Below are 57,671 nucleotides of genomic sequence, written 5' to 3'. Positions count from 1 at the left end.
GCGGCGCTGAAACCAGTTGCACGGATTTGCCGACGGGAGGCCTCGGGATGGGCGGCCGCGGCCGCCACGATGGCGCGGGCCACGGGGTGCTCGCTGTCGGCCTCCGCGGCGGCGGCCAGGGCCAGCAGCTCGCCCTCGGTGACGCCGACAGCTGCCGCGACACCGGTGACCGCGTGCGCACCCTCGGTCAGGGTGCCGGTTTTGTCGAAGAGCACCACGTCGATGGTGCGCATCCGCTCGAGCGCCATCCGGTCCTTGATGAGCACCCCGGATTTCGCGGCCCGCTCGCTGGAGATCGCAATGACCAGCGGAATCGCCAGGCCCAGGGCGTGCGGACAGGCGATGACCAGAACCGTGACCGTGCGCACCACGGCATCGTCCGGGCTGCCGATAATGGTCCACACCACCGCGGTGATCAGAGCGGAGATCAGCGCGAACCAGAACAACAACGCCGCCGCCCGATCCGCCAGGGCCTGGGCCCGGGAGGAGGACTCCTGGGCGTCGGCGACCATGCGTTGGATCCCGGCCAGGGCGGTGTCCCCGCCGGTAGCCTCCACCCGGATGCGGACGGTGTTGTCGGTGGCCACGGTACCGGCGACCACCTTGTCACCGGTGTCGCGGAAGACGGGACGGGATTCGCCGGTGATCATCGCCTCATCGAATTCGGCGGCTCCGTCGAGGATGGTTCCGTCGGCCGGCACCCGGGCACCGGCCCTCACCAGCACAACGTCGTCGACGACCAGCTCGGAGATGGCCACGGTGCGGGTGGTCCCGTCGATGACTTTCTCGGCCTCGTCCGGCAGCAGGGCAGCCAGCGCGTCAAGCGCGGAGGACGCGGCCCCGAGAGCACGCATCTCCAGCCAGTGGCCCAGCAGCATGATGGTCACCAGCAGGGACAGCTCCCACCAGAAGTCCAGGTCAAAACCGCCCAGCCCCAGAGTGGTGACCCAGGAGGCGACAAACGCCACGGTGATGGCCATGGCGATCAGGAGCATCATCCCGGGTTGGCGGGATTTCAGTTCGTTCCATCCGCCCTTGAGGAAAGGCGTTCCGCCGTAGACGAAGATGATCGTGCCCAGCACCGGGGGGATCCAGGTGGATCCGGGGAATGCCGGGAGGTGGTAGCCGAGCAGGTGGGCGACCATGGGGCTGAAAATAACGACGGGAATGGACAGAATCAGCGACCACCAGAAGCGGTCCCGAAACATTGCGGTGCTGTGTCCGGCGTGTTCGCCGTGACCATGAACGTGGTGGTCTTCGTCCAGGGCGGAGTGCGGGTGATCGTGGGGCATCGCCTGGCCGTGGGTGTCGGCATCTGCGTGGTGTTCGTGGCTAGCATGATCCGGGTGGTGGGTGTGGTCTGTTTCCGGAGCGGGGTGATCACCGGAATGGTGGGGAGTGCTCATGACGTTCCTTTCGCTCAACCCGGTCGGGGTCGAGATGATGGGTAAAACTGATCAGGATAAGACGGTGTAGCCGGCCTCTTCGATGGCCCGGCGAACCATCTCCGGAGGTACGACACCGGTGACCGTGACGGTGGAAACACCACCAGCAGCGAGATCAATCTGGACGTCGTCGACCTGGGGGAGGGCCTGAAGGGCCTGGGTCACGCTTTTCGCGCAGTGCCCGCAGGTCAGGCCGGTGACCTGGTAGCTAGGGGAGGACCCTCCTGCTGACGAGTCGCTGGCGGCAGGGGTGGAGGCGGTGTCGGCACGTGAGGCAGGTCCGCAACAGCTGCAGCCGTGGGAGGCCATCGGCAAGAGGCGGGGCGGGGAGGTGATCATGGGAAAGCTCCTATGGGTCGGTGGGATGCGGTAACGCTCGCTAGCATATACCCCCCCGGGGTACATTTTCAAGGGGTGGAGGGCACGGCCCTCACGCGGGGCAGGGTGTGGTTACCGAGCAGCCTCCTCACTGCCGGGAGGAGACAGCGGGAGGCGGAGGGCAAACACCGCTCCGCGACCGGGTCCGGGGGAGGTGGCGGTGAGAGTGCCGCCGTGGGCCTCGACCAATGCCTTGGAGATGGTCAGGCCGATACCGGCCCCGCCGTTGTCCCGGCTGCGGGCGGCATCCCCCCGGTAGAAGCGTTCGAAGATGTGTCCGAGCTGGCCAGGTGGGATGCCCTCGCCGTCATCGGCGACGTGGATGAGCGCGGTGGACGCCCCCTGTCGGTGGACGCTGATCCGGACCTGCCCGCCGGCCGGGGTGTGCCGTAGCGCGTTCGACAGGAGATTGCTCATCACCTGGCCGAAGCGTTGCCGGTCCACGAGCACCCGGGCGGTGTCCGTAATGGTCTCGACCTGTAAATCGACGCCTTTGTCAGCATAAGCTTCCCCCGCGGCAGCAGCGGCGGTATGGAGCAGATCTCCGAGCCCTTCCTCCGCCAGGTCCAACTCGATCCGGTGTTCCTGGGCCCGGGAGACATCGTCGATGTCTTCCATCAACCGGGTCAGGCGGGTGAGTTGGTCAGCCATGATCGTGTGGGTGGCATTATTCCAGTCCACGGCCCCGTCCTGGAGACCATCGAGGTAGACCGTGAGCACCGATAAGGGGGTGCCCATTTCGTGGGCCAGATCAGAGAGCATCTGGCGGCGGACCTGTTCGGTGTGTTCCAGCCGGTCGGCCATGGTGTTGAAGGCATGCGCCAGGGTGGTGACCTCGGGGCCTGCTTCTCCGGCGGGCACGCGGATACGATAGTTGCCGGCCGTCAGGCTGGTAGCGGCGCGGGTGAGATCCTGCAGGGGGGTGCGCAGGCGACGCGATAACCACAGGCTGGCCAGCAGGGCGCTGATCAAGGCGGTGGGCAGGGCGACGGCCAGGGTGATCAGGTTGGCGTCCCGGTAGGCCTGCTCGGCATGGAACAGCTCCAGCGAGGGGTCCTCCCGGCCGGCCATCAACATATGATCATGGAACAGGGTCGGGCCCACCATCGTGGCGACGGCCGCGGCCACCAGCAGGCTAATCACCACGACCAACACCTGGGCGGTCAGGAAGCGGAAGGTCAGGCCGGGTCCGTGATTCATGGCTGCCCCACCCGGTAGCCCACGCCACGCACGGTGTCGATAAACCCCCGGCCCCGGGTGTCGGTGCCGAGCTTGCGACGCAAGTTGCCGATGTGGACATCGACGATGCGTTCATCACCGACCCAGGTGGTGTCCCAGACCTCGGTGACCAGGTCGTGGCGGGTCAGCACCTGGCCGGGGCGCAGGGCCAGGGCAACCAGCAGCTCGAACTCCGTGCGGGTGAGCTCCACGGTCGTCTCCCTCACCCGCACCTGATGGGCGACGGGGTCAAGGATGAGGTCACCAACGATCAAAGGGGTGGTCACCTGCGGTGGGGTGGTGCTGGTGCGCGGGCGGCGCAGCACCGCATGCACCCGGGTCACCAGTTCCCGGATGCTAAAAGGTTTGGTGATGTAGTCATCCGCCCCCAGGGTCAAACCGCTGATCTTGTCGTCCTCGCTGCCACGCGCGGTGAGCATGAGGATGTAGCAGTCCGAGAAGGTGCGGATCCGTCGGCACACCTCCAGGCCGTCGAGTTCGGGAAGCCCCAGATCCAGCACCACAACATCGGGGGTAAAGTGACGGGCCTCGTCCACGGCCTGGGTGCCGGTGTGCGCCTGGCGGGTATCGAAGCCGGCCCGGATGAGGTAGGAGGCCACCATCTGAGCCAGGGGTTGTTCATCATCGACGACCAGCACCCGCTCCGGGGGCGTGGCGGTGGTCGGTGTGCGGTCAGCCATAGACCCCAGTATCGCTCCGGCCAGGGGAATACCACCCTCGCTCAGTGCCTGGCGGGGAAAACTTCATCAAATCTTCAAACATCACCCTTCGACCGCCGTCACCCCTGTGCCCCACCCCGGGCCGGCGACATCGCCTCCCCTGGTCGGTTCAGCAGGCGCCACCAGGGATTTCACTGCCTGCACCGCATACCCGGGGCGGGTGGAAGGACATCGCCCACGGCTGTGGCGTGGTGTCCCGGTGGTGACCCAGCCCACCGAATTCACCCCCTTTTCGCCCTGTTATAAGACTGTGAGCAGGGTTTTTGAATTCTAGCCCGTCAGGCACCCGTGCTAGATAAAGGTATGGCATCGACCTTGAGGCGGTGTCTTCTTATGGCCTTACCACGATCCAAGGAGAATGACGTGAAACGAGCAGCGATCGCAGCCGCCGCCCTCGCCCTCGCCCTCACGGGGTGTTCAGCCGCCGACCCGGAACCCACCGCCGATGGGACGGTGTCCCAGGACACATTCCTGACTGCCCATGGCCTGGCCGCCATGGACGCGGTGGAGATCATTGATCACCTCGACCGGCAGAAGGTCACTGAGCGTCCTACGGATCTGATCGCCTCAGTACGTGCCGATGAACTGCTGCTCTCGAGCGATGACCAGGAAGTCGTGGTCGATCTTCCCGACAATCAGACGTATGTCTCGATCGCACCCTATCTCACCTCCACCCACGACTGCTTCTACCACAGCCTCACGACCTGCCTGGGGGAACTCGACAATGAGGATATCCAGGTCACGATCACCGATGAGGCGACCGGTGAGGTACTGGTGGACGAGGCAACAACCACCTTCGACAACGGGTTTATTGGCTTCTGGCTTCCCGATGATGCCACCGGCCTGATTGAGGTCAGCTACCAGGGGCGTACCGGCACCGCGGAGTTTTCCACCGCCGACGACGGTGCCACCTGTGTCACAAACCTGCACCTGACGTGATGGCTCAGCAGGGTCCTCACCTGCGCCTGCCTCCCGTGTCACTGAAATCTTGCACCAAGAAAGGTTAAATCATGATGAACGCGTTTTCCCGACGACAGATTCTGCTCGGCGGGCTCGTCCTCGCCGGCACCGGGGCCGTGGCCGCCTGCACCAGCGACCCTGGACCCGCTGCCTCGGCACCAGGTTCCTCTCTTCGCCCCACTCCCACCCCCACTGCGCTCGGTGAGCCGACGGTGCGCCGGACACTGACCGCCCGGCCCCTGTCTCTGGATATCGGCGGCATCGAAGCCAAGACGTGGGGATACGTCTCTGACACCGGGGATACGGCCATTGAGGCCACCGCCGGCGACGTCATCCAGGTCGATATCACCAATGAACTGCCTGAGAGCACCTCCATCCACTGGCATGGCATCGCACTCCACAACGCAGCCGACGGTGTGCCCGGCATGACCCAGGACCCCATTGAACCTGGCGAGTCGTTCTCCTATGTTTTTGAAGTCCCCCACGGTGGCACCTACTTCTACCATTCCCACTCCGGCCTGCAGCTTGATCGCGGCCTCCACGCCCCACTGATCATCCGTGACCCGCAAGACGCTGAGGACCAGGACGTCGAGTGGACCATCGTGCTCGACGACTGGCTGGACGGCATCGACGGCAGCAGTCCCGAAGATCAGCTGACCATGTTGACGGGGATGGACATGGGCGGACACGGAAACATGGACATGGGAGGTCACGGCCAGATGACGCACGGCACCCCGGACCGGGTACTGGGCGGGGATGCCGGCGATGTGATGTATCCGCACTACCTCATCAACGGGCGTATCCCCCGTGCTCACCGGACCTTCGAGGCTCGCCCGGGCGACAAGGCCCGCCTGCGGTTTATCAACTCCGGCGGTGACACCATCTTCAAGGTGGCCCTCGGTGGTCACCGCATGACCGTCACCCACACCGACGGCTTCCCTGTCCAGCCCTGGGAGACCGAATCGATCTACCTGTCGATGGGCGAGCGTGTCGACGTCGAGGTCATCCTCGGCGACGGCATCTTCCCGCTCACGGCTTTGGCGGTGGGTAAGGACGACCGCGCCTTCGCCGTCATCCGCACCGCCGGCGGCCAGGCCCCCCGCCCCGATGTCGACTTCCCCGAGTTGTCGTCCACCGGACTGCTTCTGTCCTCCCTGAAGCCAGCAGACCATGCACTCCTGCCCGAGGGCACACCAGACCGAGAAGTCAGCATCGACCTGGGCGGGCAGATGATGCCGTATGAATGGAGCATTCTCACCGACGGCCAATCCTCCTCCGCGACCGTGCAGGAGGGCCAGCGCCTGCGGATGGTCATGCGCAACAGGACCATGATGCCCCATCCCATGCACATCCACGGCCACACGTGGGCGCTGCCCGGCAGCGGCGGGCTACGCAAGGACACCGTCCTTCTCCGCCACGGTGAAACCATGATCGCCGACCTGATCGCTGACAACCCCGGTGAGTGGGCGTTTCACTGCCATAACGCCTATCACCAGGAAACCGGGATGATGAGTTCCCTGCGGTACGCCTAACCCCACAGCATGGTCGGTCGCTGGGGTGAGCTGGGTCGCTGCAGACTTTCCACCGGGCAGCACGATGACCTTCCTCGGTGTTGTGGTCTTCCGGGACAACCAGAACACCGTCTTCTTCCCCACCGCCCCGGAATAAGGAGATCTAATCCATGCCGAGCACACCCCGCAGGGCCGCCATCGCGGTTGCCGCGGTGCTCACCGCCGTGGGTGCTGTTGCAAAGTTGGGGCAGTAGGAAGAGCGACGTGAAATAATCACAGCCATGGGTATCTTCTCCGGTCGTCATTTCCCCCGTGACATCATTCTGTGGGCAGTGCGGTGGTACTGCCGCTACGGGGTGAGCTACCGCGATCTGGAGGAAATGATGACCGAGCGGGTCGTGCCGGTCGATCACACCACGATCTACCGCTGGGTCCAGAAATACGCCCCTGAGCTGGACAAGCAAACACGGTGGTACCGGCAGGTACCTGACTGGCAGGCCAGTTCCTGGCGGGTGGATGAGACCTATATCCGGGTCGGCGGCAGGTGGTGCTACCTCTATCGGGCAATCACCGCCGGTGGCCAGACCCTGGACTTTTACCTCTCTCCGAAGCGGAACGTGGCCGCAGCGAAGCGTTTCCTGGCCAAGACGCTGCGATCGAATACGACAGCCGGATCCCCGCGGGTCATCAACACCGACAAGGCACCAGCTCTGGCCAAGGCAATATCCGAGTTGAAGGCGGAGGGAATCTGCCCGCCAACAGTGGAACACCGGCAGGTGAAATACCTCAACAACATCCTGGAAGGCGACCATGGTCGGCTGAAGCGGATCCTCGGGCCGAAAGGCGCGTTTAAGAACCGGACATCTGCATATCGGACGTTGAAAGGGATGGAGGCGATGCACTCATTGCGGAAAGAGCAAGGCACGGTGTTTGCCTACGGGCAACCGAACCCAGACGCGGTGATCGTCAACCGGGTCTTCGAGACGGCTTAAGCACCCCGGAGCAAGGACAACTAATGTCTTGAGGTTGGGCTTTTCGACCCTGGCCCAACTTTGCAACAGCACCCTTGGCGGCAATGTAGGGGGAGAGGTTCTTCGTGGCCTGCAGACCACCGATCGAGATGATGTTGACGATGTCGCCCTTGCCCACTTCCGCGAAGTGATCGAGCTGAGCGTGCATGCCGAAGAAGGTGCCGCGAAGTGTCACGCTCATCGCGCGATCGAATGCTGCGGTATCAATCTTGGCCAGCGGAGCGGGCGGGGCACCGAGGCCGGCATTGTTTACGGCAGCGTCGAGGCGACCGTACTTGTCGAGTGCGAACTTCACGAGGTTTTCGTTGTCTTCAAGCTTGCCCGCGTCGACGAATACGAAATCGGCGGTGCCACCAGCGTCCTTGATGATCTGGACGGTTTCGTTGCCCTTTTCTTCGCTAATGTCTGAGACGATGACCGTGTAACCATCCTTGCCGAGACGTTCGGCGATGGCGCGTCCGATGCCGTCGCCCGCACCGGTGACGGCGACAACCTTAGTGTCATTACTCATAGTGTTTCTTCCCTTCGTTGTGATCTTTTGTCGGGGATTTCTTCCCAGTTGGGGGGAACAAATCCCTTTCACTATCGAGGGTAGGCGCACTTTGCGCGCTCTGCAGGAGGCAGAGACTTGGGCGGATGACAGGGAGGACGAAGTGGAGAATTTCTCACACAAAAACGAGGCACCCGACTCACCCCACATAATGCGGGGAAATCGGGTGCCTCGAGGAACGGAGAGCTACAGAAAGCTACCGAAAGTTACAGAGGGCTTCGGAAGCTTAGGCGCGGCCCACTGCGGCACCGACGGCGTCCAGACCAGCGTCCGTCATGTGCAGGATGAGGTTGTGGGGGCCAGCGGTGGTGTCGATGATGCCAGCGATCCAGCGATCGTTGGAGCACATACCGTGGGCGGCGCTCATCGGCTTCAGATCGACGAACTGCGTGCCGGTTTCCTTAGCGGCGTCGACAGCAGCCCACTGGGCAGCATCCTCGATCTCGCGGATGTTGGTGAAAGCATCCTGGATGGGCTGACCCGGGATGACGTTGAGCAGGCACACCTTGCCCTCGGGGGTGGAGATGGTCGGGTAGCCGACCACCTTGATGCGGGCGTTGGGGGCCAGCTGCTTGGCGCGGTTGATGGCATCCCGCATGGAGGCCTGGAGATTGGCCTTGATCTGCGGGACGGGCATCTTGTCATTAACGACGTAGGGGTAGGTGTCGTTAGCGCCAGAGAAGAGAACGACCTGCTTGGTAGCGCCGTTGAGCTCGCCCTTCTCGGCGGCGAGGTTCAGCTGATCCATCATGTGGATGCCGCCAGTGCGGTAGGAAGCACCTGCGCAGGTGAAGTTCGCAGCAGGGGTGCCGTTGGCAGCGCCGATGGCGTTGGAGAAGCGGAAGTCAGTGCCACAGCCCATGGTGTTCACGCGCCCACCGGGGAGAGGGATGTTGCCCTTGCCGGAGACGTAGTCAACGATGGTGGGGTTCGCTGCCAGGGAATCGCCCAGCACAACGGTGTTACCGGGGACTGCCTGTGCGGCCGGCGCAAGGCCACCCACAGCAGCAACGGCGGCGGACGCAGCCACCAAGGTGCGGGCCAGTTTCTTCAGCATGTCACTCTCCAAAATAAGTGTCGTCTAAATGCAGCAATAGAACAATCGACGGTGGCTCGACCCGCGTTACAGCTCCGTTATAAATTTCTGACGCAACACGACGCAATACAGTGAAAGGCGCGCGTGAGCTGGGCATAACGCGCGATATATCGCGCTGCACAAGGATCGAGATTCAATAACGCTCTACGCTACAGCAACGGTATCGCATCGCGAAATTTTTTACCTGCAAAACAGTGAACCTTAGTCCCGCTCGTTTCGCAAGTCACATGCGCCACATGAATCACTTTAATCCCTGAAGTAACATGCGTGGGTCTTACAGAACCAGGCTTCACAGCATCTATCGGAAAAAGCGCCTAGCCTCGGGCAGTGCGAGGTTGAGTACGCAGCGCTTGTTCACAACTCGTTCGCAGTACCCGCTCGCAGCACTTACAAGCTTTAATTTTCAATTAAGGAGAAACAGCGCATGTCTGAACTGTCCAACCGCACCATCGCCGTCATCGCCACCGACGGATTCGAAGACTCTGAGCTGACCTCTCCGCTCGAGGCAGTCAAGGCCGCCGGAGCCACCGTGAAGGTCATCTCGACTGAAAGCGGATCCATCGAAGGAAAGAACGGCACCACTGTCGACGTCGACATGACGACGGAGCAAGCCAAGGGCGAGAACTTCGACGGCATCATCCTCCCCGGTGGCACAGGCAACGCCGATGCCATCCGTATGGACGACAATGCCGTTGCGATCGTCAAGGCTCACGTGGAAGCAGATAAGCCTCTAGGCGCTATTTGCCACGCTGCATGGCTGCTTACCGAGGCCGATGTGCTCAAGGGACGCACGATCACATCCTTCCCGTCGCTGAAGACCGACCTGACCAACGCCGGCGCCGACTGGGTCGACGAGGAGGTTGTGTGTGACCAGGGCTTGGTCAGCTCCCGCACTCCGAAGGACCTGCCCGCCTTCAATGAGAAGATCATCGAAGAGTTTGCCGAGGGCGAGCACTAGAGCGCGCACTAGAGCCCGCGCAAGGCCAGCATGAACCTGCCAGCGACAATCTGGCATTGAGCGTAGGCCTGTAGAATCCGAGCGAGTGGATCCCCACGGATCCACTCGCTCGTTGTCATATCCCTTCCTAGGAGACCCCGCCTTATGTTCCATGCCGTGAGCTTCGCACTGATGGACTCCATTAACGTGCTGCTCATCGGCGTGCTCTTCGCAGTGGCCGTCATCCACCCCAACCCACGCCGCTACGGCAAGGTGGCGACGTTGCTTGTCGCGGGGGACTGGTTCGGCGTGCTGATCCTCTCGATCCCCACCCTCGCGGTGCTGCACCGGTTCGAATCCCAGATCCGAACCGCCCTCGAGTCTGCGCAGTTCGGCTGGGTGCTCGTCATCTTCGGCCTGATCAGCGTGGTGCTCACTCTTCGCGGTGGCGACCCCGCGCCCCTCATCGCGCGACTCACCAAGCCCTTGCGCGTGCCCTCGGCTGCGACCTTCTTCAGCGGTTCGGCACTGGGAATCATTCAGTCCATCACGTCCGTGCCCTTTTTCATTGGTATCGCCTACCTCACCACCACTGATCTCAGCACTGTGGTGCGCTATTTGGCCCTGGTGTTGTACGCAACGCTCGCACTCAGCCTGCCCGCGCTCTCCGGGCTAGCGCTCGGGTTCGTACTGCGCTACCCAAGAAGCTGGCTGGCTACGTTCATCGCGAACCTCCGCCATCGCAAAGACACCTTGGCGAAATCGGCGGGGTACGTGGTTGCTGCCATCCTGATCCTTTTGGGGCTGCCGAAGATTCTGTAACACCGGCTCCCAGAACACCGCGCACCTGCGAAGAACACACCATTCCCGCGGAGAACACAGAGCAAAGAACACCACACAAAAACCGGGCCCTGTCCCCGCCACAGTGTCAGTGGCGTTCGCAGAACCCGGCGAAAGAATCGTGTCGATGGTCGGTTACGTCGCGGGAATTACCTTCCCTTCGAACTCCAATTCCTCTTCCTCTGCTTCTCGGCGCATCACGGAAGCCAGTTGCTCGGCTTGGTGCGTCGGAAGTGCAAAGCGGTAGGCCATCCAGAAGATAATGGCGGAGAACACGGCCACGGTCGGGATAGCGGTATCGAAGTGCAGGATGCCCTTGCCGCCGTCGTAATCACCGATGTAGGAGATGATGGCCAAGCCCACCAGCCACGGGATGTACCACAGGCCAGCCTTGAAGGCCATGTTCACGCGGTTCAGGTGCTCGGTGCGGTTGAACACGTAGTTCAAGCCCAGCATCACAAAACCCAGCAACACAGCGAGGAACAGCTTGTAGTTCGTGTTCCAGCCCGTCCAGTACACCAGCAGGTTGGAGGAGAAGAAGCCGAGGAACGCGATGATCATGCCGCCGGGCAGCTTGAAGGGGCGCTTCGCCCTCGGCAGCTGCTTGCGCAGCGCGGCCAGCGTCAGCGGGCCGGAGGCGAAGGATAGCACCGTTGCCGAGGAGATGAATCCTGCCATCTGCTGCCACGAAGGGAAGGGGAGGAACAGCAGCAGGCCCACGAAGAAGGCCACGATCATACTGATCACCGGCGTGCCGTGACGGTTCAGCTTGGCCAGGCCGCGGGGAGCGTTGCCATTGCGGGCCATGGCGTGGGAGATACGGGCCGTGGTCGTGACGTAAATCAGCCCTGTATCAGCCGGGGAGATCACGGCGTCCGCGTACAGCAGAACCGCCAGCCAGCCTGCGCCCAGCAGCATGGCCACGCCAGCGAGCGGGTCGAAGGAATCCTTGAACGTCAGCGTGGCCCAGTGGCCGCCCATGCTGTCGATCACGCCCTGCGGCAGAACACCGATGAAGGCGGTCTGCAGACCCACGTACAGCACTAGGCAGATAAGCACCGAGCCCACCACGGCAAGCGGCACGTTGCGGCGGGGGTTATTCGTCTCGCCAGCGAGCTCAATGCCCTGGCGGAAGCCCAAGAAGGAGAACACGATGCCAGAGGTGGCGATAGCCGTGAACACACCGTGGGTGCCGTTAGAGAAGAAGCCTTCGCCAGCGCTGAAGTTCTCCGGGTGGAAGTCCATGACGAAGAAAGCCACGATCACCAGCGCGATCACGCCCAACTTCCACCACACCAGCACGTTATTGACGCGGGCGAACCAGCGCACGCCGTAGAAGTTAATGGCCACGAACACGGCCATGAGGATCACGGCCGTGACAATGCCCAGCGGCGTGAGCGTGTGAACAATCTTGTCCCCAACCGTGTTTTCTTGGGTAAATGGCGCGTACTTCGTGGCGTATTGCAATGCCCCCTCCACCTCGATGGGTGGCAGCGCCAACGCCGCGAGCCAGTTGATCCAACCGGTGAGGAAGCTGGCGAAACCGCCGAAAGAGATGTGGGGAATGCGCACCACGCCGCCGGAGAGCGGGAACATGGTGCCAAGCTCGGCGTAGCTCAGGGCAATGAACAAAATCATGATGCCGCCGAGCGTCCAGGAAATGATGGCAGACGGTCCGGTATCGCGCGCGGCGTTGAGGGCGCCGAAGAGCCAACCTGAACCGATGATGGAACCGACTGAGGCGAACAACAGGCCAACGGCACCGACGTGTCGCTGGAGCTGGTGGCCTTCGGTGTTGTGCTCGGGAACTGTGACACCGCCGTGGGAGCGGCCTGTGCCGCTCGGCGAATTGTGAGGTGCCGACATGGAGACTCCTATGGCGAAGTTTCTGGTGACCTACCCCGAAAAAACATGGGAGCGGGGCGAGCCAAGACTGATGAACCGAATTGGATAAACCGAATTGGATGAAACAAATACAGCCATGGTGGGGGCCATGCGGCGTGGCCCTGGGTGGTGGTCAACCGTCGCGATAGCTAAGGAGTCTATGCCTGTTGTCAAAATTACTAGAAGAGGCGAAGAAAGAATCTATGGCAAAATCTCGCGCACCCTCAGCTAGATCTCAGAAAGAAACTCCCGGGACGGTAATTTCCCACCCAACGGGGGCAAAAATCTCGCGCGAACAGGATAAACGCGGAGAATTCTCTAGTTGATAACTGCCCCCACACGGCGTCACTGAAGAAAATTCCACAGAAACTCCAACGCAAGATCCCGTAAAAATTCCCCCGCACCCAAAGGGTTACTTCTCCAAAAACTCCATCCAGCTATCCCACTCGCGCTTCGTCTGCGCCATGCCGAGGTCCCACGCCTCCTCGAGCTTGGCGAAATTGCGCTCCGTGTTCTGAATCTTCATGTTCTCGGGGTAGAACACCACGGCGCGGCCGCTCTTTTCCAGCTCGTTGATTTTTTCCGACGCCGCATTGTACTTCGCCGGGCGTTCAATCAGGGCCTGGGCAACTGCCGGTCTCTTGCGCAGAAGCTGCTTCACCACCTGCGGGCGCCGCAGCTCCGGCCGCACGTATCCGCGGGGCTTCGTGCGAAGGATCAGAAAACGCTCAAAACCATCACGCATGGCGGCGTCGAGAATAAGACCACCAGAATCACCAAGTGCGCCATCGACGTAATCCACGCCATCGATGGTTGGCACCGGCATGAGCCCCGGAAGCGTGGAGCTAGCGCGCACCTTGCGCATGAGGTCGGGGAGGTCGGCGAAGTCCTCGCGACCCCAGTAGACGGACTCGCCGGTATCCGCGCGGGTGGCGCCAATGCACAGGGGAGTGGGATCGGCAGCGAAGGCATCCCAATCGAACGGAAGATCGTTGCCGGGTGCGCCCGCGGTTTCATAGATGTATTCCGCGTTGAAGTACCCGGAACCGCGCAAGAGCGAACCGATGCCGCCTGTCTTGGGGTTGGAGCCGAGCTCCACGAAAGACTCGCGGGCGCGCTTACGATCACCGGAGAGGAAGTTCACCGTGTGGCTCGCCCCAGCGCTGATGCCGCCGACCCACCCAAAGTGAATATCGTGAGCCAACAGCTGGTCGATGCAGGCGGCGGTGTACGCATTGCGCATGCCTCCGCCTTCGATGACAAGCGCGACGTCCTCGGCGATCATAGGTAGCGTTAGTGTCCCTTCTTCCACGGCAGAATGTGCACGATGCCGGCGATAACGGAACCGATGATGAGGCCGGCGACCATGCTGAAGAATGTCTCAACGATCCAGGTTACCGCCCCGCCGAGGTGATGCACGGCTTCCACAATGTGGTGCACAGTCTGGTAGGGCCAGTGGAAGCCAAGCTCGTCGGCGCCAACCAGCAGGATGTGCCCGCCAACCCACAACATCGCGAACGTGCCGACAACGGCGATGACGGACAGAATCTTCGGCATTGCCGCGACCATGCCGCGACCGAACCTCTTGGCGGCATCGGAATCGCGCTGGGTCAGCGCCAGACCCATGTCGTCCATCTTGATGAGCACGCCTACGGCTCCGTACACCGCCGCGGTGATGAGCAAGGCCACGAGGATCAGCACCCCCGCACGCTGCAGAATTGGCAGATCGGTGACCTCGTTGAGACTGATCACCATGATCTCGGCGGACAAGATGAAGTCGGTGGTGATAGCGCCCTTGACTAAGGAGTCTTCCGATTCCGCGTTCTTATCCGCGGCCGGTTCATCGTGTCCGCCGCCGGTGAACTTGTCGATGACCTTCTCGGCGCCTTCGAAAGATAGATAAAAGCCGCCAAGCATGAGCAGGGGAGTCAACGCTCCCGGCAGCAACCAGCTGAGCAGCAAAATGGCGGGCAGGATGATGACGATTTTGTTGATCAAGCTGCCCTTGGTGATGCGCCAAATGATGGGGAGTTCGCGTGCAGGCGTGACCCCCTGCACGAAGCGTGGGGTCACTGCGGCATCGTCCACCACCACTCCGGCGGCTTTGGCGCTGGTACGCCCCGCTGCTGCGGCGATATCGTCAACGCTTGCTGCGGCTTTGCGCGCGATGAGCGCGACGTCGTCGAGTAGTGCGGCGAGGCCACCGGCCATGAACCTGTCTCCTTGTAGTTACCTTCGGCTGAGGCAATCCCCTTCCGGGGGTTACCTCACCAAAGATACTGTTTACAGGTTGTCCAGTGCCTCAGACACGGGGGTGGAACCGGAATTGAACTCGACGGTCTTACCGGTGAGCTCCTGGCGGTTGACAACCTCAGCCAAAACCGCGGCCACATTGCCACGGCTGACGGAATCGCCTTCCTCCGGGTTGACGTCGATCGCACCGGTCTCCTCGTCGTTGGTGAGGCGGCTCGGGCCCAGGATGGTCCACTGTGCGGCGGACTTCTTCAGGTGATCGTCGGCATCGGCCTTGGACTGGGCGTAGGGGTAGAAATCATCGTCCTCGCTGAGGCCGTGATCCTGGCCTGCGCCGAAGTAGCTGATCATGATGAAGCGGCGCTCGCCGGCGGCGTCGATGGCGCGAATGGCGGCATCGCGGTCGATGGCGTACGTGCGCTCCTTGTCGCCGCCACCGGCACCGGCCGCCCAGATGACGATGTCCTGTCCGTCGAAGAGACGACGGAATCCATCGACATCGAGTTCTTGCATGTCCTCCACGACGGCCTGGGCACCTGTGGCCTCGACCTCGGAGACATGATCGGGATTACGAACCACGCTGGTGAGTACGTGGCCTTCTTCGGTGATCTTCGGGGATGCCAGCAGGGCAACCTTTCCGTGTCCACCAAGGATAATGACGTTTGACATAGTGAAACTCCTTTCTGGTCACCACCATAGACTCGTTTCAATGAAACGCGCCACATGTATAGTTAGCTTCTAATAATTGTCCGATAATTATTGCGAACCGACACGAACAGTCTCCGGTAAGTTCTGACCGATGCTGACTGTCATCGACTGTTGCCAACTGCCACCTGCGGTTGTTAACAGTGATCAGCAGTGATCAGCAGTGATTAACGGTTACCGCAGCGGTACCAACGGCCCGATCTCGCCCTGCCCCACGCACAGGCTCGCCCCCGCCGGTCCACTCACGCGCAGAGCGATGAGGCCGCCACCGCCGGACACTCGCACCCACTGGGGTCGCAAGTCCGTCCCCACCTGCACTGTTGTGGCTCGTGCCTCCGCATCCTCGAGCGTCTCCAGCCCATTCGGCGTGGTGATGCGCACCTCCAACGGAGCCGTCGCGGCCGCGTTGAGCTGCCACGTCCACTCACCAAACGGCAGCGCACCGCTGAGTGGGATCACGCGCTGCTCGCCCGCCATGATGCGCACGCCACACCCCGGCTCAATGCCCTCGCCCGGACTCTGTTCGTTCGACGCCACCGCCATGATCCCCGCATCCACCACGCGACCGGACTCGCCGATCATTGTTGGTTCATCGATCGCGGACACGGCCGGTACACCCGTGACGGTGGAAACATGGTTGTACGGTTCCGTGAATGGGAGTAGCACTTCCAGGGGCACAGTCTGGTCCAGCAGCGGCTGTCTATCTACGTACACCGACTGGCGGAGGTTGGCCAGATACGCCTTCGTGGGGTCATCGCGCCACGCCCACACCCAGGTCGCAGTGCTGAGCACACTGATGAGGACAAAGAGTGATACCCCGACGACAGAATAGGGGACGCGCCGGGTGTGGCGTCGGACCGAGGGAGACTGAGCACCCGCCGGCGCCGGCGGGCAGGCCGCCACCGCCACGACGGCGAAAGCGAACCAATCCGTGTAGTAGTGCAGGTTCAAGGTGAGCACGCCGGACGACTGGGCGCCCGCGCGGGCCGTGACCAGCGCGATGAGGAGCGCGGCGGCGTATCCCACGATCGCGACGAGCGCCACGAGGCGAGTGCGCGGATCGCGGCGCAGCCAGACCACGACCACGACCGCGACCACGACGGCAGAAATGATCGACCACGCCAGCGGGGTGGCGGCAAACGCCGTAGAGGGGCGCCAGCGCTCCCACCAAAGGGGGCCACCGAGCATGCCCGGAATGAGCGCCCGAAAGACCGCGCCGGGCAGGGCGCCGGTGATGGACTCCGGGTTGTGGGTGTCCGGGATCTCGGAAAGGCGCAGGTAGAGCACGAGCCACAGCACCCACAGTGCGCCGGGGAGCACGAACAACGACCACTGGCGGCGCGGCAGGCGCACGAGCAGCGCGATGACAAATGCGGCGGGAATAAGGGAGAGAGCCTTCTCCGTGAACAGGAGCCCGGCGAGTGCGATGGCGGTGAACGTTATGGTGGCCGCGAGGATGGAGCGGGTGGCGACTGTCGCGGTGGGGCGTGGCGATGGTGTGGGACGCGCCGCAAGGACGCACAGGGTGACACCCGCCATGCCCGCCTGCCAAGCTAGGGCGTTGACCGCGGTGGACCACCACCCGGCGGCGGCCATGAGGAACGGCGAAAACAGAAGGAAGGTCAGCGTTACGAGGGCGGAGATACTCCGACCCCGCAGAGCCACCGCGACCCGCCACCAGAGCCAACCACACCCCGCAGTGGCGACGATGATGATGAGCGCAGGGAGCCACCAACGCAGCGGCGCAAGGTGCTGGGTGGCCCACTGCAGTGCCGCTGAAGCAGGCATGATGTGGCCGTCATAGGAACGGAACAGGACACCCCACGTGGATGGGGAGGTGGGGGAGAAGTCGCCAAAATAGGCGGGGATGATGAGGTCATCCCAGTACAGCGTGCGCTGGGAGACTTGAATGGCGCGGATCACTGTGGCGGCGACGATGAGGGCAGCAGCGGTGATGGTGATGCAGGTGGTGTTGGTTTCCCTACTGCTGCTGCGTTCGTCGCGTGCGTGAGGTGGGGTGGCAGCGTGCGCTGAGGTGGTGTGTTGTGGAGTGTGCCGCGCTGGGTGATCCGTGCGATCGCTGGCAGAGGTCGCCGAGTTGGCGGGATCATCCAAAGGGCGATTGGCCGACATCGTGATGCGTGAGGAAGCGATAGGGGTCGGGCGCGGGGCCTAACCGCGAACTGGCTGCACGGTCATGTAGGTGGCACTGCCCTCGCAACCGCGAACGTTATCCAGGCGGACGAATGCAGCCTTGGTGTCCTCCGGTGGGTAAATGCGCAGGCCATCGCCCTTGCGTGGCTTGCAGGTGGAAGGGTCCATGGGGCCGGTCTTAGTGATGCGAACGGAAGAGTAGGCGGTCTGGCCGGGTTTGAGAGTGATGGTCTCAACCTCCTGGCCGAGCTCTCGCTGGGCGGGTTCGCCAAGCTGGGTGCCATCACCACCCGTGACCATGGAAACCCCGGGGAAGCCGCGCATCTTACAGGTGGACTTGGAGGTGTTGGCGAAGACGATGTCGAGGTTCAGTGAGCCCGCCGCGCCGTTCGGCTGGTCGGAGGTGACCTTGAGGTCGCGGGTGGTGCAAAAGTTCACGGAGGTGTTGTCCTGGCGGGAGCTGGATCCGGGGTTACGTGGGGCGTTGCCGGAGTTGCCGCCGTCACTGCCGCCGTTATTGCCGTTCTGTTCCTTGTCGGAGGGGCGCGCCGAGGATCCCAAGGTCGGGGAAGGTGAATCGGTGTTCTTGTCGCTCGAGGTGTCGTCACCCGGTGCGGCCGAGGCGGTTGTGATCTTATCGGCAGCGTTTGACGCGGTGCTTGCAGCCTGGTTGGCGGACGAACCGTTCGGACCCGAATCACCACACGCCACCAATGACCCCGCGAGGATGGCGGCAGCTGCCACCACGCCGACTCGCGTGGCGGTTCCGGAAGCGGTCGACAGGACGGATCCCTTGTGAGCCTCGAAACCATTGCGATGGCTTTCAGTGAAGCCGCTGCGGTTTCCGGAGCGGCCGGAGTAACCAGAGCGAAAGTGACGGCGATGGTGACGCTGCGTAGACATGCCTTCAGGGTAGCGGTTTCGACACACGCATTGGGTGATTACCGGCTCGGATCCCGCGAAATTGACCGTTTTCGGCGATCGCTACTACGTTGCGCACGCTTATTGGTACGCGGTTGTGAGCGGGTTTCTCACGCGTTCCCGACGAGTTCTCTATGAGTTACCCACGAGTTCTGCATTTTTGATCGTCTCGATGGCCTGTGCTCGCTAGACTCGTAGGCTATGGGAAGGTTTAGTTCTATTCACAGAGCTACCTAGGTTTTCTAAGGTGTCCCGCGAATAGCGTTGTGTGACACTTGACCGCCGCCACCCCCGCTCATCCCGATTTTCACGAAAGAGGCGACAGACCATCATGGGATTCAACCCCGATTTCGATCTTTTCCAGCTGCCGGAAGAGTACGTGGCTTTGCGTGAGGCCATCCGCGAGCTTTCCGAAAAGGAGATCGCTCCCTATGCCAAGGATGTTGACGAGAACTCGCGCTTCCCCGAGGAAGCGCTCAAGGCTCTCAACGACAACGGCTTCAACGCGCTGCATATTCCCGAGGAGTACGGCGGCCAGGGTGGCGATTCACTCGCTGCGGTCATCGTCATTGAGGAAGTCGCCCGCGTGTGTGGTTCTTCCTCCCTGATCCCGGCTGTGAACAAGCTCGGCACCATGGGCCTGATCCTCAGCGGCTCCGAGGAGCTGAAGAAGGAAGTACTGCCCGATATCGCCAACGGCGAGATGGCCTCCTATGCCCTGACCGAGCGTGAGGCTGGCTCGGACGCCGCCAGCATGAAAACCCGCGCCGTCCGCGACGGCGACGAGTGGGTCATCAACGGTTCCAAGTGCTTCATCACCAACGGCGGCCGCTCGAGCTGGTACACCGTGATGGCTGTGACCGATCCGGAGGCCGGCGCCCGCGGCATTTCCGCATTCCTGGTGCACAAGGATGACCCGGGCTTCCGCGTGGGCGGCCTGGAGCACAAGCTGGGCATCAAGGGCTCGCCCACGGCGGAGCTGTACTTCGAGGATTGCCGCGTCCCCGCGTCCCGCATGATCGGCGAGGAGGGCACCGGTTTCAAGACCGCGCTGGCTACGCTGGACCACACCCGCCCGACCATCGGCGCTCAGGCGCTGGGCATTGCGCAGGGTGCGTTCGACCAGGCCGTTGCCTACGTCAAGGAGCGCAAGCAGTTCGGGAAGGCCATCGCGGACTTCCAAAACACCCAGTTCATGTTGGCTGACATGAAGATGAAGATCGACGCCGCACGCCTCATGATCTACACCGCGGCCTCGAACGCGGAACGCGGCGTTGCCGAGAACGGGGAGAAGCTGGGCCTCATGGCTGCAGGTTCCAAGGCGTTCGCCTCGGACGTTGCTATGGAGGTCACCGTCGATGCCGTCCAGCTGCTCGGCGGCTACGGCTTCACGCGCGACTTCCCGGTCGAGCGCATGATGCGCGACGCGAAGATCACCCAAATCTACGAGGGCACCAACCAGATCTGCCGCATGGTGATGGGTCGACAGATCCTCGCATAGCAGGCTTTATTACAGGCTGTTGTGGCGGTTGCGCGCAACAGTTACCTGGAATAGTTCTCTGACTGTTTCACGGGCCGCGCTGGGATGTGTCACATTCCCCGGCGCGTTGGCTGTGTCAGCACCGGCTCTGGATCTGTGTGTACCTTCACCATTCATCTAGGTAGTTTCGCGTCCTCAACCGCGAAGAGGTGGGCTAACCATTGCTGAGGCTTTCGGCCGCCTGTAGAAATGTATGCATAACCGGCGAAAAGTCCTCCAGGGAAGGACTTCCCAGCTTGAGAGCTGGGATAGCCGGTTTTGTTGTGGCTGGCCCCAAGGGAAGAACGTACTGGTTAGATGTGGTTTGATACAGGGGGCATACTAGGTGCACTTCTTCCCCTCTAGATTTCTCTGAACGGCCCATAGAGCTTCGTCGTCGGGCTCGGACACTTGGAGTGCGATCTCCTTCAAGTGGAGAAAGGTGGAGAAAGAACGCCATCTTGTAGAGACGCAGTGGGCCTGCATCACGTACATATTGATAGGCATTGGCCTTGTAGAGGAACGTTGTATCGATTCGAGGGGACTGCCGCTGGATTTCGGCAAACATCTCACTTCCGGTTTTATTACTGTCTTAGCAAGCGGGAAATCCTTTGGGGAGGTGAATTCCGTTTTGGTGGCCTCTGCCCGAAGGTGCAGTCCATTGAGCAGATCTTCTCCGTGGTCTTCGGTGATAAATGTTGCTGTGCCAACTCAGGGGTACGTTGATGCTCCTCCGCCTTGTGGGTTGGGCGATCCGTCATAGTCGAGGTCTCCGGTCGCATCGGCGTAGAGGTAAATCCGTCTTGGGGTGTGTTGTAGTCCATCGTCACTTTCTCGATTGAGCGCGGGGCGTTGCCTTTTAGGGAATGCCCATAGGGGTCATCTCGGCTGCGATTTTCTCAATGTATAGATGGACCGCGAAGTAGGACTTTGCGTTCATGGGGCCTAGACGTTCTTACAGTCCGAAGATGAGTACAACCAGAGAAGCGGCCCAGGTTGTTTTTCGGTACGGCAAAGCAGCGCATCCCGCCCTATACCTAGGCCGGAAGAGGAGATGGCAACTCGACCGATTGCCACTCAAGAAACGTTGCACCCTCGGGACTGCTGAAGGTTTGGTTGACACCAGGGTTGCTTCACAGGTGTGGAGCACGAAAGGATGTTGACATGCCGAAGATCTACAACGAGCAGTTCAAGGCTGACGCGGTCGCGCTGGTTGAATCAGGGATGAGCCGCCGACAAGTGTGTGCCGATCTGGGTGTCTCACGGTCCTCGTTACAGAAATGGGTCACTGACGCCCGCCTACAGGCTCACGGGATGAGCCCGTCAAGTGATCCGGAGGTCGCCAAGGAGATGAGCGCTGCTTTGAAGCGGATTCGTGAGCTAGAGATGGAAAACGAAGTCCTGCGCGCCGCAGCAGCCTACTTGAGCCAGGAGGCAATTCGCCCAAAAGGATCTTCCCGACCGTGGAAGCGCTGATCGCTCAGGGCAAGGCAACCCTGACGATCGCGGCTCGGGTATTGAAGTTTTCTCGCCAAGCTTTCTACAAATGGCTGGCCAGCCCTGTTTCAGGAAGGCAAGCCCAAGACGAGGAAATCATTGCCAAGATTCGCCAGATCCACGCTGATGATCCAGAGTTTGGCTACCGGTTCATTGCTGATGAGCTTCACGGGCAAGGCGTGAAGATTTCCGAGCGGCGCGTATGGCGCTTGTGCTCGAAGATCCAGGCGTTTTCTGTCATTGCTCGGCGAAAGCCGCGTGGGAGGAAGTCGGGTGCTCCGGTTCATGATGATTTGCTCCAACGCCGCTTCCACGCCGATACGCCAAACACGGCCTGGGTCACGGATATCACTGAGCACTGGACGAGGGAGGGGAAACTGTATCTATGCGTGATCAAGGACCTGTGTTCACGCACAATCGTTGGCTATGCGACTAGCGCGCGGATGAAATCACACCTCGCGGTGGCGGCACTCGAGGACGCAATGAGGAAGCGCGGTGAGCCCAAGGGCGTGATTGTTCACTCGGATCGAGGCTCGCAATTCCGATCCAGGAAATTCCGTGCCGCGTTGAAAGCCTTCGGTGCGAAGGGATCGATGGGCAGAGTCGGAGCGTGTGGGGATAACGCCGCAATGGAATCTTTCTTCGCCCTCGTGCAAAAGAATGTCCTTGACCGCAAATCCTGGGCGAGCCGGCGTGAGCTGTCAGCAGCGATCACCCACTGGATCGAACGGACTTATCACAGGAAAAGACGCCAGCGAGCGCTGGGGAAGTTGACACCCATCGAATACGAAACAATCATGAAACCAGCCGTATCAATCGCGGCCTAAAAACCAGAAGGAAAACTGTCAACCAAACCTTCAGCAGTCCCCTCACCCGTGGACCCCACCCGCGCTACAGGCTAATCGAGGACCACACGGGCAGTTCTAGACGACATCAAATGAGCACTCATTCGCGCCCCTTAACACTGGCTTAACACCTTCTTACAGCCGGTAGGCCCGAAACAGTGCAGATGGACACGGATAAACGGTGCTATGTATTCCGAAAAAGTTTCTTCTGCCAAGCATGACCAATGTAATCGTCCTACAATCGGAGCTTATGACGATGCTAAAGAAGAGAGCGAGAAATTCGCCCAATCACCGAAACGTTGGAAAGCGCTCGTTGTTCTCGCGGTGGGTTTGGCACTCATCATCTTGGACGGCACGATCGTCGGCGTATCCATGCCGACCATCATCCGGAAGCTCAATCTTGACCTTTCGGAAGCACAGTGGGTAACCAGCCTCTACTCAGTCGTCTTCGCGGCACTTCTGCTCACCGCCGGGCGCATGGGCGACCGCTTCGGGCGCAGGAAGTTCTTCCTCGCCGGTCTGGCAATCTTCAGTACCGGTTCCGTCCTGGCGGCTCTATCTGATTCGGCAAGCTCACTGATCATCGCCCGCGTCGTTCAGGGCGTCGGCGGTGCCTGCATTCTGCCCTCGACGCTGTCCACCACGAACGCCGTCTTCCGAGGCAAGGATCGCGCAGCGGCCTTCGGTGTGTGGGGTGCTGTGATGAGTGGTGCGGCCGCTATCGGCCCACTGCTCGGTGGTGTGCTGACCGAATATGCGGGCTGGGAGTGGATCTTCTGGGTCAACGTCCCACTCGGCATTGGCCTGATCTTCTTCACCCTGGCCCTCGTCCCCGACACCTCCGCTAAGTCTGAATCTGGCCCTGGTGCAGGCGCCCCCGACGGTGGGGATTTCTTCGGATTCCTGCTGTCCGCAATCGGCTTCGGTACCCTCGTGTTCGGCATCATTGAAGGACCCAAGCTCGGTTGGTGGAAGCCCCTGCAGGACTTCCACTTGGGCTCCCTGCACTGGCCCGCCAACTGGGTTTCCCGGCAGGCATCGCACTCATTATCGCGGCCGTGTCTCTGACCGGCTTCATCGTCACTGAGCTCGGACGCCGTCGCGCCAAGGACGCTGTGCTGCTGGACCTTTCGATGTTCCGTTACCCCACCTTCACCTGGGGTAACCTCACCGCCCTCATGGTGGCCGTTGGCGAGTTTGCTCTCGTGTTCGTCATTCCGCTGTACCTCGTCTCCTCCGTCGGCCTCTCGACCGTCGCCACGGGTCTGGTGCTTGCCGCAATGGCTATCGGCGCGTTCTTCTCCGGTGCTTCCGCCCGCCACCTCGCTGCGAAGATTGGCGCTCCGGGCGTGGTGCTCGTCGGCTTGGGCCTCGAGGTATTCGGTACTCTCCAGCTGGCGGCAGAGGAACGCGTTGGCCAGCCGCTGTGGCTTGTTGTCGTAGCGCTGGTTATCTACGGCACCGGCCTTGGTTTGGCTTCCGCAAAGCTGACCTCGCTGGTCCTGGGCGATATCCCAGTCGAACAATCTGGCCAGGCTTCCGCTACCCAGTCCACCGTTCGCCAGATCGGTTCCGCTCTGGGTGCAGCGATGGCCGGTGCAACCTTGTCCGCTGCGTTGGCCTGGAAGTCCGCTGACTTTGTTGGCCGCGAAGCCGAGCTCGCCAAGGCTGTTCGAGAATCCGCCGGTGGTGTGATCGTGGGACTTCGTGATCAAGGCGCACCAGCTGAGGTGGTCGCACCGCTGGCGAAGATCTTCGCTGAAGCTACGAAGGTATCTCTCTACGCTGCCGTCGTGTGCCTCGCCATTGGTCTGCTTGGTGCCCTGATGGTTCGCCGTTCCGCTGGCCCAGAGATCAACAACGAAATCAAGGACAGCGCTGACAGCGCCGACAGCACTGATGACGCTGACAAGAAGGCCAGCAAGTAGCTTGTAAGTTTGGCGCAGCTTAGCTCGCAGTTTGCTAGCAATCTGCTGAGCCCACGCGAGCGAAAGCCCAAACAGGCAGATGCGGGGCAGGAAGATAGATTTCCTGCCCCGCCTCTTTTAGTTCGCTAACGCTCAGCCGTCTCCTAGCCCCCGCCGCTGCCCCCGCCAGCCCTACTTCACCTCAGAGTGCAGCTGCACTCCCTCCTGCTCCAGCCACATCCTCGCGCTGCCGTGCAGGTAAATGCCATCCATCACACGCTGCGCCGAGGTCAATCCGGCGTGCACATCGTCCAACGCCACCACACCGGCCGAGATCGCCTCACCCAGCTCATCGAGATCCAGCATCTGAATCCGCGAGCCATGATGTGTCACCACGTCGATGTAGATGTCCTTCGTGTGCCACACGTCAGCATCCGAGTTATCGATGAGTGCGATATCGATGTAGAGGTCCTGCGTGGGGGAGATGCCCTCGAAAAAGTGGAACTTATTCACGCGGATTGCCAGGTGGGGGATCAGCCACGATTCGAGGTAGTGGAATCGCGGGTGCCCGGGAGTGGTGCGAGCCATGTACAGCACATCACCGCGCGGCGTGGGAATCACACGGTAGATATCCACCTCCCGTGTGAATCCCTTGGGGTCGATGTTTGTCATCTCAGAGATGGCGAATGTCTCTTCTTTGACGGGGTGGAGGTCAGCCATGGCGTATCACTCGCTCGCTTTCTCGTAGGGTTTCGTGCCGATCCTCATATTCGACGCCGAACCCCACGCACATACTTGACCGAGTGCAGTGACGGGTACGGGCGTGGGCAAGGGCGGGGAAGAAAAGGGGCTTGGAAAAGTCAAAACGCGGCCCATCCAGCCCTCAGCGCGTTGTCGCGCTGCAGGAGTTGAGTATGGCCCGCGTCGTGCGTGGTTCTTGGTGGTTCTTGGTGGTTCGTGGCGCCGAAGTGGTTTGCCGAGCTGATTTACGGAACTTGGATGAGAGCCGCGGTGGGGGCGTAGTTGCAGTTAGCAACGCCGGCTTGGCCCTCGTCGGTGCTCACGCCGCCTTCCAGCAGGGCGATGACGGTGCCACGGCCGGTGTCGGCGGTACCGTTGATGGTAGCGGGGCCGTCCGGGTTAAGACCGTTGAAGCCCAGCGGGGTGTGGCCGATCTTGCCGGTGTTGATGTTGATCCAGTGAACATTCATGGCGGTGTGCTGCTGCGGGGCTACCTTGCCGGTCCCCAGTGCGGTGAAGACGAAGTTCACTTCGCCGGCTTTGATGCCGGGCAGTGGCAGCGGAGCCGGGCCGGGAACGGCAGCTGCGGTGCCGATGGAGTTGTTCTTGCCAGCAATGCACTGGCCGGCGATGGTGGGCCAGCCGAACTGGGTGAAAGCGGGGCCGTTCTGCGGGATCGGCACGCCGGGCTTTCCGTCTCCGCGGAAGAAGCTCACCACGCGCAGCAGGGAGGAGCGAACCTTCTCCGGCAGCTGCGGGTTGTTGGCGAAGGTTTCGATCTGGTCGAGCACGAAAGGTGCCGGGCGACCCAGTTGGTCAACCGGGCTCTGGACGGGAACCTGGGCACTTGCGGTGGTGGGGACGACGACAGTCGGCACAGCCAGTGCACAGGCAGCGCTAATGGCGGCGACCACTCGGGAGGAACGACGGGAGATAGCCACGGGGGAGCCTTTCGAGAAAAATGTGTGTCCGGCAATGATGCCCCACCCAAGGGCACAGTGAGCTGGACGGTGAAGAACGGTGGGAAACGTCAGTGAGTTCGCTATGAATCACTCGAACTGGCAAACTCGCCAGTCACATTAGTCACATACGTAACATTTGTCACGCTATATGCAGCTTTTGCTAACAATAGCAGTTTTTCTTTGGTACGCAGAACAAACCAAAAAAGAAACCGTGAAACCCCTCCAACAAGGATCCCCCCGCCTTCCCCCTATGTCACCCGGATGCGAAAAGATGCGCGAAGGGAGTAGCCTAAGTAACGGTATGGGTAGGTGTCGCGTCCCGCCAGCACAGGCGAGGGGATGACCGGTAACAAGGCCCACGCCGCGACGCTGGCTTTACACCCAGCACCCCGTCGGCACCCCACGAATGGCAGTGTGCCGGGGCGTACGTAGGGGCGTCGAACACAAGAGAGCTTCGGCGAATACCGCACCAGCGACACCCCACCCCGCAAGTAGAAACAACACGAAAGTATTTGATCTGTGTCCTTGACTGAATTCCGCAATGTCGCCATCGTCGCGCACGTTGACCACGGCAAAACCACCCTCGTGGATGCCATGCTGCACCAATCCGGCGCATTCTCCTCCCACGGCGAGGTTGAAGAGCGCGTGATGGACTCCGGTGACCTGGAGAAGGAAAAGGGCATCACCATCCTCGCCAAGAACACCGCCATCCGCCGCAAGGGTCAGGGCAAGGACGGCCAGGATCTCATCATCAACGTCATCGACACCCCCGGCCACGCCGACTTCGGCGGTGAGGTGGAGCGCGCCCTGTCCATGGTCGATGGTGTGGTGCTGCTCGTCGACGCCTCCGAAGGCCCGCTGCCGCAGACTCGCTTCGTGCTCGGCAAGGCGCTCGCCGCCAAGATGCCCGTGATCATTTGCGTGAACAAGACCGACCGCCCCGATGCCCGCATCGACGAGGTTGTGGAAGAATCCCAGGACCTCCTGCTGGAACTTGCCTCCACTCTGGAGGATGACGAAGCTGCCGAGGCCGCCGAGCAGCTGCTCGACCTGCCCGTGCTGTACACCTCGGGCCGCGAGGGCAAGGCATCCACCGAGAACCCCGGCAACGGCAACGTGCCCGATTCCGAGGACCTCCAGCCGCTGTTCGACGTGCTCTACGAGGTTCTGCCCGAGCCCTCCGCCGACGTGGATGGCCCGCTGCAGGCGCACGTCACCAACCTGGACTCCTCTTCCTTCCTGGGCCGCATCGCCCTGGTCCGCATCCACGCGGGCAAGCTGCGCAAGGGCCAGCAGGTCGCCTGGCTGCACTACGACGAAGACGGCGTGATGCACACCAAGACCGCCAAAATCGCCGAGCTGCTGCGCACCGTGGGCGTGACCCGCGTGCCCGCCGAGGAAGTCATCGCCGGTGACATCGCCGCGATTTCCGGCATTGACGACATCATGATCGGCGACACCCTCGCCGACCCGGAGAACCCCGTCGCCCTGCCGCGCATCACCGTGGACGAGCCCGCGATCTCCATGACTATCGGCGTGAACACCTCCCCGATGGCAGGCCGTGGCGGCGGCGACAAGCTCACCGCCCGCATGGTCAAGGCCCGCCTGGACCAGGAGCTCATCGGTAACGTGTCCCTGCGCGTGCTGCCCACTGACCGCCCGGATGCCTGGGAAGTCCAGGGTCGCGGCGAGATGGCGCTGTCCGTGCTGGTGGAGACCATGCGCCGCGAAGGCTTCGAGCTCACCGTGGGCAAGCCCCAGGTGGTCACCCGCACCGTCGACGGCGTGCTCCAGGAGCCTTTCGAGAACATGATTATCGACGTTCCGGAAGAGCACCTCGGCGCAATCACCCAGCTCATGGCCGCCCGAAAGGGCCGCATGGAGGGCATGGACAACACCGGTTCCGGCTGGATCCGCATGCGCTTCGTGGTGCCCGCCCGTGGCCTTATCGGCTTCCGCACCGTGTTCATGACCGAAACGCGCGGCACCGGCATCGCCAACAGCTACTCCGCGGGCTACGAGCCGTGGGCTGGTGAGATCAAGGACCGCGCGACCGGCTCCCTCGTGGCTGACCGTTCCGGCCAGATCACCGCTTACGCCCTCATGCAGCTGGCAGACCGCGGCACCTTCTTCGTGGAGCCCGGTGCTGAGGCCTACGAGGGCATGGTCGTGGGTGCGAACAACCGTGATGAAGACATGGACATCAACATCACGAAGGAAAAGAAGCTCACCAACATGCGCTCCGCTACCGCGGACGCCACCGTGACCCTCGCCAAGGCCCGCAACCTCACCCTCGAGGAGGCCATGGAGTTCTGTGGCGGCGACGAATGCGTGGAGGTTACCCCCGATGTCGTTCGTGTGCGTAAGGTTATTCTGAATGCGACGGAGCGCGCCCGCGCCCGTTCCCGCGAGAAGCAGCGCAACAACAACGCGTAAGCGCTTGAAGAGAGCGCCGTGCGCTCCTTCCCGCGACGTTCGCCCGATAGTTAGTCGCAAAGTGTGGCGCCCCGCAATGGCGCCGTGTTGGAGGTTCGCCCATGGTCATCGGACGTCGGTTCTTGTCTGGTAGAGATCATGGTCGTTCGACGCCACCAGCGGCCGCCCTGGCCCTCGGCTCGGTGATGGTGCTCGCGGCGTGCCAGGCCAACCCAGCCGATCCGCCCGCCGTCGATCCGGCATCGACGACCCAGACTGATGCCCCTGTGACGCAGCCTCCGGCGAAGGCCCTGCGCGAAATCACGGTGGGCGTGGATCCGTTCACCACGAACCTCAACCCGCACGTGGTCGGCAACCACGACCCCGTGGTCGCCGCCATCGCGGATCTCACGCTTCCCAGTGTGTTCATCTCCGGCTCTCAGGGCAAGACCCTGGACAGCAACTTCATCACGGACGTGAAAACCGACGACGATTCGGCGCCCACGGAGGTCACCTACACGCTGAACCCCGCGGCGCAGTGGTCGGATGGCACCCCGATCACCATCTCGGATTTCCAGTACCTGGCCGAGGTCATCTCCAAGGAGCCGACCGCCGCCGGTAAGAATGTCTACTCCCACATTGTCTCCATTACTGATGGCGACAAGGCCGGCCAGATCGTGGTGCATCTCGATGAGCCCTTCACACCGTGGAAGGACCTGTTCCAGCACCTTCTACCCAGCCACATCTACCGCGCGGAGGGGCAGAACTTCGCCTCTATGATGCAGGGCAATTCCGCCGCATCCGCGGGCGCCTATGCGGTGAAGAGTGTTAACGAGGGGCGCGGCATCGTGGAACTGCAGCGCAACGATCGCTACTGGGGCCGCCAGCCCGCCAAGACTGACGTTCTGCGCTTTACCACCGTGGCGAATAACTCCATGGGCGCTCAGATGCTGCGCACCGAGCAGATTCAGGCTTATCGCACCCGACCCAGCGCCACGACGGACCTCATCTTCTCCCAGCTCGATAAGATCCGCACCCGCACCACGGCACGCGAGGTGCAGCTCAACGTGGTGCTCAACCAGGCCAGCTCCCGCATGTCGAACAGGCAGGCCCGGCAGCGCGTGCTCGACGTGCTCAACCGAAACATCATTGGCGAAATCGTGGAGGGATCGAACTCCATTAAGGCGCCCTCATGGAACGTGATGCCTACCGGCGACGGGGAAAGCGAATCCCGCACCAGCAGCGCGGGTACGACCAACAGCGATGACCCGCTGATTCTCGCCGCTCCCAACGATGACCAGACCGCCATCATTGCCGCGCGCACCGCTGCAGACCAGCTCAACCGCGCAGGAGTAGCAACGGTTGTACGCACCGCCGAGCCCAACGACCTGTTTGGCACCCAGCTTCCCAAGGGTGAAGTGGACGGCGTGGTGACGTGGCAAGATAGCGCCGATTCGGTGTCGAAGTACATGGACCAGTTCAGCTGCTCCGCCGCGACCTCCACCGACAGCTCCAAGGACGCTAGAGACGCAAAAACCACTAGTGCATCAGAGACGAACAAGCCCACATCCACGGCCGAGGCAGGGGACAGTGGGGTGGCGTCGGACGACAAGACCCGACCGCAGGGTGGCAACCTCGGATCGATCTGCAGCACCGAGATCGACTCCATCATCGGCAAGCTTACCCGCGGCGACGAGAGCCTCAACGACGCCAAGGAGGAGCTCAACGCGGCGATCGCACGGCAATCCACCGTGCTGCCGATCCTGCCGGACAGTGCGGCCTTCGCTGCGCTCGACCTGCTCTCCGGCCCGAGTGAGAGGCTGAACAGTTGGCCGACGGATGACGACAGCGGCATCCTCATCAGCGCGCCGACGTGGACACTCACCGCCAAGCCGGGGCAGAACGCGAACGGCGATAGCAACGAGACGGCCAGCCCGTCGGAGAGTACAGAGGCGACTACCGCAACGAGCACCGAAACCAGCACAGAAGCGACTACCGCAACCAGCACTGAAGGAGGAAAGAAGAAGTGACATCACAGGAGGCAGCGTCAACACCGCGCCTGCTAGCCGTGCACGCACACCCAGACGATGAAACGCTCTTCAACGGGCTGATGCTCACCAAGGCCGCGCGGATGGGGGCAGACGTTCACGTTCTCACCTGCACCATGGGCGAGGAAGGGGAGGTCATCGGTGAGAAATACCAGAACCTCGTGGACCCCGATCAGAACCCGCGCGGAACCGGAATGCTTGGCGGTTACCGCATTAGCGAGCTGCGGGAAGCGCTCGCCGCGCTGGGTGTCAACGAGCTGGGCGTCAACAACGGCACCCCGCACGGGCCACACTTCCTCGGGGGAGTGGGGCGCTGGCGAGACTCCGGAATGGCCGGCACTCCGAGCATCGCCCGGGAGGATGCCTTCTCCAACCCGGATCGCGAGGACAACCGGCAGGAGCAGATCGACCAGCTCATCGCCGTCATCGAACACATCCAACCAGATGTGGTCGCCACCTACGGACCGGACGGCGGGTACGGCCACCCAGATCATATTCGGGCCCACCAGATCACCCACGCCGCTGTGGAGAAGATGGCTGCAACCAACAACCCGGCCGCGCCGAAGCAAATCATCTGGTGTGTCACGGAGAAGCAGCGGGTGGATGAGGTGCTCGCCACCGCGCGTGGCTCCGAAGCTCCCGCGGGCTGGCGCTGGCCGGAGGAGGGCGACATTGCGGCCGTGGACAGCAGCGACGTGGACTTCGTGGTGCACGGCACCGAGCGGGATGTCGCAGCGAAGCAGGCCGCCATGCGCGCCCACGCCACGCAGATCTGGGTTGCGGATGGATCGTCCAGCGATGTCAACCCGGAGAGTCGAGACCACGAACCGGTGCTGTATGCCCTGTCGAACCTCATCGCCCAGCCACTGCTGGATACCGAGAGCTATACGGTGGGGTACACGGCTGGTGGCGTCGACGATAACTACGCCGCAACAGCGTGGAGCTAGCCCGGCGAGCCTAGGCCCCACCAACCCAATGTGAACCGATCGGTCTATAAACGATAGAGTGTGAAGAGTGAACGCGAAAAAGTCGAAGAGCGAGTTCGTCGTGGCGGACGAGCCAGACTGGGGAAACCCCAACAAATCCCAGGTGCGCAAAGACACCACCCGCGCTGAGCGCATCTCCGGGATCGTCTGGCTCAGCATCGGCGCGCTCTTCGGCCTGTTCATATCTGTGCTGTACATCGGCACACGCATCACCGTGGGTGACACCACCTACCCGCTACCGTGGCCGATCATCTTCGCGCCCTGGTTCAACGCCGTCATCACCAAAACCGCGCTGCTGTGGACCGACAACCGCACCATCGCAGGCATCCCCGCCATCGTGTGGGTCCTGGGATACGTGCTGGTCGGCGCATGGCCGAACCTTCCGTTCGGCGGTGACACGTTGCTGCCGGGCACGTTGTGGTCCATGCTGCTTATGATCGCCGGAGCCCTCGGCGCGGCGTGGCCACTGCTCATGCGGCTACCGACGCCGGAGACGCAGCACAAACGCGGCGGAGGCAGTGCCGGATAGCAGCAGGAAGTGGGCTAAGATCTAGTTCGGAGATCGAGCTAGTAGAGCTAGTAATAGAACTAACCGCAGACTAGACCGACCAACAACAACGACAACCACACGGCAAAGACCGACGACCTGGACATCGCGCCCAGAACAATCTTTGCCCCACGTGTGTACAAAGTAGGAGAGACTTCCAATGACCTACACGATTGCGCAGCCCTGCGTGGACGTGATGGACCGGGCATGCGTTGAGGAGTGCCCCGTCGACTGCATTTACGAAGGCAAGCGTTCCCTGTACATCCACCCCGACGAGTGCGTGGACTGCGGCGCCTGCGAGCCCGTGTGCCCCGTCGAGGCAATCTTCTACGAAGATGACGTGCCGGACGAGTGGGAAGAGTACAACGACGCCAACGCGGCCTTCTTCGACGACCTCGGTTCCCCCGGCGGCGCCGCCAAGCTGGGCCCACAGGACTTCGACGCTCCGCTCGTCGCCGAACTGCCCCCGCAGGCGGAGTAATACCGTGGCGATTCAGCGCAACTCTGCTGGCTCCCGCCTGCCCGATTTTCCGTGGGACTCCCTCGCCGGGGCAAAGGCCAAGGCGCAGGCACACCCGGACGGCATCGTGGACCTGTCTGTCGGCACTCCCGTTGACCCGGTAGCGCCGTTTATCCAGCTTGCCCTGGCCGAATCGGCCGCGGAGCCTGGGTATCCGCAGACGAAGGGCACCGAGGCGCTGCGCGCGGCCATCAAAGGCGCGATGAGTCGCCGCTTCGGGGTGACGGGCGATGCCGGTGATGTGCTGCCCGTCGTGGGTACGAAGGAAGCCATCGCGTGGCTGCCCACCCTGCTGGGCTTGGGGGAGCAGCATACCGTGGTGATTCCGGAGCTCGCGTACCCGACCTACGAGGTTTCCGCGAAGCTCGCCGGCTGCACGGTGGTGCGCAGCGATTCGCTGCTCAAGCTGGGGCCGCAGACCCCCGCGCTGATCTACATCAACTCGCCCGCCAACCCCCACGGCCGCGTGCTGGGTGTCGATCACCTGCGCAAGGTCGTGGAGTTCGCGCGGGAGCGGGGGACCATTGTTGTCTCCGACGAGTGCTACCTGGCCCTCGGCTGGGAGGGCGAGGAGCCCGTGTCCATCCTGGACCCGCGCGTGTGCGATGACGACTACACGAACCTCATCGCCGTGCACTCCCTGTCGAAGTCCTCGAACATGGCGAGCTACCGCGCTGGCTGGTTGGCCGGCGATGCGAACCTCATCAAGGAGCTGCTGGAGGTGCGCCGCCACGCCGGCCTGATGAACCCGGGCCCCATCCAGGAGGCGATGGTCGCCGCGCTCAGCGAGGACGATCATGAGTTCTTGCAGAAGGAGACTTATCGGAAGCGTCGCACGATCCTGAAGAACGCCCTCGAGGACGCGGGCTTTACCGTGGAGCACTCCGAGGCCGGCCTGTATCTGTGGGCCACCGAGGGCGTTGAGGGCATCGATGGCCGCGCGACCGTAGAGCGGCTCGCGGAGCTGGGGATCCTCGTTGCCCCCGGTGAGTTTTACGGCCCGACCGGTCAGAACTTCGTCCGCGTGGGCCTGACCGCCACGGATGAGAAGATTCAGGCTGCCGCGCAGCGACTGGCTGAATTGGCTCCTGCGGATCCGTCCGCTCCGACGGCTCCGACGGAACCGTCGGCTTAGGCCGAGCCGGGCGGTTGGTGCCCCGTGCCCGCGTTGCAGCGATGGTGGCCGGAGCCGAGGCAGGGGGTCTCGGCCGTCAGGATCGTTCTCCACGACCACGTGCCCGATGGCGGTCGTGAGTACGTGGCCGCCGCCGCGGGAGATTCCCCGTTCGCTGCCGGTACTGCGTTGCCGCCCGGTGCGCCTCTTGAATCGCCGACGCCAGCCTGGGTCCATCCTCACCTCGCTCCGGAACCGCAATGGCTGTTGGACCTTGACATCCCCCTCGTGGCAGAGACCGCCGATGCCGTGGTGATCGACAAGCCACATGGTCTGCCTTCCACGCCGAATGGGGGACTGCTGCGCGCCACGGCGCAATCGCTGTTGCGGGTGCGCCGCAATGAGCCGAACCTGGTGGCGGTGCATCGGTTGGATCGGTGGACGGGAGGGCTCTTGGTGTTGTCCCGCAGGCTGGAGACGCGCCGGTTCCTCCACATGCAATTCCAGCGCCACCAGGTGGCCAAGACCTACCACGCGGTTGCTGCTGATTTGCCGTGGTTGCCCGTGGGAACGCCCCGCACGGTGAAACTGCGCATGGTGAAGATCAAAGATGATCCGCAGGTCCGGGTGGTCAATTCCCCTGCTGTTCCGAAGTCGGTGATGACCACGACGGTGGTGGAGAAGCTGCCGGAGTTGCCGGGGGTGCCGGAGGTGCGTGGCGAACACGCCACACAGCGCACACAGAGCACACAGGGCACAGAGGGTTACCGGCTTTACCGGTTGCGGCCCACTACTGGTCATACGCATCAGCTGCGGGTGGTGATGAACCATCTGGGCGCGCCGATTGTGGCAGATAACACATACCCGGTCTATCGCCCGATGGAGGCCGATGAGAGGCCGGACGTTCCCCTGCAATTGCGAGCCGTGGAGTTATCCATGCGTCTGGATGTCGCCAGTGAAACTGTTCATCACCTCGATATTTCCCGTTTACCTCGCCGATATTCTTAGGGTTGTCCACATAGTTGGACGGATCCCATCGTTGTGCCTTAAAAAACATAGGTCATGTTGCGTTAAGCCAACGAACACAAGTGTTTACTTTCAGGACAGCTCCGCGTAAAACGTGCCCCCTATATTGACCTGGTGATCGAAACCAGTGACGGCACCTCTGGCCCGCCGACCAGTGGCTTGACCAGCCCTGATGGCCGCCCAGATGCCACCCGTACAGCAGGACACAAGGCGCAGTCCAACGTGAACGACGTGGCTCGCCTGCGAAAGAAAGCTAGCGCAGCTAAGCGCCGCGAGGCCCTCCTGGCCATCGGCCTTCTTGCCCCGAACCTGATCCTGCTGGTCATCTTCACCTACCGGCCGCTGATCGACAACATCCGGTTGTCCTTCTTCGACTGGAATATTTCCTCCCCCTTGGCCACCTTCGTGGGCTGGGCGAATTACAAGGAATGGTTCACCCGCGACGACACGGGAACAATCCTGTTCAACACCGTCGTATTCACGGGTGCCGCAGTGGTGGGATCCATGGTTCTGGGTCTACTCCTCGCCCTGATCTTGGATCAAAAGCTGCGCGGTCGAAACTTCGCCCGCTCCATTGCTTTCGCACCCTTTGCGATTTCCGGCGCAGCCATTGGCCTGGCCTTCCAGTTCGTCTTCGACCCGAACTTCGGCATGGTGCAAAGCCTACTGGGCTGGTTCGGCATCACCGCGCCCAACTTCTACGGCGAACCGAAATGGGCACTGTTCATGGTGACGTTCACGTTTGTGTGGAAGAACCTCGGCTACACCTTCGTGATCTACCTCGCCGCTCTGCAGGGACTTAACCGTGAGCTGGACGAGGCCGCAGCAATCGACGGCGCTGGCTGGTGGGCGAAGTTCACCAAGGTGATCTTGCCGCAGCTGCGCCCTTCGACATTCTTCCTCTCCATCACCGTCACCCTGAACTCCGTGCAGGTCTTCGACATCATCTCCGTGATGACTCGAGGAGGCCCCCAGGGCAACGGCACGACCACGCTGGTCTACCAGATCTACCAGGAAACCTTCGTGAACTTCCGCGCTGGCTACGGCGCGACCATCGCCACCATCTTGTTCCTTGTTCTGCTGTTCTTCACCCTGCTGCAGGTCAAGTACATGGATAAGAACGAGAAGATGTAGGAGCAGCCCCCATGCCACACCTGTCAAAAAAGCTCGTCGGCTACGCCGGAATCATCTTCATCCTCATTCTCATCGGCCTGCCGCTGTACTGGACGATCATCGGATCGTTGAAGACCCACGGGGAGATCTACAGCAAGCCGGTGACGTGGTACCCGCACGACGTCTACGTCCAGAACTACGACGACGCCACCAACCGCGTGCCCTTCTACCACTACTTCCGCAACTCGGTGATCATCACTGTGATCCTGTGCGTCATCAAGATCTCGCTGGGCGTTGTCAGCGCCTACGCACTGAGCGTGCTGAAGTTCCCCGGCCGCAACCTGGTGTTCATCATCGTCATCTCGGCGCTGATGGTTCCCAGTGAGATCACCCAGATCTCCAACTACGCGTTGGTCTCCAACCTGGGGTGGCGCAACACCTTCCAGGGCATCATCGTGCCGTTGGCGGGCGTGGCCTTCGGCACGTTCCTCATGCGCAACCACTTCCTGAGCCTGCCCAAGGAACTCATCGAAGCCGCCCGCATGGATGGTGCCAGCTCCATGCAGTTGTTGTTCAAGGTCCTGCTGCCAATCTCCGGGCCCACACTGGTGGCGTTCTCCGTGATCACCGTGGTCAACGAATGGAACCAGTACCTGTGGCCGTACCTCATGGCGGACACCGACAAGGTCGCCCCACTGCCGGTCGGCCTGACACTGCTGCAAAACAGCGACGGCGTGACCAACTGGGGGCCAGTCATGGCCGCCACGTTGCTGACCATGCTCCCGATCATCGTCCTGTTCATCTTCCTGCAGAAGTACATGATCAAGGGCCTGACCACGGGCGCAGTGAAGGGGTAGCCGCGTGTTCTAAACCTGCTGGTCGAGCCCACAATCCAATCTCAATAATCCGACCTGAAGAAATCCAACCTCAACAATCCGACAGCGAAACGGAGAAACTCGAATGTCCAACTTCCACCCGTACGCCCTGCGCTCCCGCACCCCATTCGGCGGCCGCGTTGTGAACCGCCGCAGCTTCCTGACCCTGGCGGGCGTCACCGCAGCCAGCTCTGTGGCCCTGACCGCCTGCGCCGGAACCGGCTCCAACTCCACCCAGGGTGGAGACGGTAAGACCATCACCTGGTGGTCGTCCCACCCCGGCCAGTCCAAGGCCACCGAGCAAGAACTGATCAACCGCTTCCAGAAGGAATTCCCGGACCTCAAGGTCAATCTTGTCGATGCCGGCAAGAACTACGAGGAGTGCGCCCAGAAGTTCAACGCGGCCCTGTCCGGCGGTGACCTGCCAGACGTCGTGATGCTCTCGGACGTCTGGTGGTTCAACTTCGCCCTGAACAAGCAGATCACCCCGGTTGAGGATGTCGCTCAGAAGGCAGGCATCGATACCAGCACCTTCGTGAAGTCCCTCTACGAGGACTACAACCTGGACGGCAAGCACTACGCCATGCCGTTCGCCCGCTCCACCCCGCTGTTCTACTACAACAAGGACATGTGGCAGAAGGCCGGCCTGCCGGACCGCGGCCCCGAGTCCTGGCCCGAGATGGATGAATGGGCAAACAAGCTCAAGGGCGTCATAGGCGATGCCAAGGCCCACGGCTGGGGCAACGCAGTGGATTACCTCTCCTGGACCTTCGAAGGCCCCATGTGGACCCTTGGCGGCGCTTACTCCGACGGCTGGGACATGAAGTTCACCTCCCCGGGCACCATCAAGTCCGTCGAGTGGCTGAAGTCCACCGTCTCCAAGGACGGCTACGCGTCTATCTCCCAGTCCATCGCCAACGACTTCTCCGCGGGGCTCTACACATCCGCCATCGCCTCCACCGGCGACCTCTCCGGCATCCTGGGCAACTCCAAGTTCAACGTCGGCACCGCACCGCTGCCCAACCCGAACGGCACCGGCGGCTGCCCGACCGGTGGCGCCGGCCTGGCCATCCCCTCGGGCATCGACGACGAGCGCAAGGTCAACGCCGCGAAGTTCATCAACTTCATCACCAATGACACCAACACCGCGTACTGGTCCCGCGAGGTTGGCTACATGCCTGTACGCACCAACGCCGCCAACGACCCGGAGGAGAAGAAGTTCCTCCAGGAGCACCCGAACTACCAGACCGCCATCGACCAGCTGCCGCACACCCGCTCGCAGGATAACGCTCGCGTGTTTATCCCCGGCGCGGACCAGAAGATCGGCGGCGCGTTCGAGTCCATCCTGGTCAATGGCGACAACATTGAGTCCACCATGGGCCGCCTGCAGAGCGACCTGCAGCAGGCCTACGAGTCCCAGATCAAGCCCAAGCTCAAGGGCTAATAGTCCCAGTTCAACCCAAAGGAGATGGCCCGCTCCATGGCCTCCGTAACATTCGACGGCGCAAGCCGCATCTATTTGTCCGCCCCCAAAGGTCTCAAGAAGATCGGCCGGTCGGGCAAAGACCGCAACTATGCGGTGACGTCCATGAACCTCGAGATCGCCGATGGCGAGTTTTTGGTGCTCGTCGGTCCCTCGGGCTGTGGCAAGTCGACCACGCTGCGCATGCTCGCTGGCCTGGAACCCACCGATGAGGGTCGCATCCTTATCGGTGGGGCGGATGCCACTGGTGTGGCCCCGCAGGACCGCGACGTGGCGATGGTGTTCCAGAACTATGCCCTCTACCCAAACATGACGGTGGAGGACAACATGGGGTTCGCCCTGCGCAACCGCGGCATGGCCAAGCCCGAGGTGAAGAAGAAGGTGCAGGAGGCTGCGGAGATCCTCGAGCTCACCGAGCTGTTGGGCCGCAAGCCGGGTCAGCTCTCCGGTGGTCAGCGCCAGCGCGTGGCTATGGGCCGCGCCATCGTGCGCGACCCGGCCGTGTTCTGCATGGACGAGCCGCTGTCGAACCTGGACGCCAAGCTCCGTGTCTCCACCCGCTCGCAGATCTCAAATCTACAGCGGCGGTTGGGGACCACCACCGTCTACGTCACCCACGATCAGGTAGAGGCCATGACGATGGGGGATCGGGTGGCCGTCATGAAAGATGGCCTGCTGCAGCAAGTCGGTAGTCCTCAGGAGATTTACGACGCCCCCACGAACGCCTTCGTCGCCTCCTTCATCGGGTCACCCACGATGAACTTCATCGACATGCCCGCGGGCGGCGACCGCCCCGAATGGATGAGCACACAGCTCGCGCCACAGAGCGCCGATGCCGCGCAGAAGGAGTATCAGCTGGGTATTCGCAGTGAGGACTGGGAGGTCCACAGTACGGAGACGCCCGGCGCGCTGGTTGTCGAGATCGAGCAGATCGAAGAGCTGGGCAGCGAGGCGTACGCGTACTGTCATCCCGTAGAATCCCGTGGCTTTGCCACGCGGGATACCTTGGCGGTGCGCCTGCTGCGCGAACACTTCATGATCAACGGCAGGCGCCGCCACGCCGGCGAGACGTTGTGGATTACCCCGACTCGCACGCATCACTTCGATGCGGAATCCGGCGAGAGGATCTAGCTCACCAACTAGCTTTCGCCGTGTTCACACACCCCGGTCTCGTGGTGAGCGTGATCGGGGTGTTCAATTTGAACCGTCGAGTGGTCGACGTGGTGGGTTGATCCCAAGATGTGTTGTACCTCGTCGAGAAGTCCGCAGCCGGGGAGTGTGTCTGCGGTGGACACGACATGCACGGTGGCCATGAGGCGTTGCCCGTCGACGGACCAGACATGTAGATCGTGGACGTGGTCTACGTGATCGAGGGCCTCGATGTCTCGCTGGATCGCTTCGGTATCGACGCCGTCAGGGACCTGCTCCATCAGCACCCTCCCGGCTTCCCGGAGGAGTTGGTAGGCCCGCGGAATGATAATGAGCACGATGATGACGGAGGCAATGGTGTCTGCCCCGCGCCAGCCGGTGAAGGCGATGACGACGGCGGCGAGGATGACCGCCACGGACCCTAGGAGGTCGGCGAGAATGTGGAGGTACGCGCCCTTGAGGTTCATGGAGTGATCGGTGGAATCGCGCAGCAGTAGTGCGGCGATGATGTTGGAGATCAATCCGATGGTGGCGATGATGCCCATCGTGAGGGTGTTGATGGGGGCTTCCGCGTTGCGGAGGCGACCGATGGCTTCCACGAGGATGAAGATTGCGATCGCGGCCACGGCGATGGCGTTAATCGCTGCGGCGATGACCTCGGCGCGGCGGAAGCCGTAGGTGGACCGGCGGGTTGGTTTGTGGGTGCCGATGAACATGGCGATCCCCGCCATGACGAGGCCAACGGAGTCGGAGAGCATGTGCCCGGCGTCTGCCAGCAGCGCCAACGAACCGGAGACGAGGCCGCCGATGAGCTCGGCGACGAACACCACCGTGGTCATAACGATCACGGCGGTGAGACGGCTGCGACCCTTGGCGGTTGCGCCTGCGGCTGATAGGCCGTGATCGTGGGAGTGACTGTGGGAGTGGCCGTGGGAATGGCTGTGCTTTGTCATAGGTAATCGCTCTCCTCGCCACCGAGCCGGTGATCGACCAGCCAGTTTCAATAAGTTTCTAATAACGACTGTACAGCAACCCTAAGCACAAAAAGAACCCACTGCACGAGTGGGTTCTTCAGATTGGTGTCTCGCGGCCGCGCGAGCGACAAGAGGTTAGTTCTTGTGCAGATCCTCGTTCAGGGTGACCGCGCGACCGGCCGGAACGGCCTCGACCGCACCGGTGGTGGAATTGCGGCGGAACAGAATGTTGCTGTGGCCAGACAGCTCTGCGGCCTTCACCACGGTGCCGTCCTCCACATCGGCCTCCTCAGCAACGATGCCGTAGACGGTGACCTTGGTGCCGAAGGTCACGTACAGGCCGGCCTCCACGGTGACGTGGTCGCCCAAGGAGATGCCCACACCGGAGTTGGCGCCTAACAGGCAGCTCTCGCCGATGGAGATGACCTGCTTGCCGCCACCGGACAGGGTGCCCATGATCGACGCGCCGCCGCCGATGTCGGAGCCGTTGCCCACGACCACGCCGCCGGAGATGCGGCCCTCCACCATGGAGGAGCCCAGGGTGCCTGCGTTGAAATTCACGAAGCCCTCGTGCATCACGGTGGTGCCCTCAGCCAAGTGAGCGCCCAGGCGAACGCGGTCGGCGTCACCGATGCGCACGCCGGTGGGCACCACGTAGTCGACCATGCGGGGGAACTTGTCGATGCTGTACACGGTCACAGGTCCGCGCTGGGCTTCCAGGCGGCCGCGTACGATCTCGAAGCCCTCCACAGCGCAGGGGCCGTGGTTGGTCCACACCACATTGTTCAGCTTGCCGAACACGCCATCCAGGTTGCAGCCGTGCGGCTTGAGCTTGCGCCCGGAAATCAAGTGCAGGCGCAGGTAGGCATCGTAGGTGTCCTCCGGGGCGGCGTCGAGATCCTCGATGACTGTGCGGATCGCCGCGCGGGTCACACCGCGCAGCTCATCCTCGCCGGCCAGCTCGGAGAAGCGCGGATCCACCGCGTTGGCATCTCCGGCGTCCAGGCGCTCGGTGCCCTTGGCGCCACCCTGGGGTGCCTCGTCCGTCAGGTCAAAGTCGTAGAACCATGCATCGAGCACGGTTCCATCGTTCGTCAGTGTTGCAAAACCATTTCCGATTGCTCCAGTCATAATGGTTCAGTCTACCCAACAGGCAGGGAGAAGATCGGCACGTGGCGGCGTCGAGAATAAACAAACCCCATGTGGCCGCCACCAAGCCGCGGGGCTCGGCGGGGTTCCACATGGGGAATCGCGAAGGGGAGTGGGTTAGGTGTGCTCGGCGCGCACCCCGCCGCGCTTGTCAACCACAACACCGATCAGGCACAGCACCGTAAACGCCACGGCCACGGTGATGACCTGCATGCGGGCGCCGGTGTCGAAGAGCATGAGGATCGCCAACCCGGCCAGCAGGATCACTGCGACCCACGGCAACACGGGGTAGCCCCACATCTTCACCTTGAGGGAGCCCTCGGCCTCGAACTGCGGGCGCAGCTTAATCTCCGACAGGCTGATCATGACCCAGATCACCAGCAGCGAACCGCCCACGGCGTTGAACAGGATGGTGATGAGGTTGGCGGGACCCCAGATCTGCAGAGCCACGGACAGGAACGCGAAGACCAGCGAGCACCACACGGCGTGGATCGGCACCTGGCTGCGGTTGAGCTTGCGGAACGTCTTGGGGGCGTAGCCGGTCTTGGAGAAGCTGTACATCAACCGAGAGGTGGCGTAGATCTGCGCATTAAACGCAGACAGCAGGGCCAGCACAATGATGATCTCCATAAACACCACCACGCCAGGGATGTTAGCCAGCGCCAGCACACGAGTGAACGGGGAATCCGCCGCGCCGGATGCCTCGCCCAAGGTCTCGTAGGGCAGCAGGGCGGTGATCACGAACACCGCACCCAGGTAGAAGATCGAGATACGCCAGATCACCGCGCGCACAGCACTGGCGATGGACTCAGACGGGTGCTCGGACTCGGCAGCGGCGATCGTCACGATCTCGATGCCACCGAACGCGAAGGCCACGGCCAGCAGGCCAGCGGCGATGCCGGACATGCCGTTCGGGGCGAAATCCTTGAAGTGGCTCAGGCCGGGGGACTCGTAGTTGGGGAACAGGCCCAGCAGCAGGCCGATGCCGACCAGCAGGAACAGGATGATCACGGCCACCTTGATGAAGGCGAACCAGTACTCGAACTCGCCGAAGCCGCGCACCGCAGCCAGGTTCACGGCGGTGAAGAACACCACGGCTACCAGGCCCGGGATCCAGCCCGGCACCCCGAACCAGTTGCCCATGATCGCACCGGCGCCGGTGATCTCCGCGCCCATCACCATGATGAGCATGAACCAGTACAGCCAACCCAGGGAGAACCCGGCCCAGTTGCCGAACGCCATGCGGCCGTACGTGGCGAACGTGCCGGAGGCCGGGCGCGCCGCAGCCATCTCGCCGAGCATCTGCATCACGAAGATGACGATGATGCCCGCCACGAGGTAGGAGAGCAACACAGCCGGGCCAGCGGCCTTGATGCCCACGCCGGTACCCAAGAACAGGCCGGCGCCGATGGCGGAACCCAAGCCCATCATCGTGAGGTGGCGGGTCTTCAATCCTTTGCCCAGTTGGTTCGGCCCGTGGTGAGCCCCGGCGGTATTCGATTCTGCAGCCGCATCGTGCGTGGCGGCTCCTGAGGCGGGTTGTGCACCCGAGTGCGCGGAGTTAGACATACGTAAAATTAGACCACACGTGCAGGTGGGGATAGTAAGCGAACTGCAAAATTTCAGCCTAGGATCTGTGGGGATGAATGATTCAGAACAATCCCCGAACACCAACCACGCGATCGATATCCATGCCGATGTGGTCACTTTGACCGAACAGCTGGTGGATATTTATAGCGAATCGCACCATGAACAGGACATTGTCGATGCGTTGGAGCCCGCTCTGCGCACCATCGACAACGTGGAGGTCATCCGCCGCGGCAATACGCTCGTGGCGCGCACCCACCGCAATTTGGGGGAGAGAGTGGTCTTGGCCGGGCACATTGACACGGTACCCCCGGCCGATAATGTGCCTTCCCGCCGCGGCCCGGACCCCGACACGGGGGCTGATACGATCTTCGGCCTCGGTTCCGTGGACATGAAATCCGGCGATGCTTGCTACATCCACGCTTTCGCTTCGCTGGCGAATTCCCCGGATCTGCAGTGCGACCTGACCCTCGTGCTTTACGAAGGCGAGGAAGTCGCCACTAAGTACAACGGCTTGCACCACTTGGCCGAGGAATCCCCGGAGTTGCTCCAAGGTAACCTCGCGCTGCTGGGGGAGCCCTCGGCAGGCAAGATCGAGGCGGGTTGCCAGGGCACCATCCGCGTGAAGGTGACCGCCCACGGCGAGCGCGCGCACTCCGCCCGCTCGTGGCTGGGGCACAACGCACTCCATGACTTGGCCCGCGTGCTGGTCCGCGTGGCGGATTACGAGCCGCAGCAGGTGGAGATCGACGGGCTGACCTACCGTGAGGGCCTGAACGCAGTGGTCGCGGAGTCCGGCGTGGCCACGAACACCATTCCGGACGAGGCATGGGCTTTCATTAACTTCCGCTACGCCCCGAACCGCACCGTCGACGAGGCCTTGGCCCACACCTTCGAGGTGCTCGGGGTCGGCACGCCCGATCACCCGTCCGATGGTTTTTCGGTGGAGGTGGACGACGCCGCTGCGGGCGCCCTTCCCGGATTGGATCAACCGGCGGCCGCGGCGCTGGTCGCCGCCACAGGTGGAAACGTGGGGCCTAAGTACGGGTGGACCGATGTGTCCCGATTCTCCGGGCTGGGAGTGCCCGCCGTGAACTTCGGCCCAGGCAACCCGGGCCTGTGCCACACCAAGGACGAACGCTGCCCGGTGGCCGATATTGAGCAGGTCAGCGAGCAGCTGGTGGCCTTTTTGACCACGAAGAGCAACTAGGAACAATTCAAAGTTTTCACAAGCTAGGCCAGTGACTGGATCAGTGACTTGACTGTTGACCAGACCGGTGACTGGATCAGCGACGGCAAGAAAGGCACACCACCATGACCAACAGTGATTTCAGTATGCGGGGACCGCTGCTGCTGCGTGGCGAACAGCACCGCAAGAAGCAGGCATCCACCACCGACCAGCGTCTGCTGGATCAGCAGACCAACGTGGAGTGGCTGCACACCGACCCGTGGCGCGTCATGCGCATCCAATCGGAGTTCGTGGACGGCTTCGGCGCCTTGGCGAAGATCCCGAAGGCCATCACGGTCTTCGGCTCCGCGCGGGTCAAGCCCGATCACCCCTACTACGAGACGGGCCGGAAGCTCGGCGAACTCATCAACAAGGCGGGATACGCCACGATCACCGGCGGTGGCCCCGGCCTTATGGAAGCGCCGAACCGAGGTGCCAAGGAATCCGGCGGCATGTCCATCGGCCTGGGAATCGAGCTACCGATGGAGCAGGGGCTCAACCAGTGGGTGGATATGGGCCTGAACTTCCGGTACTTCTTCGTGCGCAAGACGATGTTCCTCAAATACAGCCAGGCATTCATCTGCCTGCCCGGTGGCTTCGGCACCCTCGATGAGCTCTTCGAGGCGCTCGTGATGGTGCAGACGGAGAAGATCCGTAGGTTCCCCATCATCCTCATCGGCAAGGAGTTCTGGTCCGGCCTGACCGACTGGATCCATGAGCGCCTCGTCACCGAGGGCATGATTTCACCGGAGGACGAGGACCTCTTCCACGTGACCGATGATCCGGAGGAAGCCATCAACATCTGCGTGGAGGCGCACAAGGACCGCGTGGAACACCTCAAGACCCGCCAATACGAGCTGCAGCGTCAGCAGGAAGCTATCGCTGAAGAACTCGACACCTTGGAACAGGAGGAATCCACCGAGGGCTAACCGCGGTGGGTAGCCTCCGATGGAGAGCAAGGTAGATTAAACGCTATGTACTGGATCATGTCTTTGGTGGGCGCCCTTATCGTGGGTGCGCTGCTGGCCTACCTCCTAGGCAAGGTCTTTGGGCGCGGCGAGGCTCTGCCGCCCGTGGCAAAGTCCGTGGTGGACCGCGAGCATGTCCGCCAGTGGCAGCAGATGCCCATCACCGCCGAAGGCATGAACAACGTGGCTTTCACGTTGTCCGCCCGCGGGTACAGTCCCCAGGAAGTTGATTACTTTCTGGATCGGGTGCAGCAACGACTGGCCGAATTGGAACACCTCGAGCGCAGTCAGGACAATCAGCGCAATCAGGATACGAATCCCGGAGGATATTCATCGTGACCCCTATCCCGTCCATTCCGCAGAAAGTAGTCCGCATCACCTCGGGTGCCCCTCAGGACGGCTCCGAGGTCATGCCCGTGAACATCACCGTGGGAACCGCGGGGGACATGGAGCTGCAGGCGGACGGGAGCTGGGCCATCGAGGTTCCGGAGAAGCCGACCCGTCCCATCGACCTCACCATGGGCTCCGAGTTTGCCGATGATGGCTGGCGCGCCGCTGGTGCAACAATCGTCCGGCGCCTCAACACGGTCATCGAGCACCACCCCGTCCGCGCCAAGAAGCACCTGGTGCAGATCACCGTGCCGGAGACCGCCACGGCGGAGAACCTCCGCTCGCTGGCCATCGGCCTGACCGTCGGCGGGCACACCTTTGTCACCACGAACCGCCGCCGCCCCGCGAAGGTGCGGCGAGTCCACGTGGTTCTGCCCGCTGGCCGCGAGACTGCCACGCTCGAGCGTGCTCTCGATGCAGGATCCGCGCTGGGCGCCGCCACGAGCCTGTCCCGCGATCTCGCCAATGCCCCCGCCAACGTGAAGTCTCCCGAGTGGCTGGCCACCCAGGCGCGCAATGTTGTGCAGGGCATCGAAGGCGTGAAGATCCGCCTGCGCGATGAGGCCTGGCTCAAGGACAAGGGTTTCGGCGGCATCCTCGCCGTCGGCAAGGGTTCCACCCGGCCGCCCTACCTCATTGAGCTGGTGTGGGACCCAGAGGTTGTGGGCAAGAAGCGCAAGCGCCAGACCGTGGTGTTGGTGGGCAAGGGTGTCACCTTCGATACCGGCGGCATTAGCATCAAGCCTTCCCAGGGCATGGACACCATGCGCACCGATATGACTGGCGGCGCCAGCGTGATCGCGGCCTTCCGCACCCTCGCGCAGCGCCAGGTTCCCCGCAAGGTCGTGGCGCTCATCCCCACCGCGGAAAACATGGTCGGCGGCAACGCTTACCGCCCCGGCGACGTAGTGGAACACTACGGCGGGATCACCACGGAAGTTTCCAACACGGACGCCGAGGGCCGCATGCTGCTGGCCGATGCCATCAGCTATGCCACCAAGAAGTTCAAGCCCGGCGTGATCGTCAGCATCGCCACGCTCACGGGCGCGGCAAAGGTTGCTCTGGGCCTGCGCACCGGCGCGGTGTTCGCGAAGAACTGGGGCGTGGGAGTCAAGCTCGCCCGCCGCGGCTCGGCCGTGGGGGAGCGCTGGTGGCCACTGCCCATGCCCGACTACCTGGAGGAGTCCGTGGATTCCTCCATCGCGGACGTCCGGCAGACCCCCAAGGGCCCGGGTGCCACGACCGCAGCCATGTTCCTGCGCCGTTTCTCCCGCGACGTGCCCTTCGTGCACCTAGACATCGCCGGGCCCGGCCGCGCGGAGTCCACCTATGACGAGGTCACCCCTTTGGGCACGGGCTTCGGTGCCCGCACCCTCATCCAGTGGCTCATGCGCTAGGATCCTCCGGCACGACTCCCCGTGACCCCCGCGGGTTGTCGCCGTCCACGGGTATCTTCCGTGGGTGCTGGGTTCGGCCGGGTTGGCCCAGTGGGATAAGATTCGGAACCGAACGCGAAACGCTATCGAAGACAGCGCGACGCAACGATTGACAACAAGAGACAGCATAATCAACATTATCAACGCGGAAGGACTGTGGCGTGCTTGCAGATGTGATTGACCTCCTGGCCGATCCCGTAGATGGGTCGCGGCTGACTGCGGGCGACGAGGAGTGGCGCACTCTCGTCTCCGAGTCTGGTCATAGCTACGACGTTGCACGCCAGGGGTACGTGACCTTGGCCGGTGGGTCCGGCCTGCGGTATTCGGGCGACGACGCCTCCATGATCCAAGCCCGCGAGACCTTCCTATCGGGTGGCCACTTTGCCCCGTTCGTGGAGTCCGTCACTCAGCACGTGGAAACCGTCCTCGACGATGGTGGAGTGGCACACGACGCCGCCCCCTCCATCGTGGAGATCGGCGCCGGCACCGGCTACTACCTTTCGCACACGCTGGATACCATCGACGGCTCCCGCGGCATCGGCATTGATGTGTCCACCGCCGCCGCCAAGCGGTTGGCCAGCGCCCACCCGCGCGTCGGTGCTGTGGTGGCCGATGCGTGGTCGCGGTTGCCGATCCGCTCCGAAAGCGTCGACGCCATCATGGTTGTCTTCGCCCCACGCAATGCTGCGGAGTTCGCGCGCATCCTGACCCCAGGGGGACAGGTGGTGGTGCTCACCGCTGAGGTCGGTCACCTCGGGGAGCTGCGCGAGCCCTTGGGCATCATCGACGTGGAAAAGGGCAAGGTGGATCGCATGATCGCCCAGGCCTCCGGTCACCTCGTGCCGGTCGAGCCTTCCGAGACGATCGAGTTCACCATGAACTTGGACCAGGCCAGCATCGCGGCGCAGATCGGCATGAGCCCGTCTGCTCGCCACATTCACCCGGACGTGCTGGCGGAGCGCATTGCCGCGCTGCCGGACACCATGGAAGTGACCGCCCGCGCGGCGATCACCCGCCTGGCTAAGGCCTAGGGGAGTCTGGGTTTAGTCCTCGAACAGGTCCTCGGCCACATCGCGGTCGGCGATGAGCGCCTCGGCCTGGAACCGCTCCTGCTCCTCCGGGGAGGTCAGTCCGGCGCGGCTGCGCATGATCTGCCGACCGGAGCTTTGCATGGAGGACTCCACCACAGCTCCCTCTGCGGTGGACACGTCGATGGATGCCACGCGCGATTCGCTGGGCATCGTGCTGGTGAGCGTGGCCGCGCCACCGTCGGCGAAGACCTCACACACGGGGGAGTCGTAGAAGATCGTCAGCGAGCCCGATTCGTCGGGGCCGAGCTCCGCGGAACGGCTGTCTCCGCCAGGGTGCCGGGTCACCGTCACCTCGGAGGCCTGGTAGGTGATCGTGGCCAGCGGGTCTCCGGATTCCCCGTTCACCGTGACCGTCACCGTGCCCTCGTGTGGCTTGATCCGAGCGGACCAGATGAACGCGTAATCGGAGAATGCGCGAACTGCGGAGGGAGCGCCGAGAATGTCCTGGTACAGCTTGCCCTCGGACAACGTGAGATAGCGCGGGGCGGACAGGCAGTTCGCCCACGTGGACTCGATGGACGGATGGGATCCCACGAGGCCGAACATCACCGGGTTGTCGAAGGGGATGATGCGCGGGCGAGTGAAATCGTGGCCGTAGTCGATCGGTCGGAAAGGCGTGCGGACGTTGAACTCGGTGCCGCTGAGGGTGCCCACCACGTAGCCAGCCACCTCCTTGGACTCTCCCTCAACGCCTTCGTAGGTGATGAACAGTACGTCGTGCGTTGCGCCCGTAGCGGCGTCGACCATAGAAACCATACGGGGGGCGAACGGCCGGGAATCACGAACGGTGCGCTCCGGCAGCTCGAGGGGGCCGAGGACCTGCCAAGATTGGCGATCGGCGGAGCGGAGCACGACGATGCGGGCGTCCTCGCTGCCTTCAAGCGCGAGGGCGAGCATGAGCCACGGCTGATCCGGGTAAGTCTGATCGGGGCGGTGGATCACGCAGGGGGTGACGAGGTCGGAGACTGCGTAGCGGGAATCATCCACGTCAATGGGCCCAAGGCGGCGGACGCGCGGGTCGGCGTGGGTGGGGTCATCCGAGACGTCCGTGAGCTCGGAGACATCGTCGATGGCTGCGCGGTGGATGGTGAACGTGCGGGGACCGCGCTGGCGGTGGGTGATGTGTGTGCCGAGGGCGTCGTCATCGGAGACGTCCTTGGGGTGGGTGACCACGAAGAAGAGTTCTGCAGCGCGCTCGTCGATGGCCACAGTGGAGCCGGCGAGGATGTCGATATCGTGGCCGTCGCCGCTGCCTTCGGGAACCACAACGTCGTCGCAGACGTCCCAGTCGTAGGCCACCTCGGAAGCGACCTGGTGGGCCCACCGCGACCCCGCGGACTCGCGCGGGCGGAACTGGTGGAACACGTGCATGGAGCCGTCAACGATGAGAGCACCGGCGGGTGCCTCAAGAACGCCGGTTTCGGCGGTGATGTGCAACTCCGGGCGGTGCTTATGGGAGGAGGAATGCATAACACCATTCATACCAGCGCTGCTGAAACGGTGCTGCAGGCCTCCGTGCTAGAGCAGTGAGCGGTACACGTCGACCGTCTGCTGAGCGATGGTCGCCCAGCTGAAGGTGTCCACGGCGCGCTCGCGGCCAGCCTGGCCGTATGCCTGCACCTTCTCCGAGTCCGCGAGGAGGGCATTGGTGGCCTCGGCGAGGCCGCGCTCGAAACCTTCCGCATCAGTGGGGTCGTAGTGGACGAGCTCGCCGGTCTGGCCTTCCACGACAACCTCGGGAATGCCGCCGACATCGCTGGCGATAACTGCGGTGCCGCACGCCATGGCCTCGAGGTTCACGATGCCCAGGGGCTCGTAGATGGAGGGGCACAGGAACGCATCGGCTGCGGTGAGGATTTCCTGGAGGTTCTCCTTCGGCAGCATCTCCTTGACCCAGTACACACCGTCGCGCTCCTGCTGGAGCTGGTGAACGAGGTCCGTGACCTCCTTCTCGATCTCCGGGGTGTCCGGGGCGCCGGCGCACAGAACAACCTGGATCTCGGGATCCATCTGGGCGATGGCCTTGAGCAGGTGCGGCACACCCTTCTGGCGGGTGATGCGACCCACGAAGCACACCATCGGGCGGGACTCATCCACGCCGAGCTCCTGGAGAACCGATCGGCCCGTTTCCTCCTTTGACGCGGCGAAGGTGGGGCGGGGCTGCCACAGCTCGGAGTCAATGCCGTTGAGCACCACGTGGATCTTGCCCGGGTCGAGGGCCGGGTAAGCATCGAGGATGGCATCCTTCATCTTGGCCGATACGGCGATGACGGCATCGGCGTGTTCCATCGCGTTCTTCTCCGACCACGAGGACACCTCGTAGCCGCCGCCGAGTTGTTCGCGCTTCCACGGGCGGTGCGGCTCCAAAGAGTGAGCAGTCACTACGTGCGGTACCCCATTTAGGAGGGAACCCACGTGGCCGCCGAGACCGGTGTACCACGTGTGGGAGTGGATGACATCGTTGCCGCCCACGGCGTTGGCCATTCGCAGGCCGGTGGACAAGGTCTGGATGGAGGCGTTGGCTTCAGCGAGCTCGGGATCGACCCCGTGGACGTAAACGTCCTGCTCATCGCGGGGTGCGCCCATGCAGTGCACATCCACATGCTCCAATTCGCGCATGTATCGGACGAGCTCCGTGACGTGCACGCCTGCTCCGCCGTAGATCTCTGGTGGGTATTCCTTAGTCAGCATCGCGATCCGCATACTTTTCAGCGTAGCCTGCAGCGCACATGCGGCGCGCGCCAAGGAAGAACTTTCCTCTCTCAGCCAGCGCGCCAGGCAAAATCTCACTAGTTTGGAAGATGTGAAGAGCACATCGAATGTCCTGTCCATTGTGCTGGCTGGCGGTGAGGGCAAGCGCCTGTACCCGTTTACCGCTGACCGCGCCAAGCCAGCGGTTCCCTTCGGCGGCAACTACCGCCTCATCGACTTTGTGTTGTCCAACTTGGTGAACGCCGGATACTACAAGATCTGCGTGCTCACCCAGTACAAGAGCCACTCGCTGGACCGCCACATCTCCCAGTCGTGGCAGCTCTCCGGCCTGGCCGGGCAATACATTACCCCTGTCCCGGCTCAGCAGCGCCTCGGCAAGCGGTGGTTCACCGGCTCCGCCGATGCCATCCTGCAATCCCTCAACCTTGTGTACGACGAAGACCCCGAGTACATCATCGTGTTCGGTGCCGATCACGTGTACCGCATGGATCCGGAGCAGATGGTGCAGCAGCACATCGAATCCGGTGCTGGCGTGACCGTGGCTGGCCTGCGCGTGGCCCGCAGTGAAGCCACCGCCTTCGGCGTGATCCAGGCCAACGAGGACGGCGTGATCGAGGAGTTCCTCGAAAAGCCCGCCGATCCGCCGAGCGTGCCCGATGATCCGGAGACATCCTTTGCCTCCATGGGCAACTACGTGTTCACCGCGCAGACTCTTATCGACGCGTTGAAGGCCGACGCCGAGGAAGAAGACTCCAACCACGACATGGGCGGAGACATCATCCCGCGGCTCGTCAAGACGGGCCAGGCGCACGTCTACGACTTCTCCTCGAACTACGTTCCCGGCGAGACTGAGCGAGACAAGGGCTACTGGCGAGACGTCGGTACGGTGGACGCCTTCTACGAGGCCCACATGGATCTCATCAGCGTGCACCCCGTGTTCAACCTCTACAACCAGAAGTGGCCCATCCACACCGCGGAGACGGGCAACCTGCCCCCGGCGAAGTTCGTCAAGGGCGGCATCGCTCAGTCCTCCATGGTCTCCGCCGGGTGCATCATCTCCGCGGGCACCGTGCGAAACTCCGTGCTGAGTGAAAACGTCATCGTGGAGGAAGGTGCGACCGTGGACGGCTGCGTCATCATGCCGGGCGTGCGCATCGGTAAGGACGCGGTGGTACGCCACGCGATCATCGACAAGAACGTGAAGATCTCGGATGGCACCATTGTGGGCGTGGACCGCAACAGCGATCAGGAACGCTTCACTATTTCTGCCGGCGGCGTGGTCTGCATCGGCAAGAACGAGGTCGTCTAGGCCTTTGTCGTCTGGGCCCGCAGGCGCTAGCCGACCTTCGTGATGATCGTCGCGCCCGCTCCCAAGGGCAGGCGCGCTACGCGTGCGGACTCGAGGAAGCGAATGGCCTCGTCCGCCTGACGGGCCTGGTTCGTCTGCCGATCCGTACGCTCATCGTCGGCCACGAGGCCATCCAGAAGAGTATCCAGCACAATGAGCACGCCACCGACGCGTAGCGCGGGTAGCGTCTGCTCCACGAGGGGCTGGATCTCCTCCACGGCGCATTCGGCCACAGCAAGGTCGTAGCTTTCCGCAGCGAGGCGACCGATGACATCGAGGGGGGAGCTCGGCAGGAAGCGGAACGTATTGGGGCGCTGCCCGGCATCGGCAAAGGCCTTCTTGGCGAGCTGCTGATGCTGCACCTCCGGCTCAATGCACGTGAGGTGGCCGGTCTGTGACGCGGCGTTGATGCCCTCGAACACGTGCAGGCCAAGTACACCGCACGCCGGGCTCATGATGATGCCCGTGGGGGTGTGGCCGGAGCTGGCTGCCTCGCCCGCTGCCTGGGCGGCAAGGAAGCGCAGGAATTCGCTCGTCATGGCGTCCGGCGTGAGCAGCCCGAACTCGCGGGCGGCTTCCTCGGCCGACTCGATCACATCATTGGTGTCGGCGGTTGCGCTCACGAAAGCGCGGATGGCCTCAAACGGGGATTCTGATGCAGCGTTCACAATGACAAACCATAGGTCACGCATGCGGCAACACTGGGGGAGGTTGTCGGCATGTCAGGGTTGGGCGTCGAAAATAGAAAAGAGAGTAAACGCATGTGAAAACTGTGACTGAACCAGAGACTGTGAAGCGAGGCAGTTTAGGGTTCACAGCAAACTAACAGTCCGAAAATAAGACTTTTGCACACAGATAAGCGACAATGTCTTCATGACCGCGGATCAGACCACAGTTCGGACCAGCACCGCCGATTTTGATGCCGGAATGGGTGAGATGCCAAGTTGGGCCGAGCTCGTCGCGGAACACGCCGACAGCGTTTACCGCTTGGCCTACCGCCTTTCTGGAAATCCGCAGGACGCCGAAGATCTCACGCAGGACACGTTCATGCGCGTCTTCCGCAGCCTCAAGAATTACCAACCCGGAACGTTCGAGGGTTGGCTGCACCGCATTACCACCAACCTGTTTCTGGACATGGTCCGCCACCGCTCCACCATTCGGATGGAGCAGCTGCCGGAGGACTACAACCGCATCGAGGGGTCCATCGCCAACCCGGAGGACATGTTCGACATGAACAACCTCGACCCGGCGTTGGAACAAGCCCTGGACACGCTCACGCCGGAATTCCGCGTGGCCGTGGTGCTCTGTGACGGCCTGGGCATGAGCTACGACGAGATCGCACAGACCCTGGGTCTGAAGATGGGCACCGTGCGATCCAGGATCCACCGAGCCCGCACGCAATTGAGGGGTAACCTGGAGAGGCACGACGGCGAATTGACGTTCGTCGGCCAGACCGTCGGGAACTAACCGGCGCCGCCGACCTGAGTGCAGGTGCGGTGTTCGCTCCCACGAGGATGCTGAAGGAGGATAGACCAGTGTCAGCAGTGCCATCCATGCCCTCGACGCCTTCGGGTTCGCCGAACGGCCCCCAGCGCGATGATCAGCATGTTGAGCAGCAGTCTCAGCAGCACCCTCAGCAGCACTCCGAGCAGCCCAGCGAAGGCATGTCGATCGACCATCTGTCCCCGGAGGCCATCGCCGCGCTTGTCGATGGCGAGCTGGGCCGGCGTGCCGAGCACCGAGCCAAGATCCACCTCGTTCACTGCAAGTACTGCCGGGACGAGGTCAATGCTCAGCGCCAAGCCGCGCACCGACTCCGTGGCTTGGCCACCGACGTTCATGCCTCCGGCACACTCATCGAGCGGCTGCGCAGGATTCCGGATCAAGCCGTGGCTGATTCCCCGCGCGACAAGTTTGGCCCAGATGGATGCCGCCGACCGGAGTCCATCTCAGATGCTGTGGACCTGATGATCCGCAAGCTCGGGCGGCGCCCGGGAAGCAAACCATAGGCAGCACTCCGGATTCAGCAGTTCGTGAGCCTTGGTGAGCGCAGTGTGGCATGAGTGGGATAGGTTAGTTACGTGTTTTCGAATGTTGGTTGGGGAGAAATCCTCGTACTTCTCATCGTCGGTCTGCTGTTGATCGGACCGGAGCGTCTGCCGGGCCTCATCAAGGAGGTTCGCGCGGTGCTACTCGCGGCCCGCAACGCCGTGACCCAGGCGCGTGAGCAGCTCGATGGGGAGTTGGGCGAGGACTTCAAGGAGTTCTCTAAGCCCCTGCGCGAGCTCAACAACGTCCGCCAGATGGGTGCCAGGGGATTCATCACCAAGACCCTCCTCGACGGCGACGATTCCTTCCTCACCCCGTTCACCGAGACCAGGGATGATCTGAAAGCCACGGTCGATTCAGTTCGACGCCCTCAGGATGCCCTCAAGGCAAGGGCGTCGTCGGAGTCGAAGGCGCTGCCGAGCTCCACGGATAACGCCGCGAGCGCCGCAGGGAGCGCCAGCACCGCCGAAGGCGAGGGCGTGGAAGTAGCCCAGCAGGCGGATATGGGCGAATCCCGCATTCAGGACGAACTGCCGGTGGAAACGGCTGCTCAAGAGCTCACAGAGGGTGGCGCGGCCGCGCAGGAGCCAGCCAAGAGCGCGAGCGGTAACGATTCCAGCCCCACCATGGCACAGGGTCTCGGTCAAGATCTCAGTGAGAAAAAGAACCAGTCCGGCCCCACATTGAGCTGGGACGACGTTCTGTAGCGACTCCGAAGTAGCCACTTCCCATATGGAAAGGGCCGCCCTCGGCGTTACTTCCGGGTCACGCCCAAGTTCAGGCTCTTGCCCGCCAAGGAGCTGCGGCGCAAAGCCAGGTGATCCGCGATTCCGCCGAAAGCGATCGCTGCCGCGGAGTTCGGCTCCGACAGGGCAATGGGGTTGCCCAGGTCTCCGCCGATGCGCAGGTTGGGATCGAGGGGGATCTGCCCCAGCAGCGGCACCTTCGCACCACTGATCTTGCTCAGACGATCCGCGACGAACTGGCCGCCACCGCTGCCGAAGACCTCCATGCGGGTGCCGTCCGGCATCTCCATCCAGCTCATGTTCTCGATGACACCACCGATGCGCTGACGGGTCTGCTGCGCAATGGAGCCTGCCCGCTCCGCCACCTCGGCTGCTGCGGCTTGGGGCGTCGTGACAATGAGAAGTTCAGCGTTGGGGACCAACTGTGCCACCGAGATGGCCACGTCACCGGTGCCCGGGGGAAGGTCCAGCAGGAGGATGTCGACGTCGCCCCAGAAGACGTCCCCGAGGAACTGCTGGATCGCGCGGTGCAGCATGGGGCCGCGCCACACGACGGGGGAGTTGTCACCCAGGAAGTGGCCGATGGAGATGAGCTTCACGCCGTGGCTGATGAGTGGCATGATCATCTCGTCGACCTGGTGGGGCTTGTCCGTGGAGCCCATGAGGCCGGGGATGGAGTGGCCGTAGATGTCGGCATCCACGATGCCGACCTTGAGGCCGCGCTTGGCCAGGGAAATCGCCAGGTTGACGGTCACGGAGGACTTGCCCACGCCGCCCTTGCCGGACGCCACCGCGAACACGCGCGTGGTGGAATCAGGCTGGGCGAAGGGGATAACGGGGTCGGCGGAATCGCCGCGAACCTTCTGGCGGATCTCGCGGCGCTGCTCGTCGCTCATCACGTCGGTGGTGACGGTAACGGTCTCCACGCCGGCGACGGATTCCGCGGCCTCGCGAGTCTTCTCCGTCAAGTGATTCTTCATCGGGCAACCGGCGATAGTGAGGTAGATTTCTACCGCCACGTTGCCACCGTCGATCTCGATGGATTTCACCATGCCGAGATCTGTGATGGATCGGTTGAGCTCGGGATCCTCTACGCGGGATAGCGCGCTGCGAACAGCGGATTCAGAAACTTGGGACATGATGATGTCCAGTGTAACGCACGCGGAGACAACGATTTTTCATCGCGTTCCGCTGTGCCAGGCTGGGTACTCGCCTGCGCCTGCTCGGGCACCTCCCTGAGGGGCTGGCCAGGGACCTAGCCGTGAGAACGACCTACACGTTGGTCCGAGAGTCGGAGTCTGCCGCAGCCTTGTCTGCCGCGGCTTCGTCCTCTTCCAGCTGTGCTTCCTCATCGCGGCGCTGATCGTCCAGCTTGTCCTCAATGCGCTGCAGCAGATCGCTCAGATCCTCCAGCTCGTGGCGCAGGTAATCGCGGGTGACCGTCTCACCTACGGCAACGCGCACGCTGGCGAGTTCGCGGGCGAGGAACTCCGTGTCCGCTTTCGTCTCGGCGGCGCGGCGGCGATCCTCCTCCAGCGAGATCCGGTCGCGGTCATCCTGGCGATTCTGTGCCAACAGAATCAGAGGCGCGGCGTAGGCGGCCTGCGTGGAGAACGCGAGGTTGAGCAGGATGAACGGGTACGGATCCCAGTTCCACCAGAAACCACCGACGTTGAGCAGGATCCACGCGATCACGATGATCGTCTGATAGAACAGGTACTTTCCTGTGCCGAGGAAGCGGGCGATGCTTTCGGCAACGCGCCCCACGCTGTCGCCGTCGAGGTTGACGCGCTTCTTGCGGCGAGTGGCATCGGTTGGGGTGTCCAACGCGGTGCGCTTGTAGCTCATTGGCATGTGTCTTCTACCCCTTCAGGTTCTTCACTGTGGTCGCGTCGGTTGCTGTGGCTGTGCTCGTTGCACTGGCAGGTACCGGCTCGTCGCGGCGCCAGTCCTCCTCGCGCCAGTCCTCCGGCAGCAGGTGGTCGATGAGGTCATCCACGCTCACCGCGCCCAGCAGGTGGTCATCGGCATCGAGCACGGGGCCGCACACGAGGTTGTACGTGGCGAAGTACCGCGCGGCGGTCTCGTGGGTGTCCTCGGCGAACAGCGCCGGAAGCTCCAAATCGAGGATGCCGCCGACCAGCGATGATGGGGGCTCGCGCAGCAGTTTTTGAAGGTGTACGCACCCCAGGTACTTACCCGTGGGGGTGGCTTGGGGCGGCCGGACCACGAAGATCATGGACGCCAAACTGGTCGGCAGCTCCGGGTTACGGCAATGGGCCAACGCCTCAGCCACTGTGGCTTGTGGCGTCAAAATAATAGGTTCCGGGGTCATCAGACCACCCACGGTGTCGGGCGAGAAAGACATCAGGCGGCGAACCGGCTCGGATTCCTCGGGGTCCATGAGCTCCAGCAGCACGTCGGACTGGTTATCCGGCAGCTCGGAGAGCACGTCCGCGGCGTCATCGGGGTCCATCTCCTCGAGCACGTCTGCGGCGCGCTCGATGTTGAGGTGGCTCAGGACCTCCGCCTGGTCGTCGTCCGGCATCTCGGCGAGCACGTCGGCCAGCAGGCTATCGTCCAGCTCTGCGGCGATTTCGTTGCGCTTCTCGTCGCTCATGTC

The 57,671-nt window shown here is 62.7% G+C and carries 52 protein-coding genes (2 of these 52 running past the window's edge); 29 read left to right on the top strand and 23 right to left on the bottom strand.

What is annotated here, in order from left to right; translation table 11 throughout:
- From LA343_RS09710 to LA343_RS09695, 4 genes are all read right to left on the bottom strand, one after another.
- Positions 1–1,406, bottom strand: the 5' portion of a protein-coding gene (locus LA343_RS09710; RefSeq protein WP_025403136.1) for a copper-translocating P-type ATPase. 814 nt of this gene lie to the left of the window's left edge; only the first 1,406 of its 2,220 coding nucleotides appear in the window; its start codon is at positions 1,404–1,406; the stop codon falls past the left edge of the window.
- Positions 1,407–1,457: 51 nt separating this feature from the next.
- Positions 1,458–1,784, bottom strand: coding sequence for a heavy-metal-associated domain-containing protein (locus LA343_RS09705; RefSeq protein ID WP_025403135.1), 327 nt, complete (start codon positions 1,782–1,784; stop codon positions 1,458–1,460).
- A 111-nt stretch (positions 1,785–1,895) separates the two neighbouring features.
- Positions 1,896–3,023 carry a sensor histidine kinase gene (locus LA343_RS09700; protein ID WP_025403134.1) on the bottom strand — a complete coding sequence of 376 codons (1,128 nt, stop codon included), beginning with the start codon at positions 3,021–3,023 and terminating at the stop codon, positions 1,896–1,898.
- Positions 3,020–3,742 (bottom strand): response regulator transcription factor, encoded by a 723-nt coding sequence (locus LA343_RS09695; RefSeq protein WP_025403133.1) that lies wholly within the window; start codon positions 3,740–3,742, stop codon positions 3,020–3,022. The genes LA343_RS09700 and LA343_RS09695 overlap by 4 nt, the downstream gene beginning before the upstream one ends.
- A 402-nt stretch (positions 3,743–4,144) precedes the next feature.
- On the opposite strand from LA343_RS09695, the gene LA343_RS09690 reads away from it, so the two are divergent.
- The 3 genes from LA343_RS09690 to LA343_RS09680 all read left to right on the top strand — a co-directional run bounded on the left by LA343_RS09690 (position 4,145) and on the right by LA343_RS09680 (position 7,244).
- Entirely contained in the window at positions 4,145–4,720 is a 576-nt protein-coding gene (locus LA343_RS09690; protein WP_025403132.1) for a CueP family metal-binding protein, read from the top strand.
- Positions 4,721–4,791: 71 nt separating this feature from the next.
- Positions 4,792–6,273, top strand: a complete 1,482-nt coding sequence (locus tag LA343_RS09685; protein WP_025403131.1) for a multicopper oxidase family protein — start codon at positions 4,792–4,794, stop codon at positions 6,271–6,273.
- A gap of 260 nt (positions 6,274–6,533) precedes the next feature.
- Entirely contained in the window at positions 6,534–7,244 is a 711-nt protein-coding gene (locus LA343_RS09680) for an IS6 family transposase (RefSeq protein ID WP_025403130.1), read from the top strand.
- Here LA343_RS09680 and LA343_RS09675 read toward each other — a convergent pair.
- Together LA343_RS09675 and LA343_RS09670 are read right to left on the bottom strand one after the other, a co-directional pair.
- Positions 7,219–7,794, bottom strand: a complete 576-nt coding sequence (locus LA343_RS09675) for an SDR family NAD(P)-dependent oxidoreductase (RefSeq protein WP_025403129.1) — start codon at positions 7,792–7,794, stop codon at positions 7,219–7,221. The genes LA343_RS09680 and LA343_RS09675 overlap by 26 nt on opposite strands.
- A gap of 265 nt (positions 7,795–8,059) precedes the next feature.
- The gene (locus tag LA343_RS09670) at positions 8,060–8,890 is read right to left on the bottom strand and encodes a GDSL-type esterase/lipase family protein (protein ID WP_025403128.1); all 831 of its coding nucleotides are present in this window, start codon (positions 8,888–8,890) and stop codon (positions 8,060–8,062) included.
- A 463-nt stretch (positions 8,891–9,353) separates the two neighbouring features.
- On the opposite strand from LA343_RS09670, the gene LA343_RS09665 reads away from it, so the two are divergent.
- On the top strand, positions 9,354–9,887 hold the full coding sequence (locus LA343_RS09665; RefSeq protein WP_025403127.1) for a type 1 glutamine amidotransferase domain-containing protein: 534 nt from the start codon (positions 9,354–9,356) through the stop codon (positions 9,885–9,887).
- A gap of 156 nt (positions 9,888–10,043) precedes the next feature.
- Positions 10,044–10,688: a hypothetical protein gene (locus LA343_RS09660; RefSeq protein WP_224209152.1), complete on the top strand. Its 645-nt coding sequence runs from the start codon at positions 10,044–10,046 to the stop codon at positions 10,686–10,688.
- A gap of 153 nt (positions 10,689–10,841) precedes the next feature.
- On the opposite strand, the gene LA343_RS09655 is transcribed toward LA343_RS09660, so the two are convergent.
- The 6 genes from LA343_RS09655 to LA343_RS09630 all read right to left on the bottom strand — a co-directional run bounded on the left by LA343_RS09655 (position 10,842) and on the right by LA343_RS09630 (position 18,605).
- Complete coding sequence (locus tag LA343_RS09655; protein ID WP_025403125.1) at positions 10,842–12,572, bottom strand: APC family permease; 1,731 nt, start codon at positions 12,570–12,572, stop codon at positions 10,842–10,844.
- A 430-nt stretch (positions 12,573–13,002) separates the two neighbouring features.
- The gene (locus LA343_RS09650; RefSeq protein ID WP_025403124.1) at positions 13,003–13,875 is read right to left on the bottom strand and encodes a patatin-like phospholipase family protein; all 873 of its coding nucleotides are present in this window, start codon (positions 13,873–13,875) and stop codon (positions 13,003–13,005) included.
- 8 nt (positions 13,876–13,883) lie between these two features.
- Entirely contained in the window at positions 13,884–14,801 is a 918-nt protein-coding gene (locus LA343_RS09645; RefSeq protein ID WP_025403123.1) for a DUF808 domain-containing protein, read from the bottom strand.
- A 72-nt stretch (positions 14,802–14,873) separates the two neighbouring features.
- Complete coding sequence (locus LA343_RS09640) at positions 14,874–15,512, bottom strand: SDR family oxidoreductase (RefSeq protein ID WP_025403122.1); 639 nt, start codon at positions 15,510–15,512, stop codon at positions 14,874–14,876.
- Positions 15,513–15,722: 210 nt separating this feature from the next.
- Positions 15,723–17,663 (bottom strand): hypothetical protein, encoded by a 1,941-nt coding sequence (locus LA343_RS09635; RefSeq protein WP_025403121.1) that lies wholly within the window; start codon positions 17,661–17,663, stop codon positions 15,723–15,725.
- A 57-nt stretch (positions 17,664–17,720) separates the two neighbouring features.
- A complete protein-coding gene (locus LA343_RS09630; protein WP_025403120.1) occupies positions 17,721–18,605 on the bottom strand; it encodes a DUF4232 domain-containing protein in 885 nt (294 codons plus the stop codon).
- A 349-nt stretch (positions 18,606–18,954) separates the two neighbouring features.
- Between LA343_RS09630 and LA343_RS09625 the strand changes: the two genes are divergently transcribed.
- The 4 genes from LA343_RS09625 (at position 18,955) to LA343_RS11755 (ending at position 24,412) form a co-directional block, all read left to right on the top strand.
- A complete protein-coding gene (locus LA343_RS09625; protein WP_025403119.1) occupies positions 18,955–20,124 on the top strand; it encodes an acyl-CoA dehydrogenase family protein in 1,170 nt (389 codons plus the stop codon).
- A gap of 1,182 nt (positions 20,125–21,306) precedes the next feature.
- Positions 21,307–22,466 (top strand): IS3 family transposase gene (locus LA343_RS09620; protein ID WP_182840915.1). Its coding sequence is split into 2 segments (ribosomal slippage): positions 21,307–21,579 and positions 21,582–22,466, totalling 1,158 coding nucleotides; the frame shifts between segments, so codons are not numbered across the junction.
- Positions 22,467–22,808: 342 nt separating this feature from the next.
- Positions 22,809–23,552: an MFS transporter gene (locus LA343_RS11760; RefSeq protein WP_396021864.1), complete on the top strand. Its 744-nt coding sequence runs from the start codon at positions 22,809–22,811 to the stop codon at positions 23,550–23,552.
- On the top strand, positions 23,543–24,412 hold the full coding sequence (locus LA343_RS11755; protein ID WP_039910951.1) for an MFS transporter: 870 nt from the start codon (positions 23,543–23,545) through the stop codon (positions 24,410–24,412). The genes LA343_RS11760 and LA343_RS11755 overlap by 10 nt, the downstream gene beginning before the upstream one ends.
- Before the next feature lie 171 nt (positions 24,413–24,583).
- Here LA343_RS11755 and LA343_RS09610 read toward each other — a convergent pair whose 3' ends face one another.
- On the bottom strand, positions 24,584–25,111 hold the full coding sequence (locus LA343_RS09610) for a DUF402 domain-containing protein (protein ID WP_025403117.1): 528 nt from the start codon (positions 25,109–25,111) through the stop codon (positions 24,584–24,586).
- Between the two features lie 266 nt (positions 25,112–25,377).
- The gene (locus LA343_RS09605) at positions 25,378–26,073 is read right to left on the bottom strand and encodes an Rv1157c family protein (RefSeq protein WP_025403116.1); all 696 of its coding nucleotides are present in this window, start codon (positions 26,071–26,073) and stop codon (positions 25,378–25,380) included.
- A gap of 540 nt (positions 26,074–26,613) precedes the next feature.
- Between LA343_RS09605 and typA the strand changes: the two genes are divergently transcribed.
- From typA to LA343_RS09550, 11 genes are all read left to right on the top strand, one after another.
- Complete coding sequence (typA, locus tag LA343_RS09600) at positions 26,614–28,530, top strand: translational GTPase TypA (RefSeq protein ID WP_025403115.1); 1,917 nt, start codon at positions 26,614–26,616, stop codon at positions 28,528–28,530.
- Positions 28,531–28,631: 101 nt separating this feature from the next.
- Positions 28,632–30,539, top strand: a complete 1,908-nt coding sequence (locus LA343_RS09595) for an ABC transporter substrate-binding protein (protein ID WP_025403114.1) — start codon at positions 28,632–28,634, stop codon at positions 30,537–30,539.
- Complete coding sequence (gene mshB, locus LA343_RS09590) at positions 30,536–31,504, top strand: N-acetyl-1-D-myo-inositol-2-amino-2-deoxy-alpha-D-glucopyranoside deacetylase (protein ID WP_025403113.1); 969 nt, start codon at positions 30,536–30,538, stop codon at positions 31,502–31,504. Before LA343_RS09595 ends, mshB begins: the two co-directional genes overlap by 4 nt.
- Before the next feature lie 67 nt (positions 31,505–31,571).
- Complete coding sequence (locus tag LA343_RS09585) at positions 31,572–32,072, top strand: hypothetical protein (protein ID WP_052337572.1); 501 nt, start codon at positions 31,572–31,574, stop codon at positions 32,070–32,072.
- Between the two features lie 178 nt (positions 32,073–32,250).
- On the top strand, positions 32,251–32,571 hold the full coding sequence (fdxA, locus tag LA343_RS09580) for a ferredoxin (protein ID WP_025403111.1): 321 nt from the start codon (positions 32,251–32,253) through the stop codon (positions 32,569–32,571).
- A gap of 4 nt (positions 32,572–32,575) precedes the next feature.
- Entirely contained in the window at positions 32,576–33,745 is a 1,170-nt protein-coding gene (gene dapC, locus LA343_RS09575) for a succinyldiaminopimelate transaminase (protein WP_025403110.1), read from the top strand.
- 24 nt (positions 33,746–33,769) lie between these two features.
- The gene (locus LA343_RS09570) at positions 33,770–34,732 is read left to right on the top strand and encodes a pseudouridine synthase (RefSeq protein ID WP_144084500.1); all 963 of its coding nucleotides are present in this window, start codon (positions 33,770–33,772) and stop codon (positions 34,730–34,732) included.
- A 258-nt stretch (positions 34,733–34,990) separates the two neighbouring features.
- Complete coding sequence (locus LA343_RS09565) at positions 34,991–35,884, top strand: carbohydrate ABC transporter permease (protein WP_224208566.1); 894 nt, start codon at positions 34,991–34,993, stop codon at positions 35,882–35,884.
- A gap of 11 nt (positions 35,885–35,895) precedes the next feature.
- Entirely contained in the window at positions 35,896–36,720 is an 825-nt protein-coding gene (locus LA343_RS09560; RefSeq protein WP_025403107.1) for a carbohydrate ABC transporter permease, read from the top strand.
- A 103-nt stretch (positions 36,721–36,823) separates the two neighbouring features.
- On the top strand, positions 36,824–38,182 hold the full coding sequence (locus LA343_RS09555; protein WP_052337571.1) for an ABC transporter substrate-binding protein: 1,359 nt from the start codon (positions 36,824–36,826) through the stop codon (positions 38,180–38,182).
- 36 nt (positions 38,183–38,218) lie between these two features.
- Complete coding sequence (locus LA343_RS09550) at positions 38,219–39,352, top strand: ABC transporter ATP-binding protein (protein ID WP_025403105.1); 1,134 nt, start codon at positions 38,219–38,221, stop codon at positions 39,350–39,352.
- An 8-nt stretch (positions 39,353–39,360) separates the two neighbouring features.
- Here LA343_RS09550 and LA343_RS09545 read toward each other — a convergent pair whose 3' ends face one another.
- The 3 genes from LA343_RS09545 to LA343_RS09535 all read right to left on the bottom strand — a co-directional run bounded on the left by LA343_RS09545 (position 39,361) and on the right by LA343_RS09535 (position 43,062).
- Complete coding sequence (locus LA343_RS09545) at positions 39,361–40,323, bottom strand: cation diffusion facilitator family transporter (RefSeq protein WP_025403104.1); 963 nt, start codon at positions 40,321–40,323, stop codon at positions 39,361–39,363.
- 156 nt (positions 40,324–40,479) lie between these two features.
- Positions 40,480–41,475: a 2,3,4,5-tetrahydropyridine-2,6-dicarboxylate N-succinyltransferase gene (gene dapD, locus LA343_RS09540; protein WP_025403103.1), complete on the bottom strand. Its 996-nt coding sequence runs from the start codon at positions 41,473–41,475 to the stop codon at positions 40,480–40,482.
- Positions 41,476–41,610: 135 nt separating this feature from the next.
- Entirely contained in the window at positions 41,611–43,062 is a 1,452-nt protein-coding gene (locus LA343_RS09535; protein WP_052337570.1) for an amino acid permease, read from the bottom strand.
- 73 nt (positions 43,063–43,135) lie between these two features.
- Between LA343_RS09535 and dapE the strand changes: the two genes are divergently transcribed.
- The 5 genes from dapE (at position 43,136) to LA343_RS09510 (ending at position 48,133) form a co-directional block, all read left to right on the top strand.
- Positions 43,136–44,290, top strand: coding sequence for a succinyl-diaminopimelate desuccinylase (gene dapE, locus LA343_RS09530; protein WP_052337569.1), 1,155 nt, complete (start codon positions 43,136–43,138; stop codon positions 44,288–44,290).
- A 104-nt stretch (positions 44,291–44,394) separates the two neighbouring features.
- Positions 44,395–45,237 carry an LOG family protein gene (locus LA343_RS09525; protein WP_025403100.1) on the top strand — a complete coding sequence of 281 codons (843 nt, stop codon included), beginning with the start codon at positions 44,395–44,397 and terminating at the stop codon, positions 45,235–45,237.
- Between the two features lie 45 nt (positions 45,238–45,282).
- Positions 45,283–45,615, top strand: a complete 333-nt coding sequence (locus LA343_RS09520; RefSeq protein WP_025403099.1) for a DivIVA domain-containing protein — start codon at positions 45,283–45,285, stop codon at positions 45,613–45,615.
- Positions 45,612–47,063, top strand: a complete 1,452-nt coding sequence (locus LA343_RS09515; RefSeq protein WP_025403098.1) for a leucyl aminopeptidase family protein — start codon at positions 45,612–45,614, stop codon at positions 47,061–47,063. Before LA343_RS09520 ends, LA343_RS09515 begins: the two co-directional genes overlap by 4 nt.
- A gap of 200 nt (positions 47,064–47,263) precedes the next feature.
- The gene (locus tag LA343_RS09510) at positions 47,264–48,133 is read left to right on the top strand and encodes a methyltransferase domain-containing protein (protein ID WP_025403097.1); all 870 of its coding nucleotides are present in this window, start codon (positions 47,264–47,266) and stop codon (positions 48,131–48,133) included.
- A gap of 12 nt (positions 48,134–48,145) precedes the next feature.
- On the opposite strand, the gene LA343_RS09505 is transcribed toward LA343_RS09510, so the two are convergent.
- On the bottom strand, positions 48,146–49,663 hold the full coding sequence (locus LA343_RS09505; protein ID WP_025403096.1) for a glycoside hydrolase family 32 protein: 1,518 nt from the start codon (positions 49,661–49,663) through the stop codon (positions 48,146–48,148).
- Positions 49,664–49,711: 48 nt separating this feature from the next.
- The gene (glgA, locus tag LA343_RS09500; RefSeq protein WP_025403095.1) at positions 49,712–50,896 is read right to left on the bottom strand and encodes a glycogen synthase; all 1,185 of its coding nucleotides are present in this window, start codon (positions 50,894–50,896) and stop codon (positions 49,712–49,714) included.
- 100 nt (positions 50,897–50,996) lie between these two features.
- Between glgA and glgC the strand changes: the two genes are divergently transcribed.
- A complete protein-coding gene (glgC, locus tag LA343_RS09495) occupies positions 50,997–52,214 on the top strand; it encodes a glucose-1-phosphate adenylyltransferase (protein WP_025403094.1) in 1,218 nt (405 codons plus the stop codon).
- A 26-nt stretch (positions 52,215–52,240) separates the two neighbouring features.
- Here glgC and LA343_RS09490 read toward each other — a convergent pair whose 3' ends face one another.
- Entirely contained in the window at positions 52,241–52,945 is a 705-nt protein-coding gene (locus tag LA343_RS09490; RefSeq protein ID WP_182840968.1) for an O-methyltransferase, read from the bottom strand.
- Positions 52,946–53,126: 181 nt separating this feature from the next.
- Between LA343_RS09490 and sigE the strand changes: the two genes are divergently transcribed.
- From sigE to tatB, 3 genes are all read left to right on the top strand, one after another.
- On the top strand, positions 53,127–53,720 hold the full coding sequence (gene sigE, locus LA343_RS09485) for an RNA polymerase sigma factor SigE (RefSeq protein WP_025403092.1): 594 nt from the start codon (positions 53,127–53,129) through the stop codon (positions 53,718–53,720).
- 68 nt (positions 53,721–53,788) lie between these two features.
- Entirely contained in the window at positions 53,789–54,262 is a 474-nt protein-coding gene (locus LA343_RS09480) for an anti-sigma factor (RefSeq protein WP_224209151.1), read from the top strand.
- A 72-nt stretch (positions 54,263–54,334) separates the two neighbouring features.
- Complete coding sequence (tatB, locus tag LA343_RS09475) at positions 54,335–55,009, top strand: Sec-independent protein translocase protein TatB (protein WP_025403090.1); 675 nt, start codon at positions 54,335–54,337, stop codon at positions 55,007–55,009.
- A 47-nt stretch (positions 55,010–55,056) separates the two neighbouring features.
- Here tatB and LA343_RS09470 read toward each other — a convergent pair whose 3' ends face one another.
- From LA343_RS09470 to LA343_RS09460, 3 genes are all read right to left on the bottom strand, one after another.
- A complete protein-coding gene (locus LA343_RS09470) occupies positions 55,057–56,187 on the bottom strand; it encodes an Mrp/NBP35 family ATP-binding protein (protein WP_025403089.1) in 1,131 nt (376 codons plus the stop codon).
- A gap of 133 nt (positions 56,188–56,320) precedes the next feature.
- Positions 56,321–56,902 carry a DUF1003 domain-containing protein gene (locus tag LA343_RS09465; protein WP_025403088.1) on the bottom strand — a complete coding sequence of 194 codons (582 nt, stop codon included), beginning with the start codon at positions 56,900–56,902 and terminating at the stop codon, positions 56,321–56,323.
- A 7-nt stretch (positions 56,903–56,909) separates the two neighbouring features.
- Positions 56,910–57,671, bottom strand: the 3' portion of a protein-coding gene (locus LA343_RS09460; protein WP_025403087.1) for a magnesium transporter MgtE N-terminal domain-containing protein. Its footprint extends 570 nt past the window's final position; the window shows 762 of its 1,332 coding nt (coding positions 571–1,332); its start codon lies off the right edge, out of view; the stop codon is at positions 56,910–56,912.

The organism is Corynebacterium falsenii (genome assembly GCF_020099275.1).
GTDB lineage: Bacteria > Actinomycetota > Actinomycetes > Mycobacteriales > Mycobacteriaceae > Corynebacterium > Corynebacterium falsenii.
This window is presented reverse-complemented; position numbering and strand designations above follow the sequence as displayed.

What these genes read in the sequence shown, in the direction of transcription:
- LA343_RS09705 (WP_025403135.1), bottom strand. Translation starts at nt 1,784, where the DNA reads ATGATCACCTCCCCGCCCCGCCTCTTGCCGATGGCCTCCCACGGCTGC.
- LA343_RS09700 (WP_025403134.1), bottom strand. Translation starts at nt 3,023, where the DNA reads ATGAATCACGGACCCGGCCTGACCTTCCGCTTCCTGACCGCCCAGGTG.
- LA343_RS09695 (WP_025403133.1), bottom strand. Translation starts at nt 3,742, where the DNA reads ATGGCTGACCGCACACCGACCACCGCCACGCCCCCGGAGCGGGTGCTG.
- LA343_RS09685 (WP_025403131.1), top strand. Translation starts at nt 4,792, where the DNA reads ATGATGAACGCGTTTTCCCGACGACAGATTCTGCTCGGCGGGCTCGTC.
- LA343_RS09680 (WP_025403130.1), top strand. Translation starts at nt 6,534, where the DNA reads ATGGGTATCTTCTCCGGTCGTCATTTCCCCCGTGACATCATTCTGTGG.
- LA343_RS09675 (WP_025403129.1), bottom strand. Translation starts at nt 7,794, where the DNA reads ATGAGTAATGACACTAAGGTTGTCGCCGTCACCGGTGCGGGCGACGGC.
- LA343_RS09670 (WP_025403128.1), bottom strand. Translation starts at nt 8,890, where the DNA reads ATGCTGAAGAAACTGGCCCGCACCTTGGTGGCTGCGTCCGCCGCCGTT.
- LA343_RS09665 (WP_025403127.1), top strand. Translation starts at nt 9,354, where the DNA reads ATGTCTGAACTGTCCAACCGCACCATCGCCGTCATCGCCACCGACGGA.
- LA343_RS09655 (WP_025403125.1), bottom strand. Translation starts at nt 12,572, where the DNA reads ATGTCGGCACCTCACAATTCGCCGAGCGGCACAGGCCGCTCCCACGGC.
- LA343_RS09650 (WP_025403124.1), bottom strand. Translation starts at nt 13,875, where the DNA reads ATGATCGCCGAGGACGTCGCGCTTGTCATCGAAGGCGGAGGCATGCGC.
- LA343_RS09645 (WP_025403123.1), bottom strand. Translation starts at nt 14,801, where the DNA reads ATGGCCGGTGGCCTCGCCGCACTACTCGACGACGTCGCGCTCATCGCG.
- LA343_RS09640 (WP_025403122.1), bottom strand. Translation starts at nt 15,512, where the DNA reads ATGTCAAACGTCATTATCCTTGGTGGACACGGAAAGGTTGCCCTGCTG.
- LA343_RS09630 (WP_025403120.1), bottom strand. Translation starts at nt 18,605, where the DNA reads ATGTCTACGCAGCGTCACCATCGCCGTCACTTTCGCTCTGGTTACTCC.
- LA343_RS09625 (WP_025403119.1), top strand. Translation starts at nt 18,955, where the DNA reads ATGGGATTCAACCCCGATTTCGATCTTTTCCAGCTGCCGGAAGAGTAC.
- LA343_RS09610 (WP_025403117.1), bottom strand. Translation starts at nt 25,111, where the DNA reads ATGGCTGACCTCCACCCCGTCAAAGAAGAGACATTCGCCATCTCTGAG.
- LA343_RS09595 (WP_025403114.1), top strand. Translation starts at nt 28,632, where the DNA reads ATGGTCATCGGACGTCGGTTCTTGTCTGGTAGAGATCATGGTCGTTCG.
- fdxA (WP_025403111.1), top strand. Translation starts at nt 32,251, where the DNA reads ATGACCTACACGATTGCGCAGCCCTGCGTGGACGTGATGGACCGGGCA.
- LA343_RS09560 (WP_025403107.1), top strand. Translation starts at nt 35,896, where the DNA reads ATGCCACACCTGTCAAAAAAGCTCGTCGGCTACGCCGGAATCATCTTC.
- LA343_RS09555 (WP_052337571.1), top strand. Translation starts at nt 36,824, where the DNA reads ATGTCCAACTTCCACCCGTACGCCCTGCGCTCCCGCACCCCATTCGGC.
- LA343_RS09550 (WP_025403105.1), top strand. Translation starts at nt 38,219, where the DNA reads ATGGCCTCCGTAACATTCGACGGCGCAAGCCGCATCTATTTGTCCGCC.
- LA343_RS09545 (WP_025403104.1), bottom strand. Translation starts at nt 40,323, where the DNA reads ATGACAAAGCACAGCCATTCCCACGGCCACTCCCACAGTCACTCCCAC.
- dapD (WP_025403103.1), bottom strand. Translation starts at nt 41,475, where the DNA reads ATGACTGGAGCAATCGGAAATGGTTTTGCAACACTGACGAACGATGGA.
- LA343_RS09535 (WP_052337570.1), bottom strand. Translation starts at nt 43,062, where the DNA reads ATGTCTAACTCCGCGCACTCGGGTGCACAACCCGCCTCAGGAGCCGCC.
- dapE (WP_052337569.1), top strand. Translation starts at nt 43,136, where the DNA reads ATGAATGATTCAGAACAATCCCCGAACACCAACCACGCGATCGATATC.
- LA343_RS09525 (WP_025403100.1), top strand. Translation starts at nt 44,395, where the DNA reads ATGACCAACAGTGATTTCAGTATGCGGGGACCGCTGCTGCTGCGTGGC.
- LA343_RS09520 (WP_025403099.1), top strand. Translation starts at nt 45,283, where the DNA reads ATGTACTGGATCATGTCTTTGGTGGGCGCCCTTATCGTGGGTGCGCTG.
- LA343_RS09505 (WP_025403096.1), bottom strand. Translation starts at nt 49,663, where the DNA reads ATGCATTCCTCCTCCCATAAGCACCGCCCGGAGTTGCACATCACCGCC.
- glgA (WP_025403095.1), bottom strand. Translation starts at nt 50,896, where the DNA reads ATGCGGATCGCGATGCTGACTAAGGAATACCCACCAGAGATCTACGGC.
- LA343_RS09490 (WP_182840968.1), bottom strand. Translation starts at nt 52,945, where the DNA reads ATGCGTGACCTATGGTTTGTCATTGTGAACGCTGCATCAGAATCCCCG.
- sigE (WP_025403092.1), top strand. Translation starts at nt 53,127, where the DNA reads ATGACCGCGGATCAGACCACAGTTCGGACCAGCACCGCCGATTTTGAT.
- LA343_RS09470 (WP_025403089.1), bottom strand. Translation starts at nt 56,187, where the DNA reads ATGTCCCAAGTTTCTGAATCCGCTGTTCGCAGCGCGCTATCCCGCGTA.
- LA343_RS09465 (WP_025403088.1), bottom strand. Translation starts at nt 56,902, where the DNA reads ATGCCAATGAGCTACAAGCGCACCGCGTTGGACACCCCAACCGATGCC.